This is a genomic window from Agrobacterium tumefaciens, assembly GCF_009649785.1.
Classification (GTDB): domain Bacteria; phylum Pseudomonadota; class Alphaproteobacteria; order Rhizobiales; family Rhizobiaceae; genus Agrobacterium; species Agrobacterium tumefaciens.
In genome coordinates this window covers 1-57,671 of sequence record NZ_WJOK01000028.1, presented here as the reverse complement: position 1 = coordinate 57,671, position 57,671 = coordinate 1, and the positions used below count along the sequence as shown (strand labels likewise).

44 protein-coding genes and 1 riboswitch (1 of these 45 running past the window's edge) are annotated in these 57,671 nt (G+C 59.3%); of the genes, 21 read left to right on the top strand and 23 right to left on the bottom strand.

The features are described 5' to 3' along the window. The 4 genes in view from galE to GH784_RS23280 are tightly spaced (at most 15 nt apart) and all read left to right on the top strand, a layout consistent with a single transcriptional unit that may run on beyond the window. A protein-coding gene (galE, locus tag GH784_RS23295) for a UDP-glucose 4-epimerase GalE (RefSeq protein ID WP_013761570.1) crosses the window boundary here: on the top strand, positions 1-189 show its final stretch. 795 nt of this gene lie to the left of the window's left edge; only the last 189 of its 984 coding nucleotides appear in the window; the start codon falls outside the window, past its left edge; the stop codon is at positions 187-189. Continuing rightward, positions 186-2,114 carry a glycosyltransferase family 2 protein gene (locus GH784_RS23290; RefSeq protein WP_025595678.1) on the top strand — a complete coding sequence of 643 codons (1,929 nt, stop codon included), beginning with the start codon at positions 186-188 and terminating at the stop codon, positions 2,112-2,114. The genes galE and GH784_RS23290 overlap by 4 nt, the downstream gene beginning before the upstream one ends. A gap of 15 nt (positions 2,115-2,129) precedes the next feature. After that, positions 2,130-2,633 carry a DUF995 domain-containing protein gene (locus GH784_RS23285; RefSeq protein ID WP_003510879.1) on the top strand — a complete coding sequence of 168 codons (504 nt, stop codon included), beginning with the start codon at positions 2,130-2,132 and terminating at the stop codon, positions 2,631-2,633. 12 nt (positions 2,634-2,645) lie between these two features. Next, on the top strand, positions 2,646-3,611 hold the full coding sequence (locus GH784_RS23280) for a glycoside hydrolase family 26 protein (RefSeq protein WP_003510877.1): 966 nt from the start codon (positions 2,646-2,648) through the stop codon (positions 3,609-3,611). Between the two features lie 48 nt (positions 3,612-3,659). Here GH784_RS23280 and GH784_RS23275 read toward each other — a convergent pair whose 3' ends face one another. After that, positions 3,660-4,844 carry an AGE family epimerase/isomerase gene (locus GH784_RS23275; RefSeq protein ID WP_035199453.1) on the bottom strand — a complete coding sequence of 395 codons (1,185 nt, stop codon included), beginning with the start codon at positions 4,842-4,844 and terminating at the stop codon, positions 3,660-3,662. A gap of 433 nt (positions 4,845-5,277) precedes the next feature. Between GH784_RS23275 and bcsN the strand changes: the two genes are divergently transcribed. The 5 genes from bcsN (at position 5,278) to GH784_RS23250 (ending at position 14,323) form a co-directional block, all read left to right on the top strand. After that, positions 5,278-6,177 (top strand): cellulose biosynthesis protein BcsN, encoded by a 900-nt coding sequence (gene bcsN / locus GH784_RS23270; RefSeq protein WP_035199452.1) that lies wholly within the window; start codon positions 5,278-5,280, stop codon positions 6,175-6,177. 82 nt (positions 6,178-6,259) lie between these two features. Then, positions 6,260-8,449, top strand: a complete 2,190-nt coding sequence (bcsA, locus tag GH784_RS23265; RefSeq protein WP_065703076.1) for a UDP-forming cellulose synthase catalytic subunit — start codon at positions 6,260-6,262, stop codon at positions 8,447-8,449. Next, positions 8,446-10,932, top strand: coding sequence for a cellulose biosynthesis cyclic di-GMP-binding regulatory protein BcsB (locus GH784_RS23260; RefSeq protein WP_065703074.1), 2,487 nt, complete (start codon positions 8,446-8,448; stop codon positions 10,930-10,932). Before bcsA ends, GH784_RS23260 begins: the two co-directional genes overlap by 4 nt. Beyond that, complete coding sequence (locus GH784_RS23255) at positions 10,929-11,984, top strand: glycosyl hydrolase family 8 (protein WP_013761566.1); 1,056 nt, start codon at positions 10,929-10,931, stop codon at positions 11,982-11,984. The genes GH784_RS23260 and GH784_RS23255 overlap by 4 nt, the downstream gene beginning before the upstream one ends. Continuing rightward, on the top strand, positions 11,981-14,323 hold the full coding sequence (locus GH784_RS23250; RefSeq protein ID WP_162701210.1) for a cellulose synthase: 2,343 nt from the start codon (positions 11,981-11,983) through the stop codon (positions 14,321-14,323). Before GH784_RS23255 ends, GH784_RS23250 begins: the two co-directional genes overlap by 4 nt. Positions 14,324-14,353: 30 nt before the next feature. Here GH784_RS23250 and GH784_RS23245 read toward each other — a convergent pair whose 3' ends face one another. Both GH784_RS23245 and GH784_RS23240 read right to left on the bottom strand, forming a co-directional pair. Next, a complete protein-coding gene (locus tag GH784_RS23245; protein WP_153793859.1) occupies positions 14,354-15,508 on the bottom strand; it encodes an amidohydrolase in 1,155 nt (384 codons plus the stop codon). Between the two features lie 60 nt (positions 15,509-15,568). Next, positions 15,569-17,215, bottom strand: coding sequence for a GNAT family N-acetyltransferase (locus tag GH784_RS23240; RefSeq protein ID WP_065703070.1), 1,647 nt, complete (start codon positions 17,213-17,215; stop codon positions 15,569-15,571). 232 nt (positions 17,216-17,447) lie between these two features. Here GH784_RS23240 and GH784_RS23235 point away from each other — a divergent pair, with 232 nt between their 5' ends. Both GH784_RS23235 and GH784_RS23230 read left to right on the top strand, forming a co-directional pair. Then, complete coding sequence (locus GH784_RS23235; RefSeq protein WP_003510849.1) at positions 17,448-18,182, top strand: SDR family NAD(P)-dependent oxidoreductase; 735 nt, start codon at positions 17,448-17,450, stop codon at positions 18,180-18,182. A gap of 38 nt (positions 18,183-18,220) precedes the next feature. Beyond that, a complete protein-coding gene (locus GH784_RS23230) occupies positions 18,221-19,573 on the top strand; it encodes an aspartate aminotransferase family protein (protein WP_065703068.1) in 1,353 nt (450 codons plus the stop codon). Positions 19,574-19,629: 56 nt separating this feature from the next. Here GH784_RS23230 and GH784_RS23225 read toward each other — a convergent pair whose 3' ends face one another. Both GH784_RS23225 and GH784_RS23220 read right to left on the bottom strand, forming a co-directional pair. Then, positions 19,630-20,067 (bottom strand): EamA family transporter, encoded by a 438-nt coding sequence (locus tag GH784_RS23225; protein ID WP_019564660.1) that lies wholly within the window; start codon positions 20,065-20,067, stop codon positions 19,630-19,632. 192 nt (positions 20,068-20,259) lie between these two features. Continuing rightward, on the bottom strand, positions 20,260-21,606 hold the full coding sequence (locus GH784_RS23220; RefSeq protein WP_013761559.1) for a dicarboxylate/amino acid:cation symporter: 1,347 nt from the start codon (positions 21,604-21,606) through the stop codon (positions 20,260-20,262). A 236-nt stretch (positions 21,607-21,842) separates the two neighbouring features. On the opposite strand from GH784_RS23220, the gene GH784_RS23215 reads away from it, so the two are divergent. Both GH784_RS23215 and GH784_RS23210 read left to right on the top strand, forming a co-directional pair. Next, a complete protein-coding gene (locus tag GH784_RS23215) occupies positions 21,843-23,684 on the top strand; it encodes a sensor histidine kinase (RefSeq protein WP_065703066.1) in 1,842 nt (613 codons plus the stop codon). Position 23,685: 1 nt separating this feature from the next. Continuing rightward, a complete protein-coding gene (locus GH784_RS23210; RefSeq protein WP_019564658.1) occupies positions 23,686-25,050 on the top strand; it encodes a sigma-54-dependent transcriptional regulator in 1,365 nt (454 codons plus the stop codon). A 100-nt stretch (positions 25,051-25,150) separates the two neighbouring features. On the opposite strand, the gene GH784_RS23205 is transcribed toward GH784_RS23210, so the two are convergent. Then, complete coding sequence (locus GH784_RS23205; RefSeq protein ID WP_019564657.1) at positions 25,151-25,645, bottom strand: BA14K family protein; 495 nt, start codon at positions 25,643-25,645, stop codon at positions 25,151-25,153. Positions 25,646-25,821: 176 nt separating this feature from the next. On the opposite strand from GH784_RS23205, the gene GH784_RS23200 reads away from it, so the two are divergent. Then, positions 25,822-26,532, top strand: a complete 711-nt coding sequence (locus GH784_RS23200; protein ID WP_025595694.1) for a GntR family transcriptional regulator — start codon at positions 25,822-25,824, stop codon at positions 26,530-26,532. Positions 26,533-26,584: 52 nt separating this feature from the next. Here GH784_RS23200 and GH784_RS23195 read toward each other — a convergent pair whose 3' ends face one another. Then, positions 26,585-27,841, bottom strand: a complete 1,257-nt coding sequence (locus GH784_RS23195; RefSeq protein WP_065703064.1) for a D-amino acid dehydrogenase — start codon at positions 27,839-27,841, stop codon at positions 26,585-26,587. Positions 27,842-27,848: 7 nt separating this feature from the next. Next, positions 27,849-29,015 carry an alanine racemase gene (gene alr, locus GH784_RS23190; RefSeq protein ID WP_065703062.1) on the bottom strand — a complete coding sequence of 389 codons (1,167 nt, stop codon included), beginning with the start codon at positions 29,013-29,015 and terminating at the stop codon, positions 27,849-27,851. 127 nt (positions 29,016-29,142) lie between these two features. On the opposite strand from alr, the gene GH784_RS23185 reads away from it, so the two are divergent. After that, positions 29,143-29,601 (top strand): Lrp/AsnC family transcriptional regulator, encoded by a 459-nt coding sequence (locus GH784_RS23185; RefSeq protein WP_003500727.1) that lies wholly within the window; start codon positions 29,143-29,145, stop codon positions 29,599-29,601. Between the two features lie 98 nt (positions 29,602-29,699). Here GH784_RS23185 and thiD read toward each other — a convergent pair whose 3' ends face one another. Genes thiD through GH784_RS23160 form a run of 5 tightly spaced genes read right to left on the bottom strand, consistent with a single transcriptional unit; the run spans position 29,700 to position 33,612 of the window. Continuing rightward, positions 29,700-30,497, bottom strand: a complete 798-nt coding sequence (gene thiD / locus GH784_RS23180; protein ID WP_065703061.1) for a bifunctional hydroxymethylpyrimidine kinase/phosphomethylpyrimidine kinase — start codon at positions 30,495-30,497, stop codon at positions 29,700-29,702. Continuing rightward, positions 30,494-31,156, bottom strand: a complete 663-nt coding sequence (gene thiE / locus GH784_RS23175; RefSeq protein ID WP_065703059.1) for a thiamine phosphate synthase — start codon at positions 31,154-31,156, stop codon at positions 30,494-30,496. The genes thiD and thiE overlap by 4 nt, the downstream gene beginning before the upstream one ends. Then, positions 31,143-31,883 (bottom strand): hydroxyethylthiazole kinase, encoded by a 741-nt coding sequence (locus GH784_RS23170; protein ID WP_019564651.1) that lies wholly within the window; start codon positions 31,881-31,883, stop codon positions 31,143-31,145. Before GH784_RS23170 ends, thiE begins: the two co-directional genes overlap by 14 nt. A 2-nt stretch (positions 31,884-31,885) precedes the next feature. Then, positions 31,886-32,830: an ABC transporter substrate-binding protein gene (locus tag GH784_RS23165; RefSeq protein ID WP_065703057.1), complete on the bottom strand. Its 945-nt coding sequence runs from the start codon at positions 32,828-32,830 to the stop codon at positions 31,886-31,888. Next, positions 32,827-33,612, bottom strand: a complete 786-nt coding sequence (locus GH784_RS23160) for an ABC transporter permease (RefSeq protein ID WP_065703055.1) — start codon at positions 33,610-33,612, stop codon at positions 32,827-32,829. Before GH784_RS23160 ends, GH784_RS23165 begins: the two co-directional genes overlap by 4 nt. A 128-nt stretch (positions 33,613-33,740) precedes the next feature. Further along, positions 33,741-33,843, bottom strand: a riboswitch (TPP riboswitch). Positions 33,844-34,024: 181 nt separating this feature from the next. On the opposite strand from GH784_RS23160, the gene GH784_RS23155 reads away from it, so the two are divergent. Beyond that, the gene (locus GH784_RS23155) at positions 34,025-35,314 is read left to right on the top strand and encodes a pilus assembly protein (protein WP_065703053.1); all 1,290 of its coding nucleotides are present in this window, start codon (positions 34,025-34,027) and stop codon (positions 35,312-35,314) included. Between the two features lie 85 nt (positions 35,315-35,399). On the opposite strand, the gene GH784_RS23150 is transcribed toward GH784_RS23155, so the two are convergent. From GH784_RS23150 to GH784_RS23125, 6 genes are all read right to left on the bottom strand, one after another. Next, the gene (locus GH784_RS23150) at positions 35,400-37,394 is read right to left on the bottom strand and encodes an alpha-glucosidase (protein ID WP_065659518.1); all 1,995 of its coding nucleotides are present in this window, start codon (positions 37,392-37,394) and stop codon (positions 35,400-35,402) included. 12 nt (positions 37,395-37,406) lie between these two features. Further along, positions 37,407-38,264 carry a carbohydrate ABC transporter permease gene (locus GH784_RS23145; RefSeq protein WP_003500737.1) on the bottom strand — a complete coding sequence of 286 codons (858 nt, stop codon included), beginning with the start codon at positions 38,262-38,264 and terminating at the stop codon, positions 37,407-37,409. A 4-nt stretch (positions 38,265-38,268) separates the two neighbouring features. Further along, complete coding sequence (locus GH784_RS23140; protein ID WP_003510821.1) at positions 38,269-39,180, bottom strand: carbohydrate ABC transporter permease; 912 nt, start codon at positions 39,178-39,180, stop codon at positions 38,269-38,271. A gap of 174 nt (positions 39,181-39,354) precedes the next feature. After that, positions 39,355-40,590, bottom strand: coding sequence for an ABC transporter substrate-binding protein (locus GH784_RS23135; protein WP_065703048.1), 1,236 nt, complete (start codon positions 40,588-40,590; stop codon positions 39,355-39,357). Positions 40,591-40,644: 54 nt separating this feature from the next. Further along, positions 40,645-41,721, bottom strand: a complete 1,077-nt coding sequence (locus GH784_RS23130; RefSeq protein WP_003510819.1) for an ABC transporter ATP-binding protein — start codon at positions 41,719-41,721, stop codon at positions 40,645-40,647. Between the two features lie 332 nt (positions 41,722-42,053). Next, positions 42,054-42,758: a GntR family transcriptional regulator gene (locus GH784_RS23125; protein WP_065661628.1), complete on the bottom strand. Its 705-nt coding sequence runs from the start codon at positions 42,756-42,758 to the stop codon at positions 42,054-42,056. 100 nt (positions 42,759-42,858) lie between these two features. Between GH784_RS23125 and GH784_RS23120 the strand changes: the two genes are divergently transcribed. From GH784_RS23120 to GH784_RS23100, 5 genes are all read left to right on the top strand, one after another. Further along, complete coding sequence (locus GH784_RS23120; protein WP_065703046.1) at positions 42,859-44,016, top strand: LLM class flavin-dependent oxidoreductase; 1,158 nt, start codon at positions 42,859-42,861, stop codon at positions 44,014-44,016. Beyond that, positions 44,016-44,909: an aldo/keto reductase gene (locus tag GH784_RS23115; RefSeq protein ID WP_019564643.1), complete on the top strand. Its 894-nt coding sequence runs from the start codon at positions 44,016-44,018 to the stop codon at positions 44,907-44,909. The genes GH784_RS23120 and GH784_RS23115 overlap by 1 nt, the downstream gene beginning before the upstream one ends. After that, entirely contained in the window at positions 44,909-45,433 is a 525-nt protein-coding gene (locus GH784_RS23110) for a flavin reductase family protein (RefSeq protein WP_038494015.1), read from the top strand. The genes GH784_RS23115 and GH784_RS23110 overlap by 1 nt, the downstream gene beginning before the upstream one ends. A gap of 232 nt (positions 45,434-45,665) precedes the next feature. Further along, positions 45,666-49,634 carry an autotransporter domain-containing protein gene (locus GH784_RS23105; protein ID WP_065703044.1) on the top strand — a complete coding sequence of 1,323 codons (3,969 nt, stop codon included), beginning with the start codon at positions 45,666-45,668 and terminating at the stop codon, positions 49,632-49,634. After that, positions 49,634-50,218 (top strand): invasion associated locus B family protein, encoded by a 585-nt coding sequence (locus tag GH784_RS23100; RefSeq protein ID WP_065703042.1) that lies wholly within the window; start codon positions 49,634-49,636, stop codon positions 50,216-50,218. The genes GH784_RS23105 and GH784_RS23100 overlap by 1 nt, the downstream gene beginning before the upstream one ends. Before the next feature lie 56 nt (positions 50,219-50,274). On the opposite strand, the gene GH784_RS23095 is transcribed toward GH784_RS23100, so the two are convergent. The 4 genes from GH784_RS23095 to GH784_RS23080 form a co-directional block, all read right to left on the bottom strand. Then, on the bottom strand, positions 50,275-53,418 hold the full coding sequence (locus GH784_RS23095; RefSeq protein ID WP_065703040.1) for an efflux RND transporter permease subunit: 3,144 nt from the start codon (positions 53,416-53,418) through the stop codon (positions 50,275-50,277). After that, positions 53,415-54,716, bottom strand: coding sequence for an efflux RND transporter periplasmic adaptor subunit (locus GH784_RS23090; RefSeq protein WP_065703038.1), 1,302 nt, complete (start codon positions 54,714-54,716; stop codon positions 53,415-53,417). The genes GH784_RS23095 and GH784_RS23090 overlap by 4 nt, the downstream gene beginning before the upstream one ends. Positions 54,717-55,010: 294 nt before the next feature. Then, entirely contained in the window at positions 55,011-56,207 is a 1,197-nt protein-coding gene (locus GH784_RS23085; protein ID WP_013761539.1) for a polysaccharide biosynthesis/export family protein, read from the bottom strand. A gap of 412 nt (positions 56,208-56,619) precedes the next feature. Then, positions 56,620-57,671 (bottom strand): acyltransferase family protein (locus tag GH784_RS23080; protein ID WP_210251790.1); only part of this gene is annotated, 1,052 nt, incomplete at its 5' end.

The following is a 57,671-nucleotide window of genomic DNA, read 5'->3' as shown; positions in this document are numbered from 1 at the left end:
GCGATCCATCGCGTCACGGGACAGGAAGTGCCGGTACATTTCGGCGCAAGGCGCGCCGGTGATCCGCCCGCCCTGTTCGCTGATATAGAAAGAGCGAGGGCGACCCTCGGCTTTGCGCCGAAGCGCTCCGATATAGACACCATCATCCGCACGGCTGGTCCCGGCTTCGGGTTGGAGGTGCTGTCATGAAAGCTCGCTCTACCCCTTCCGTACCATCATCGCGTCCCGTCGCGGGCCAATTGCCAATGCTGCCCGTCTTCACCGGCTGGAACCGCATGGCCTATCGTCTCGGCATTGGCGGTTGGCTGGTGACGCTTGCCTATTTCTGGATCTGGTGGCTGGACCGGGATCGGGTCATCGACTGGCCGTATTTTACGATCGTTACGGTAACACTCGCGTGGATCACGCTTCTGCCGTCCTATTTCATCTTCATCTTCCTGAACGCAAGGGTCGTCGACCGGCGCTCTCCTCTGCCGCAGGGCAGGGTGGCGATGGTTGTAACCAAGGCGCCGTCGGAGCCATTTACCGTAGTACAAAAGACGCTGCAGGCCATGCTGGAGCAGAAGGGCCTGGAATTTGACGTGTGGCTTGCGGATGAGGACCCGGATGCGCAAACGTTGAAATGGTGCGGCGCGCACGGTGTTTTCGTTTCGACCCGGAGGGGTGTCGTCGATTATCACCGCAAGACATGGCCTCGCCGCACCCGTTGCAAGGAAGGCAATCTCGCTTATTTCTACGATCATTACGGGTATGAGCGTTATGATTTCGTCGCGCAATTCGACGCCGATCACGTTCCGGAACCGGACTATCTGAGTGAAATCATCCGTCCTTTCGCCGATCCGGCGGTTGGATATGTCTCCGCACCAAGCATCTGCGATGCCAATGCAAAGGAGAGCTGGGCTGCGCGTGGCAGGCTTTATGCCGAGGCAAGCCTGCACGGCGCCCTGCAGCTGGGTTACAACAACAGCTGGGCGCCGCTTTGTATCGGCTCGCATTACGCCGTGCGCACCAAAGCCCTGCGTGAGGTGGGCGGTCTGGGACCCGAGCTTGCCGAGGACCATTCCACCACGCTTTTGATGAATGCGGGCGGCTGGCGCGGCGTCCATGCCGTCAACGCAATCGCGCATGGCGACGGGCCGGTGACTTTTACCGATCTCGTGGTGCAGGAATTCCAGTGGTCACGCAGTCTGATGACCATCCTCTTGCAATATTCGCGGCATTACGTGCCGAAGCTTCCCTTGCGGTTGAAATTCCAGTTCCTGTTTTCACAGCTCTGGTATCCCCTGTTTTCCGGCTTCATGGCACTGATGTTCGTGCTTCCCGCTTTTGCACTGTTGAGCGGCCAGGTACTCGTCAATGCCTCCTATCCAGTGTTTCTGGCGCATTTCCTGCCGATTTCGCTCATCATGATCGTGTTCGCCTTTTTCTGGCGGGCCACGGGGGCCTTTCGCCCGCATGATGCGAAACTCTTCGGGTGGGAAGCCATCGTGTTTCTGTTCCTGCGCTGGCCCTGGTCGTTGATGGGTGTGCTTGCGGCGATACGCGATACGATCCGTGGTGATTTCGTCGACTTTCGCATTACACCCAAGGGCACGCAGGCAAAACCGCCGCTGCCGCTGCGTGTAATCGCGCCTTACATGGTTCTGGCGGCACTAAGCCTTCTCGCAATGGTGCTGGCGCCGCGTGAAAACGCTGCGGAAGGTTTCTTCGTCTTCGCCGCGATCAATGTGGCGATCTACGCGGGCCTTTCGGTTTTTCTTCTCGTCCGACACACCATGGAAAACGGCTTGCCACGGCTGCCGGCATTGCGCGGTGGGGCGACGGTTGCCGCCTGTTCGTTACTGCTTGTGGCAGGTAGTGCCGCGGAACTCAGCTCCCATGCGATTGGTGGGCTGGAGGCCCTGTCGCACGGGCAACCCTATGTCAGCTTCACCGAAACGCGGTTCACCGTGGCCGGTGCTGGCGTGGAGGGAGCGAGATCGGTGCGTCTGAAACTGCGCATCGTACTGCCGGGAATGCCCGGAATTCGAAACATGCAGGCGGAGCCCATGGTGCCGCCACCGGTCATGACAACCGGAGAAATCATGCTGGCCGACAATAGGGTCGGACAATAGAAGGAGGAGGCTGTGATGAGAACAACAATAAGCAAATGCGGGTTCTCCGCTTTCGTACTCTGCCTTGCGGTGATCGCGCCAAGTGCCGTCCACGCCGCTGGCGGCACGAAGACGCCGAAACCGCTCCGGACCAGCGAAGTCGTAGATATGTATTACGACAAGACCTGGAAATGGGAGACTGGTGGCGGACGCTTCATCGCCGATGGCCGCAAGTTCATCGCCCTGACTGAAGAGAAAGGCAAGAAGGCCGTCGGTGAAGGCCGCTGGACCGTCGATGCCAAAGGTACGCTGTGCATGCGCGCTACCTGGAAAACCGATGCCGGAAACGGCAAGGCCGACACGTGTTTCGACCACGGTCGCATCGGTCAGGTGCTTTACCAGCGCAAGCAGGGCGGGCCCTGGTACGTCTTCCGGCATAATCCGCCACGGCCCGGAGATGAATTCCTGAAACTTGTCCGCAAGGACGACGTCACCCCGCAAATCGCCGCCTATGGCAAGGCGATGACTGCGACGAGGTAGGAGGAAAGTGTCATGCAAATAACAAGAAGAAGACTGCTCTTTGCAAGCGGGGCTGCTGTTGCTGCTTCAGCCAGCATGTACCCCATATTCAAACTGGATGCCCAAGGGGTCGCGCCCATGGGCTCCACGGGCATGAAGACGCTTGCCGACAAACGTCCGACATTGCACGCGGATGGTATACGCTTCGGCGCCTACGATCCGCACGGCGATTTCACCGGCCAGACCGGGGTGGCGACGGAACATCTGTTCCTGCCCTGGGAGGACGTGGATCTCGACAGCCTCGCGCTCGCAGACGCTTACGCTCTGGAGCGCAAGCGTAACGTGCTGATCACGGTCGAACCCTGGTCATGGGACGTCAACTGGCGGCTCACCTCCGACGAGTTGCGCCGCAAGGTGATGGGAGGCGATTACGACAAGAACATGCAGGCGATCGCCGCACGCATGTCCGCAATGAAGAGCCCGCTGATCCTGCGTTGGGGACAGGAAATGGAAGACACATCCGGCCGCTTCTCGTGGTCGGGTTGGAACCCGCAGGACTATATCACGGCCTACAAACGCATGGTGGACATGACCCGCAAGGCGGTCCCCGGCGTCAAGGTGATGTGGTCGCCGAAAGGTCTTGACGGTCTGCGCGCTTACTATCCTGGTGACAATTACGCGGACCTGGTCGGTCTCTCGGTCTTCGGTCTCGAGGACTATGACAAGATCGAATATGGCGGGCCGCAGAAGTTCACCGATCTCCTGCGCAAGGGCTATGGGCTTGTCGAAACCTTCAATAAACCGGTCTGGGTTGCTGAACTGGGTTATGAAGGCGGCGATTCCTACGTCCGTCCATGGATGAACGACGTGACGCTGAAACAGGCGGATTTTCCCAAGCTGGAAGAGGTCGTCTATTTCAACGACAAGGACGTGCATCCATGGCCGCACAATCTCGGCAAGCCCGACTGGCGCGTTGTGCGCCCGGCGCGGCTTAACTGAGGCTGGAGCGGGTAGAGCGGACGCCCGGCCCGCTCGCCCGCCCGGACTCTAATGGCTGGAGGCGAGTACTGCCTCAGCCTCATAGATGGCGCAGACGATGTGGTAGAAAGTGCTGGCCGGTGCCGGTTCGTCCAGCATCGGCTTGTCGGCCGGCCATTTGTCGAACCAAAGCCCTTTGACCGGTGTGTCGAGGAAAGGCTGCAGCGCGCCGATGGCCCTCAGGCCCGAGGCAAGATAACGCTGTCTTTCTTCACCAATGGTCACGCTGGCAAGGCGCAAGGCTGCCTTCAGCCATTCCGTCTGCGGCCAGAGCCGTGCCAGACCGTCATGTACCGAAAAATCATCGTACAAGCTCATGATCGCGACCTTGCGGCGTGGGCAGATGCCATGCGCTTCGCCGATCTCGAACATGCGCTTGGCCTTGGCGATTGCCTCGCCATTGTTGCGCAGGCTGCCCCAGCGCACCAGAAGCCAGGCCCATTCGAACTGGTGACCGGGCTCCATGATGCGGCCCTTCTCACCTTCAAACGGCATCCAGTCATGGCCGAAGAATTCGCGTAGCCCGCCATTGGTGCCATCGATGAAGCGGGTGAGTGCAAGGCCGGCGATCTCGTCGGCCAGCGCGGTCCATGGACCTTCGGGGTCCTGCACTTCCCAGGCAAGCATCGCCTCGAAAAGATGCATATGCGGATTGGAGCACAGCGGCGTGCGCGGCGGGTTCGCTTCCTCAAAGCCGGCGACGGGGTGTTTGTAGTCGCGATTGAGGACGGCGAGGATCTCGAGCGCCCGGGCACGCATCTCGTCCTTGCGGTCGGGAAGGGCTGCGGCCGTCTGTGCTGCGGCGAAAAGCGCGAAAGCCTGATTGTAGAGATCGAAGGACGGATCGATCAGCTTGCCGGTCTGGTCGGCGAGGTTGCCGTAAAGGCCGTTATCGAGGCGATAGACCTTTTCGAACCAGCTCAGCCCATGCAGCAACGCATCCTTCCACGGACCCTGCCAGCCGTTCTGGCCGGCGGCAGCGAAACAATAGGCCTGACGAGGCTGCACGCGGGCGCGGCGGTCATCAGAAAAAACCGGTTTCGCATCCTGGCCCAGGCGCTCGTAAAAACCGCCGTCCGGACGGGCGGAGCCAACCTCCCACCACAGCGGTAGCGCGTCCTCTTCAAGCCATTTCCGTAAGGTTCCGATCTCTTCGGCAAGCGCCTGCGAGATACTCGGAAATTGCACAGTCATGCGTCAACTCTCTGTTTTTACAGTTGAATGAAAAAAGTGATCAATAAAAATACGTCATTATAGACGCAAGTAGACCATGGGACATATTGCGCTGCAACCGTAAAAATATCGACCTCACGCCGAGCGAACCCGTACCAGCGCGATTTGGTTCCGTCGTCTCGTCCGGCAAAGAAGGGATCCGAAACGATTCGGAGGCCACAAAGCATCAGAAATTACAATATAAATTTGATATTGCTTATTCGCCTGCCTCCAGTATTTCGTAACAATGGTCTGGTCATTAGTGATTCGGTCTCCTTTTAACCTGTTAGGGCTTGGGGAAATAAAGGGGCACGGGGCAGTGAAATTTTCTGCCTTTACTTCATTGCTATTCTCTATTGCAGTTCTTTCGGGCTGCAATACTCCCTCGGGCGTCAGGTCGTTCGGGGGCGCAAAGATGTTGTCTGCGTCCGAAGCACTGGTTTTCCCACCGCCCGGCGGTCCGGAAATCGTCACCGTAGTCAATCGCACCTACTCCAATGCCGTGGCACAGCAGGTCGTATTGCGCGCCGAAGCCGCTACGCCCGGACAGAACTACATTAAGGCCGAGTTCTTCGGTCCGCAGCAAGCCGGCGACACTGATCGCGATGCTTTGACTTTCTCCGGCTTTAAGGCATCCTCCGTCGCGCGGGAAATCCGCTCGGAGTTTCCGGGTGAGAACATCGTCATGTCGGCGAATTATCTGCAGAACGGTTACGGCGCCTTTTCTTATGCGGCCGGCAAGGGCCGAGGCAGCGATACCTGCCTTTATGGCTGGCAGGACATCCGCTCACCCGAAAGCATGCGGCAGGATTTCCGCAACCTGGGGCGTATCAAGGTGCGACTGCGCCTCTGCCAGTCGGCGGCAAGCGTCGAGCAGCTTCTGACGGTCATGTATAATTACACGATCACCGGCACCTATGCCTCGCAAAGCTGGAACCCCTATGGCACGCCGCAGGCGGTGGATCAGAACCTTGGGCGGCCGGGCCATCCGGTCTATCCCATGAAGACCAATGAGGTGCCGATGCGGCCCGGCAGTGAAGTGACTGCGAGCATACCATTGCAACCCGTGCGCCGTGCTGCCGTACCCGTCACGCCTGTTCAGCCAACGGCGCAGCCCCTACCGCCGGTTGCGGCAGTCAGTATTCCGTCACCCGCATCCGTTGGCGCGCCCGCCCAGCCCGCAAGGCCTGCTGTAGTCGGCAGGCGCGCGGCCAGCGTGCAGGTGGAGAGCCAGCAGCCGACGCAGGTTCCGCAGGTGGCCATTCCGTCGCCCACATGTTTGTCCGGTTCGGCAGCGCCTCCGGGATGCAGGTGATGGCTGGAGCAACAGCAGAAGAGGGCATTGCAAAAGATCCCGGTAAAAATTCCGGGCGGGGAAGAGAGCGGAAAGTTTCGGGATGAACAAGGCCATCACAATCATTGTCTGGTTTCTTGTGTCGCTTTGCGTTCTGGCCATCGTCACGATGCCGGTCAGCCTGCAGACGCACCTGGTCGCCACGGCGATCTCGCTTGTCCTTCTCGCAACAATAAAGAGTTTCAACGGGCAGGGAGCCTGGCGGCTCGTGGCGCTTGGTTTCGGCACGGCCATCGTGCTTCGTTATGTCTATTGGCGCACCACGAGCACGCTGCCGCCCGTCAACCAGCTCGAAAACTTCATTCCCGGCTTTCTGCTTTATCTCGCGGAAATGTATAGCGTCGTGATGCTGGGTCTCAGCCTCGTCATCGTGTCGATGCCGCTGCCTTCCCGCAAGACCCGGCCTGGCTCGCCCGATTACCGGCCGACGGTCGATGTTTTCGTGCCGAGTTACAACGAGGACGCGGAGCTTCTCGCCAATACGCTGGCGGCGGCCAAGAACATGGATTACCCGGCCGACAAGTTCACCGTCTGGCTGTTGGACGACGGCGGCTCGGTGCAGAAGCGCAATGCCAGCAATATCGTCGAGGCGCAGGCGGCACAGCGCCGCCATGAGGAGTTGAAGAAGCTTTGCGAGGACCTCGACGTGCGTTATCTGACGCGCGAGCGCAACGTCCACGCCAAGGCCGGAAATCTCAATAACGGCCTCGCCCACTCGACCGGCGAACTGGTGACGGTGTTTGACGCCGACCATGCGCCGGCGCGCGATTTCCTTCTGGAAACGGTGGGCTATTTCGAGGAAGACCCCCGGCTCTTCCTGGTGCAGACGCCGCACTTCTTCGTCAATCCCGATCCGATCGAGCGCAATCTGCGCACCTTCGAGACGATGCCGAGCGAAAACGAGATGTTTTACGGCATCATCCAGCGCGGTCTCGACAAGTGGAATGGCGCGTTTTTCTGTGGTTCCGCCGCCGTGCTGCGGCGCGAGGCACTGCTGGATACGGAAGGGTTCAGCGGCGTCAGCATCACCGAGGACTGCGAAACGGCGCTCGCGCTGCATTCGCGCGGCTGGAACAGCGTCTATGTCGACAAGCCCCTGATCGCCGGGCTGCAACCGGCCACCTTCGCAAGCTTCATCGGCCAGCGCAGCCGCTGGGCGCAGGGCATGATGCAGATTCTGATCTTTCGCCAGCCTCTGTTCCGCCGTGGTCTCTCCTTCACGCAGCGTCTTTGCTACATGTCGTCGACGCTGTTCTGGCTTTTCCCGTTCCCGCGCACGATCTTCCTGTTTGCGCCGTTGTTCTACCTGTTCTTCGATCTTCAGATTTTCGTGGCTTCCGGCGGCGAGTTTTTGGCTTATACGGCCGCGTATATGCTCGTGAACCTGATGATGCAGAACTATCTCTATGGCAGCTTCCGCTGGCCGTGGATTTCTGAACTCTACGAATATGTGCAGACGGTCCACCTTCTGCCAGCCGTCGTGTCTGTGATCTTCAATCCGGGCAAGCCGACCTTCAAGGTGACGGCGAAGGACGAATCCATCGCCGAGGCGCGGCTTTCGGAAATCAGCCGCCCGTTCTTCGTCATTTTCGCACTTTTGCTGGTTGCGATGGCCTTTGCCATCTGGCGCATCTATGCGGAGCCGTACAAGGCGGACGTAACACTCGTCGTCGGCGGCTGGAACCTGCTCAACCTTATCTTCGCGGGCTGTGCGCTTGGCGTCGTCTCCGAGCGCGGCGAAAAATCGGCGTCGCGGCGCATCACCGTCAAGCGGCGCTGCGAGGTCAAGCTTGAGGGTAGTGACGCATGGGTGCCGGCCTCCATTGACAACGTGTCGGTGCATGGCCTGCTGATCAATCTTTTCGACAGCATCACCGCTATCGAAAAGAACACGACAGCGATCATTAGGGTGAAGCCGCATAGCGAGGGCGTGCCGGAAACCATGACCATCAATGTGGTCCGCACGGTCCGGAGCGACGGTTTCATTTCCATAGGCTGCACATTCTCGCCGCAGCGCGCCATCGATCATCGCCTGATCGCCGACCTGATCTTCGCCAATTCCGAGCAATGGAGCGAGTTCCAGCGCGTGCGCCGCAAGAACCCCGGCCTCATCAGAGGCACGGCGATCTTTCTGGCGATATCGCTGTTCCAGACGCAGCGCGGCCTGTTTTATCTGGCCAAGGCGCTCCGGCCCGCCTCCAAAACCGTCAAACCTGCCGGAGTTGTAAAATGACCGGCGGTAAAACGATCAGGAGTTCACTGACAGCACTGATGTTGGGTGTCGTCGCAACCGGTGCGATGGCGCAGTCCTCACCCTTCGACATGTCGCCGGAGAAGCCTGCACAGACAGCCCCGGCACCCGTGCCGCCGCCGACACTTCCCCCCGCTGTACCGCGCCAGCCGCAGCCAGCCCAGCAATCGACCCAGCCTGCAGTGGGCCAGCCTCCTGTGGTAATGCAGCCCGCACCTGCGCCGCAACCGCCGCTGCGGCCGCTGACGCCACCCGTATCCATGCCGCCGCAGGGTCAGGCGAGACCCGCACCCGTTCAGGCATCGTCACCCGCGGCGGATAGCCGTCGCCGGTATATCTTGCCGTACGAAAAGCTCAGCCTTTCCGGCGAAATGGATCGGCGGAAGTGGAGCATTTATCTGACGCCCGAGCAGGTGAATGCCGCCGTTTCGCTGAATATCGGTTATCAGAACGCCATCGTGGTCGCGCCGGAAGACTCGAATTTCCAGGTCAGCCTCAACAATGTTCCGCTGGAGACGGCGCGCATTGAAGCGCCCGACGGTGAGGGCAATGTTTCCTTGAAAATTCCACCCGGTGTCCTGCAGGTGGGCGCGAATGTCGTGACGCTTGGCGTGCAGCAACGCCACAGAACCGATTGCACGATCCAGTCCACTTATGATCTGTGGACCGATGTTAATCCGGCAAATACCTATATCGGCTTTAACGCCGATGTCGCGGGCAACTTCACCAATATTGACGATATCCAGGCAACCGGTCCTGACGCCAAGGCTGCAACGTCGATCGAGATCGTTGCACCTGCGCTCGGCAATCCGGCATTTGCAGATTCGCTGCTGCGCCTTTCGCAGGCTCTGGCGCTCCGAACCCAGATGCCGAACCAGACGATCCGTTTCGTGGCAGCACCCTCCGCCGAACGCAAGGCGGGAACGCTTGTGGTTCTTGTCGGCACCGCACGCGAGATTGCCGGCTTCACCGGCGCGGTGCCGCCCGAGGCGTCGGCGGGTGCTTTTGCCGGCTTCGATACCACTGCACCGGGTGGCCTCTCGCCACTCTTCGTCAGCGGTCCCACCCCGCAGGCGGTACAGGCGGCGATTGAGACGCTGTTTTCCTCGATCTCGCGCACGCCCGGTGCCCAGAGAACGACCTTTTCCACCCGCAGCTGGCATGCGCCGGATGTGCCGCTCGTCATGTCGGACCGTCGCATCGCGCTTTCCGAGCTTGGGCTTGAGAGCAGCGAATTTGGTGGACGGCGTTTCCGCAACGAATTCTACGTCGGCATGCCCGCAGATTTTTATGCGTCGGCCTATGGCGAGGCGGCCATGCTGCTCGATGCCGCCTATTCCTCGCAGGTGCTGCCCGGTAGCCATATAGACATCTACGTCAATGACGAGATCGCCTCGACCGTGCCGATCTCCAACAATGGTGGCGGCATTTTCCGGCATCTGCCCATCAATGTGACGATGCGCCACTTCAAGCCTGGCCCGAACAAGATCACCATCGAGGCCGTGTTGATGACGGCGCAGGATCAGGTCTGCGCGCCGGGAGCGCCGGCCAGCACGACCCCGCGTTTTGCCCTGTTCGACACATCGGAAATCCATATTCCTGATTACGCGCAGATCGGTCGCAAACCGGATCTCGCCGCGATGTCCGGTGCCGGGCAGCCCTACAGGTTTGCCGCAAATCCCGTCGCGCTGTCGCTTGATCGTTTCGATACCGACACCATGTCGGCGGCGGCGACATTGGTCAGCCGGCTGGCAAGCGCTGCGGGATATCCGATCAATGTCGAGACCGTGGCCTCTCCGCTGGTGATCGGGGACCGTGACGCCCTGTTCGTCGGGACGATTTCGCAATTCCCGCAATCGCTGATCAGCCAGTTCAATCTTGTCCCTTCCAGCCAGATATCCTGGAAAATGGGAACGGGCGTTCAGCCGCCTGCGCAGAACAGCGAAACCCTCTTTAATGACTGGCGAGAGCGGGTGGACGGCGGCATCTGGCAAGGCCAGGTTTCCTCCTTTGAGGAGTGGATGAAGCGGAATTTCGATCTGAGTTCCGATACGCTGCGTTTCCTGCCGGCGGCCGAGCAGCCCTATGCGCCGCCCGGCAATGTCTCCTTCATGCTGGTGCAGGGTCTAAGCCCTTCCGGCGAAGGGGTCTGGACGCTGGCTACCGCCCCGACGTCGGCGGAGCTTCGTGACGGCATGTCTTCGATGGTGCGTGAAAACCATTGGCGCGACGTCACCGGGCGGGTCGCAGCTTACGATGCCGGTGCAGAAAAGATCGAAACGGTCGAGGTGGGGCAGCCGTATTTCTACGTCACGCGGGCGTTTTCCCTCTCGAACTGGAGGCTGATCGCTGCTAATTGGCTGTCTTCCAATGTTCTTTCCTATTCGCTGGCATTCATCGGGTTCGTGTCGCTCCTGGGCTTTGCCACCTTCGCGATGCTGCGTATGATGGGGCGACACCGATGAGGCGTGGGATTTTTAGACTTGCCGGCATTTTCTGCGTGTCGCTGATGGCGTTGATCTCAAGCATCTCGATTGCCCGCGCCGCATCTGTCTCGCCTGAGGCCTGGTCGGCTTATAAAAGTGCGTTTCTCGATCCCGGCGGGCGCATCATCGATACCGGTAACGGCAATATCAGCCATAGCGAAGGCCAGGGTTACGGCATGTGGCTTGCCGTTCTTTCAGAGAACATTGCCGACTTCGAGCTGATATGGAGTTTTACCCGCACGGAACTCCTGGTGCGCGACGACGGTCTCTCAGCGTGGAAATGGGATCCGCGCACCAGACCGCATGTGACTGACATCAACAATGCCACGGATGGCGATATTCTGATTGCCTACGCGCTGGCGCTGGCTGCCGCGCAGTGGAACCGGCAGGACTATGCCGAGGCATCGGCGGCCATCGCATCGGCCGTCCTCAAGAAAACTGTCGTTCAGCGCGGCGGGCGAACGCTGCTTTTGCCCGCCGCCAGCGGCTTTGGCGAGGTTGACCGGGGCGACGGCCCGGTGGTCAATCCTTCCTACCTGATTTTCGAAGCATTTCCGGTCCTCAATCTCGTCGCACCATCGCCACTCTGGAAGGCGCTCGCCGACGACGGCGTGGCGCAGATCGGTACGTTTGCTTTCAGCGACAGGAAACTGCCAGCCGACTGGGTGTCGATGAAGACGAAACCGCAACCGGCATCGGCGTTTCCGCCCGAGTTTGGTTACAATGCAGTGCGGATTCCGCTTTATCTTGCAAGGGCGAAAATGGGCTCGCCGGAGCTGCTTGACCGCCTGAAAAACGGCATGACGCTGGAAAGCGGTGCTGCGGGAACCTTCGATCTCAAGAGCGGCGCGGTCAAGGACGTTCTGTCGGATCCCGGTTATCGCATCATTCCGGCGCTCGCGGCCTGCGCCGGCGGCGGCCCGGCTGTGCCTGCCGAACTGAAAGGCTTTCAGCCAACGCTTTATTATCCTTCTACATTGCATCTTCTGGCATTGTCGTTTCTGGCAAGGAATAACGGGGAGTGCCGATGAACAAACCGCTGTCCACCTCGGCTCTCATCCTGCTTCTGATTGCGCTCGCCGCCTTCCACTGGCGCGACACCATTCTCGGACGTGTATCGGACATTCATACTTCGGCGGTTGGCGACAACCGTGCGGCGCAGCGCGTTTCTCCAGCGGCAGCCAATCCGGCCCAGATCAACGCGTTCCTTAAAAATCGCGAGATGGCGCAGCTAACCCAACCCGTGACGCCAGCGGTAACGGTGCCGGCGACTGATCCGCAACCGCCGGTTACGCAGACGCAGACGGGTGGACAGATATCGCAGCCCCAAATGGCGCAGGCGCCCGCACCCCGCCAGACCCAGCCGGCGTCATCAGACATGCCCGAGGTCGATCTCAGCGCGCTGCGCTATTTCGCGGCCAAGGGCGATACCCAGCGGCTTCAGGCTGAAATCGCGAGGCTGCGCACGCTCTATCCGAACTGGACACCGCCTGCCGATCCGCTCGCCATTCCCGTTAACGGCGATCCCCGGCTCGATGCCATGTGGCAGCTTTATAGCGACGGCCGTTACGCCGAGGTCAGAAAGGCGATCGCCGACCGCCAGCAGGCGGAACCCGGCTGGCAGCCTCCCGACAATCTGACCGGCATGCTTTCCCTCGCCGAGGCTCGCCAGCGGCTCGTCAACGCTTCCGATCTCAAGCAATATTCGACAGTGGTGGACGCGGCCGCCAGCAATCCCGGCCTGCTGACCTGTAGCGAGGTGGATGTCCTGTGGCGGGTTGCCGATGCGTTTGCCAATACCGACCGCATGGGACGGGCGCGCGACGCCTATCTCTACATTCTCAACAATTGCACGACGCCAAGCGACAGGCTCGCCACGGTGCAGAAGGCGTCCGCGCTTTTGCCGGCGGAGATGATCGGCGATTTGCTTGCCAAGGAAAAGCCCAACGCAGACGGTCAGCTGGAATTCGAACCGGTCAAGAACGATCTCGCCCGCCAGTTCGTGGCCAAGGCAGGGGAGAAGGAGGGAATTTCCGTTCCTTCCGCCTATCTGATGCGGCTTGAAAGGCTTGCCGAGACCGACAAGCTTGCAAGCGATGCCTTGTTGCTCGGCTGGTATAATATCCGCCAGAAGAACATGGCGGAGGCGGAAAAGTGGTTTCGCAAAGCGCGGGAAGAGGAAGACAGCGCGTCTGCATCGCAGGGGTTGGCGCTGGCGCTGATCGACCGCAACGAGCCACGTGAAGCTGAGGAGGTCATGTATAAGTGGCGCACCGCTTCGGACGACGGGCTTGCGACCTATCTTGCCGCGACAGCCAATCTTCTGGCGCTTGAGCCGCCTGTGGTCCTGCCGCCGGATGTGCTGCAGCGCATCGCCGCTGAAACAATAACTCGCAAGGATGCGGCGACCGCGCAGCAGTTCGGCTGGTATTCGCTTGCTTTCCGGCAGACGCCGCTCGCCTTGCAATGGTTCAGCACAGCACTTGGCTGGAAAGCCGATGACGAACCGTCGGCCTATGGCATGGCAGTCAGCTATCACGATCTGCGCAATCTTGCCGGTCTGCGCAGCATACAACAGCAATGGGCAAGCCGCTCGCAACGCATCGCTGATGTGGGAACGGCACGTATGGTGGACCAGTCCGCGCAGCAGATAGCGCCCGTCACCGCACCGCCTGTCGCCACAGCTTCCCAGACAACGGCACCCGCGCCCTATGCGCCGCAGCCTGAGACAGTGGTGGCTTATAGCCAGCCGTCTGTCCAGCAGCCGGCTCCGGAACCTTCGCGCAAGCAGGCGCGTCTGCCAGCGCAGACGCAGAGGACCGTAAGTGCCTCGTCACGTCCACGCTCCTGCGCGGTCTATCCCGATCCCCAGCGCCTGCCCGCACAGCAGGCGCTTGATCTCGGCTGGTGCCTGATGGAGACCAACCGGCCGGCGGAAGCCCTGAAGTTTTTCGAATCCGCCATTGCCGGCGGCCAGTCGACTGTTAAAAGCGATGCGGCCTATGGCCAGAGCCTTGCCTATCTGCGCATGGGGCTGACGGACCATGCCGCTGTCTCGGCGACGAAATCGCGCATGGACCGTCCGCGCGCGACTGAGTTGCAGGTTTCAATCCTGGCCGACAGGGCGGTTTCCGCCTTCCAGTCTAAACGTTATGCGGAAACGCTTCTCCTGCTTGATCAGCGGGCGCGGCTTGCCGATGAGCGTACCGATCTCATGGTATTGCGCGGTTATTCCTATCTTGCCATGAACCGCTACGCCGATGCTGCGCAGATTTTCGAAAGTCTGACGTCCATTGGCGACAAGGAGGGCATCAGGGGACTGGCAGCGGTCCGTGCCGCCCGGCCGAGCAGAGGGCCCCAGGGCGGATGATGGCTTTGGGCGGCAACGGGCTGCCGCTGCTCACCCCGCGTCGGTAAGGTTGCGGATGATGCGCATGAAGATGCGTGCGCCGATATCGATCAGCCCATCCGGAAAGTCGTAATCGGGATTGTGCAGGTTGGGATAGTCCTTGCCTGCGCCCAAAAAGAACATGGCCGATGACGAGACGGCGCGGAACCTTCCGAAATCCTCGGACGCCCGCATAGGCAAACCTTCCGACCCGTGGGAAATTTTCTCCGCAGTCAGCGCCCGCAGGATATGGTCGACGGCTTCCGGCGCATTTTCGCAATGCAGGAAAATATCGTCATAGGCGATATCGAGTGTCAGTTTCTGTTCTTCGGCCACCTTTTTTGCCAGCGCTTCCGCATCTGCGCAGAGTTTTTCCATTCGGTCGTCTGTCAGCGTCCGGAGCGTCGCCCAGATTTCCGCGTCTGCCGGAGAAATGCCGAAGGAGGCTTCACCCATCACGGCATGGGTGATTGTCACCATCGAAAAATCGGGTTGCGGTGGAAAGCCGGAGCCGAGATCGTTCAAAGCCGGCATCAACTCAGATATCGCCCGCATCGGCGAGACGCCATGCTCCGGTGAGGAAGCGTGCGCGGTCTTGCCGGAGAAGCGGATTTTGATGCCGCGTGATGCGCAGTTGACCGGCCCTTCCACCACGCTGACATGGCCGAATGGCAGGCCTGGAAGATTGTGAAGAGAAAAGGAATAATCCGGCTTCATCTCGCCAAAGCGCGGATCGGCGATGACGGCGGCCGCGCCCGCACCTGTCTCTTCTGCCGGTTGGTAGAGCAGTACGACGCTGCCGGTTTCCGGGCGATTTCTGGAAAGTCCGAGTGCAAGCGCCGTCAGAATGGTGGAATGACCGTCATGGCCGCAAAGATGGCCTTTACCGTCTGTGCCGGAGCTGTATGCGGCGTCGGTTTTTTCCTGAATGGGCAGAGCGTCGAGTTCCGAGCGGATGAGGACTACCGGACCGCTTTTGCCGCTGTCATAGACCGCTGCCACGCCATGACCACCCAGATCGGTGAACATCCGATCCGGTTTTGCCTGCTCAAGGAAATCGCGAATACGCCGCGCTGTTTCCTTCTCCTCGCCGGAAATTTCCGGATGGCGGTGCAGATCATGGCGCAGCTCGATGAGGTCGAGCATATCCTTGTTGGTCAGAAACATAAAAAACCCTTGCAAGTCGTCCGGCCGATTTTTTCTGCCGCAACTTACAGGTCATTACGTTCAATGCAAAACCTTTGGCGGACGCCAGCGCTTGCCCGTCGATTTTGGCCTGGCGCTCAGCGTGATGACATCGGCAGGCAGCGGAATCCTGGCCTTTCCCAGTTCCAGCCGGGCAAGGGCTGCGCGCGCCTTTTCGGCATATTCCAGATGCGTAGCGTCGTCAGAATGGTAATGCTGCAATCTGTCGAGGATTTCGGCGCCTTCCATCGTTCTTTCGGCCGCAATCAGCGCCACGGCGCATTTGTAGAGCGCCTCGCGGTGGAAGGGGGCGCGATTGGTCACCTGACGGAATGCTTCGGACGCCTCATGATATTGCCGTTGCGCCAACCGCGCTTCGCCTATGCGCATCCACAGCAGAACCGGGTCCTGACCGCTGCCGAGGAGACCGAGGAAAGCGATTTCCGCTTCGCGGAATTCACCGCGGTCGAAGGTCAGATTGGCCAGCCCGAATTGTGCGCCAAGGTGATCGGGCGCGGCTGCCAGTACCTGGGAAAAGGCGATGTTGGCGGCCGCCTTCTTGCCCGTCTTGTAAAGTTTGAGGCCCTCTTCGTAGACGAAGCGTATGCTGCGCGGGTGGAGCTTGCCGCCGAGATTGTCGCCTGAGCGGGTGCGGAACAGCGTGCAGCTGAGCTTGTGCTCCTCCGGGCCGAAGAAATATTTGTACGGCTCGTTGCCTCGCAGGAAATCATAAGTCTTGAAACCCTGTTCGATCGCCCTGCGGATGCAGTGTCCGTGCAGCACGAGGCCGGGTGAGGGGGTCTTCCAGTTCTCGTCACGACCGGTAATGTAGAACAATACCGATTTTTTCTGCCGGTCGATGATATTGGCAAGCGCGCCGAGCGGCTGGTCGCCGAACCACAGGACCGGTACTTCCAGATCGCCGCGTATATACACATCCATCAGCATTTGCCGTGTTGCGCCGATCAACAGTTCGGTGCGCTCCTTGCCCTTGTGCGGCGCCCAGCGGATGCGCCAGAAATCGAACAGGATGCCCATGTCCCGCTTGATTGTTTCTTTCGTTGCGAAGGTGATGCGGTATTCGTCACCGCCTTCCACCTTCCTCATGAAGCGCCGGAGCTTTTGCCGGGACTGGCTGCTCATATGGCTGTCGAGATAGGAGTCGAACGTGTCCGGCAGGGCCACGACCGGGCAGATGCAATTGTTGATGTTATAGGGGTTGGTCGGCATGTTGTCGCGAAACATGACGAGCGGCCCCTGAAGCGCGCGGATCATCGCGTCGCGCCGCTCCGGTGGGCCGGAAAGATAGTCAAGCTTGAGTTCGGTCCAGTTCTGCTGCCGAATATAGGAACAGAAACCGGCAACCGCGTTATTTTCATATTCCGGCAGAGTGATGAAGCCGGTGTAATCCGCCGCGGCATTGCCAGCCATGACTATGCTGTCGTGGAAGCGGCCGGTTTTCTTGTCTGGTTCGGTGACGATGCGCAGCGGAAAAAATGCCACATAGGGCGAGCCTTCGGGACGTTCCCTGAGCGCCAGGATGAACCAGCGCTTGCGGCGCGGCATGTAATCCCGCAGCCAGCCCCAGGACAGGAAGTGTCGGGAATGGGGATCGGCCATGAACACCGTTTCCCAGTTTTGCCGGATAGCCTCGAAGCCTGCGTCGGTGTCGATGATGTCGATACGCATTCGTCCCCCTCCCAATACGGATCACAGATTCGGGAGATTGCATTTTATGAGCAAATGGCCGGCTTCAAATATTCCCTTCGGGTGAAAGGCCTATATCAAATGGGATTAGCCCGTAACGCGGCAACCATTCGTGCACCGCGACAAAATAGCCCTTGTCAGCGGGTCGCAGCACTCTAACATGCGGGCTGAATGCGCGGCCGGCTCAACGTTCGCATGGCAAAGGAGTTCTTTCATGGCTGTTCCTTTTATGCTTTTGACTGGTGCGAGCCGCGGAATAGGGCATGCCACCGTCAAGCTTTTTCAGGAAAAAGGCTGGAGAATCCTGACCGTATCGCGACAACCCTTTTCGGAGGAATGCCGCTGGCCATCTGCGCGCGAAAGCCATATCCAGGCCGATCTGGAGGACCTGTCCCGCATCGACGATCTGGCCGACGAGGTGCGCTCGCGCCTGCCGGAAGGAAAGCTGGCCGCACTCGTCAACAATGCCGGAATCTCGCCGAAGGGCGAAGGCGGTAGCCGCCTTGGCGTTGCCGACACAACGGCGGAGATCTGGACGCGGGTGCTCAACGTCAATCTCGTCTCGACGGCGCTTCTTGCCCGTGCGCTTTTGCCGGAACTGGAGGCGGCAAAAGGCTGCATCGTCAACGTTACCTCCATTGTGGGCTCGCGGGTGCACCCTTTCGCGGGCGTCGCCTATGCCGCATCGAAGGCGGGACTTGCGGCTCTGACACGGGAGCTGGCGCATGAATTCGGCCCGCGCGGCGTGCGCGCCAATGCCATAGCGCCCGGCGAAATCAACACCGCCATACTTTCACCCGGAACCGCTGAACTCGTGGAGGCGCAGGTCCCGCTCGGGCGGCTCGGCACCACGGCGGAGGTGGCGCAGACCATCTATTTCCTCTGCTCGGAGCAGTCGAGCTACATCAACGGCGCAGAAATTCTCATCAATGGCGGCCAGCACGTCTGACGCTTCAGCCCATCCAACCGAAACGGAGCCTTTATCCCATGACCATTCTGCCGAATTCCGTCGAGGCACGCGATATCGCCTACCAGATGCATCCAAACGTCAATCTGCGTAAATTCGAAAAGACCGGTGGTCTGGTCATCGAAAGTGGTGAAGGCATCTATGTGACCGACAGCAGCGGCAAGCGTTATATCGAGGCGATGGCAGGGCTTTGGTCTGTGGCGCTTGGCTTCGGTGAACAGCGACTGGTGGACGCTGCGACGAAGCAGATGCAGAAGCTGCCCTATTACCACACCTTCTCCTACAAGACGCACGGCCCGTCGGTCGACCTTGCCGAGTTGCTGATCGAACTTGCACCAGTGCCGATGTCGAAGGTTCATTTCACGTCTTCGGGATCGGAGGCGAACGATCTCGTTGCCAAGATGGTGTGGTATCGCTCCAATGCGCTGGGCAAAAAGGACAAGAAGAAGATCATTGGCCGCATCAAGGGTTATCATGGCGTGACAATTGCCTCTGCCTCGATTACCGGCCTGCCGCGCAACCATGAAAGCTTCGACCTGCCGCTGGACCGCATGCTGCATACGGCCTGCCCCTCCTATGTGCACTTCGGCAAGCAAGGTGAAAGCGAGGCGGATTTTACCGCGCGTATTCTGAAGGAACTCGAAGATCTGATCCTCAGCGAAGGCCCGGAAACCGTCGCCGCCTTCTGGGGTGAGCCGGTGATGGGTGCCGGCGGGGTTCTTCTGCCGCCTGAAGGTTATTGGGAAGGTGTGCAGGCGATCCTGAAGAAATACGACATTCTGCTTGTCGTGGACGAGGTCATCTGCGGGTTCGGCCGCACCGGCAAGATGTTTGCCTGCGAGACCTACAGCATCAAGCCGGATGTGCTTGTTGTTTCCAAGCAGATATCCTCATCCTACATGCCGCTGTCGGCGATCATCATGAATGACGGTTTCTACCAGCCGATCGCAGACGAATCCGACCGGATCGGCTCCTTCGGTCATGGTTATACCGCCTCCGGCCACCCGGTCGCGACGGCCGTCGGTCTCGAAAACCTGAAGATCATTCAGGAGCGCGATCTGGTCGGCAATGTCGCGAGGCTGGAACGCAAGTTCCTCGATCATCTGAAAGCGCTTTCCGACCATCCGCTGGTGCATTCCTCGCGCGGCGTCGGTCTTCTTGGCGCGCTGGAGATAAAGCCGTGGGAAGGTACGAAGCCGGGCGATGCGACGCTCGCCATTGCCGCCGGCATTGAGGATGAGGGCGTTATCACTCGCCCGATCGGCGAATCGATCTGCTTCTGCCCACCGCTGATCATCACGGCCGAGCAGCTTGATGAGCTGTTCGCCGGCGTTAAGCGGGGACTGGACAAGGTTGCGGCCGCACGCGCCTGATGACTTTGCGAATGTCCCGGCCGGTTCGTCCGGCCGGGCACCGCTGTCAGCTTGCCTTATCCCCGGTATGCCACAAGCACCGCGCCGCAGGCGATTAGCACCACACCCAGCCAGTTGGGCAGCGACAGCCGTTCCCCCAGAAACAGAACCGCGAAGACGGCGACGAACACGACACTGAGCTTGTCGATGGGGGCGACGCGGGCGGCATCGCCGATTTTCAGCGCCCGGAAGTAACATATCCAAGATGCGCCGGTCGCCAGCCCCGAAAGCACGAGAAAGGTCCAGGTACGCGCCGAAATGGTGGAGGGCTGCTGCCAGTTGCCGGTAACATAAACCATCAGGCCAGCGGCGGCGAGAATGACGATGGTGCGTATGAAGGTGGCGAAATCGGAATTGACGTTTTCGATGCCGATTTTCGCAAAAATCGCAGTCAATGCCGCAAAGGCCGCCGATAGCAGCGCCCAGAATTGCCAGGCCAGAAACAGGTTCTTCATAAGGGCCTACTCCGTTTTTCGCATTCGTTCTCGCTCGATCTGGCCTATAACATCCGCACGGCGATAAAAACCGTTTTCGACGGTTGGAAGGGCTTCAAACGATGAAAGGCCGGAGCATCGATCTGATGCGCCGGCCTTCATGCGAGAGCCTGCCCGGACAAACCGGGACAGGCTGGACCTTGGGAGGTCGTGTTATTCGGCGGGCTGAACCGCACCCGGAAGCGAATCCACATCGGCGATGCCGGTGAATTCTTCCTTGCCGCTGAGAACGCGGGCGAGCTGCTCCTGATCCAGTTCACCTTCCCAGCGGGCAACAACGATGGTGGCGACCGCATTGCCGACGAAGTTGGTGAGTGCGCGGCATTCCGACATGAAGCGGTCGATGCCGAGGATGAGTGCCATGCCGGCAACCGGAACCGACGGCACGACGGAGAGCGTTGCGGCCAACGTGATGAAGCCAGCGCCTGTGATGCCGGCAGCACCCTTGGAGGAGAGCATGGCCACGAGCAGCAGCAGGATCTGTTCGCCGAAGGAGAGGTGGATGCCGGTCGCCTGTGCGATGAACAGGGCAGCCAGCGTCATGTAGATGTTTGTGCCGTCGAGGTTGAAGGAATAACCGGTGGGGATGACGAGACCGACGACGGAGCGCTTGCAGCCCGCCTTTTCCATCTTGCTCATCAGGCCCGGCAGGGCGGCTTCAGAAGACGAGGTGCCGAGAACCAGCAGCAGTTCTTCCTTGATGTAGCGGATAAGCGCGACGATCGAGAAGCCGTTGTAGCGGCAGACAGCGCCGAGGACCACGAACACGAACAGTGCTGATGTGACGTAGAAGGTGCCGATCAGCATCGCGAGGTTGGTGACGGACGAGATGCCGTATTTGCCGATGGTGAATGCCATGGCGCCGAAGGCACCGATGGGGGCGGCCTTCATCAGTATCGCGACCAGCTTGAAGATCGGATACATCATGGCATGCATGAAATCGGTGACGGGCTTGCCCTTTTCGCCGACGATACCGAGCGCGATGCCGAACAGCACGGAGAAGAACAGCACCTGCAGGATATCACCGCTGGCAAATGCGCCGACGATGGTGGTCGGGATGATGTTCATCAGGAAGCCGGTGATGGTCTGCTCATGGGCCTTGTCGGCGTAGGTCGCGACGGCCTTGGCATCCAGCGTGGCCGGATCGATATTCATGCCTGCGCCCGGCTGCACAGTGTTGGCGACGATGAGGCCGACAATGAGCGCGAGGGTGGAGAACACGAGGAAGTAGATCATGGCCTTGCCGGCCACGCGTCCAACCTTCTTCATGTCGTTCATGCCGGCGATGCCGGTTGCGACAGTGAGGAAGATGACGGGAGCGATGATCATCTTGACGAGACGGATAAAGCCGTCGCCGAGCGGCTTCAGCTGTTCGCCAAAGGCCGGATAGAAATGGCCAAGTGCGATACCGGCGATAATGGCGACCAGAACCTGGAAATACAGGTGCTTGTAGAATGGCTGCTTGGCGTGGCCTGCCGCCACGGTTGTTGTATCGATCATGTTTTTTCCTCCTCGGCCTCACCCTGCCTTAATTGGCCTCCCGGGATCGCCGTGTCGTTGACGGCTTCGCGCCGATTGAGGAGTCATGTGCAATACGCATGCCAGACTTGCTTATTTGGTGTAACTGGCTGATTTAAAAAGTACTTTTTATTGACGCCGTATCAGCTCGCCGGCGTATGTGCGGATATCCGGACAAAACCTCTTGCGGTCTGTGTGTAAATCCGCACAATTGTCACATGACCCAAGAAGATCAGGCCTCTCATTCCCAGGCACGACGGCGCGCTCAATGGCTGGCGTTGGCGGGCTTGTGGCTGCTCGTCAGCCTGGGAGTTCTGTTGGTTGCCGATGACTTTGCGCGAAACCAGGCAATACGCACCGCCGCGTCCGAGGCCTCCACCGATGCCGAACTCAAGATCGCGCTTCTGAATGTTGCGCTGGAGCGGCCGCGCGCCATTCCGCTGGTTCTGTCCGGCGACCCCGACCTTGCGATTGCGCTGGATGGCGGTGGCGCGCCTGCCATTGACCGGCTGAACCGCAAGCTGGAGGGGCTGATCGAAGGCACGCAGTCCTCTGTCATCTATGTGACCGGACCGACCGGCTTGACAATTGCCTCCAGTAACTGGCGACAGGCCGACAGCTTCGTCGGCTCCAATTATGCCTTCCGCGAGTATTTTCAGGCGGCGATGAATACCGGCATGTCCGAACATTATGCGCTTGGCAATGTCAGCCGCCGGCCGGGCCTTTATATCTCGCGCCGCATCGATGCCGCAGACGGTCGGCCGCTCGGCGTCGTCATCGCCAAGGTGGAGTTCAACCGTCTGGAGGCGGATTGGAACATCGGCGGCAAACCGGTCTATGTGGTTGACAGGAACGGCGTCGTGCTGATGACGAGCGTGCCGGATTGGCGCTTCAAGACCGTAGCGCCGATTGACGAGGCGCGACGCAAAGCCATTTCCGAAAGCCTGCAATTCGGTAACGAGGCGCTTACAACGCTGCCGTTCCGGATGGCGCGACTCTCGAGCGACGGCGTTCCGCTTATCCGTGTCGATGACCCGGCAAGTGAGCGCGGCGATTATCTGCGGTTGGAAACGCCGGTGCCGACGACCTCATGGACCCTGCATTATCTGCAACCGGTGGCACCGGCGCTGAACGCCGCCATTCGCGAGGGCAGGGTGGTGGCGCTGGCAACGCTGATGCCGCTGATGGCGCTTTCGGCTCTGTGGCTGTGGCGCAGGCACAAGGCGCTGAGGGAAAAGGAAGAGGAGCAGCGCGCCCGCACCGAGCTGGAAATGAAGGTGCAGGAGCGCACCCGTGATCTGACAAGGACCCGCGACCATCTTCAGGCGGAAATTGCCCTGCACGAAAAGACGACAGGTGAATTGCGCAACGTGCAGCACGAGCTGGTGCAGGCCAACCGTCTCTCCATTCTAGGGCAGGTGGCGGCGGGCGTTGCCCACGAAATCAACCAGCCGGTAGCGACGATCCGCGCCTTTGCCGACAATGCCCGCACCCTGCTGAAACGCGACCGCATGGCGGAGGCCAACGAAAATCTCGAAAACATCGCGGCATTGACCGATCGCATCGGCACGATTACCGGCGACCTGAAGATATTGGCGCGCAAGGGCCGCACCGCTGCCGAACCGGTCAGTCTCAAGCTGGTCATCGAAGGCGCGGTGATGCTGTTGCGCAGTCGTTTTTCCGGACAGATGGATGCACTTGATATCGTGTTGCCGGATCAGGACCTGAAGGTGCTTGGCAGCCGCATCCGGCTCGAGCAAATTCTCATCAACCTTCTGCAAAACGCACTGGAAGCCACTGAAGCGATTGATGCGGCGCGTGTCGAGGTGCGGGTGCGCGAGGAAGGGGACATGGTCTTGCTTTCGGTCAGCGACAATGGGACCGGCATTCCCGAAGCGATCCGCGCCCAGCTTTTTTCGCCCTTTAATACATCCAAGGAAAGCGGCCTAGGCCTTGGTCTCGTCATCTCCAACGATATCGCCTCCGACTATGGCGGGCGGATTGAGGTAACGAGCAGCGAGGCAGGCACGTCTTTTTCCGTATATCTGAAGCGAGCATAACATGATGGCAGGTGGAACCATATTTCTGGTGGATGACGACTCCCAGCTGCGCAAGGCGATGGTGCAGACGTTGGAACTCGACGGATTGCCCGTTACCTCCTTTTCCCGCGCCGAACAGGCACTTGCGGCGCTCAACGAGGATTTCGACGGCGTCGTCATCACCGATGTGCGCATGCCCGGCATGACCGGGCTTGAGTTCTTCGACCATGTCCGCAAGATCGATGCCGATCTGCCGGTTATCCTCATCACCGGCCACGGTGATGTGCCGATGGCGGTCGATGCCCTTCACAACGGCGCCTATGATTTCATCGCCAAACCATTCCCCGCCGAACGCATGGTTGAAAGCGCCCGCCGCGCGCTGGAAAAGCGCCGCCTCGTGCTGGAAAACCGCGCGCTTCGCCGGGCGAGTGCTCAAGCCGAGGACGATTTACCTCTGATTGGCCAGACGCCCGCCATGGAACGCCTGCGCACCACGCTCCGGCACATTGCTGATACGGATGTAGACGTGCTGGTGGCAGGTGAGACGGGCAGCGGCAAGGAAGTGGTGGCAACGGCGCTGCATCGCTGGAGCAAGAAGCGATCCAGGGGCAATTTTGTGGCACTGAATTGCGGGGCGCTGCCGGAAACGGTGATCGAAAGCGAGCTTTTCGGCCATGAGCCGGGTGCTTTCACCGGTGCGCAGAAAAAACGCGTTGGTCGCATCGAACATTCAAGCGGCGGCACGCTGTTTCTCGACGAGATCGAAAGTATGCCGCTTGCCGTACAGGTGAAGATGTTGCGCGTTCTGGAAATGCGCGAGGTCTCGCCACTCGGTTCAAATGAGGAGCGACCGGTCGATATTCGCGTGGTGGCGGCGGCGAAGGTGGATCTCGGCGACCCGGCCGAGCGTGGCACGTTTCGCGAGGACCTATATTACCGGCTGAATGTGGTGACGCTGTCGATACCGCCGCTGCGCGAGCGCAAGGCGGATATTCCGCTGCTGTTTTCGCACTTCGTCACCAAGGCCGCCAACCGGTTCAACATGCCGGTACCGCAGATCAGCGCCGGCGTTTCCCGCCGCCTTAACGACTACGACTGGCCGGGCAATGTGCGCGAACTCGGGCATTTCGCTGAAAGGGTAGTATTGGGGCTGGAGATGGATGCGGCCACCACGACTGTTTCGCAATCGAGCATTCCGGCTTCCGGCACCCTGCCGGAGCGAATGGATGAAATAGAAGCGCAGATCATTCGCGAAACGCTTGTGCAATCTAATGGCGACGTGGCCGAAACCATTGCGATACTCGGCATTGCCCGCAAGACCTTTTACGACAAGCTGCAACGTCACGGCATCAACCGGGCGGATTATGTGAAAAACGGCGCTGCTTGAGGTGCCGCAGGATCTGGGGTGACACTTAATGAAAAGCCGCGGACGTTTCCGTCCGCGGCCTGATTATTAACAGCGATAACTGCGCAGACGTTATCCCAGATCAACCCGCTACGCAGAAATGACGCTGGCCGTCATTGCCGACATAGGTGCCGGAGCGGCCGTTGAAGCTGCGATAACGTTGCGAGCAATAATCGTACCAGGCATTCGTCCACGGCTCGATGGTGCGGTAGGTACGGCGTTGCTGGTAGTAGCCGGAATTATTGTCATAGACCGGTTGGGCACGGTAAACCGGTGCCGGACGATAGACAGGCTGCGGCTGTGGCTGATAATAGCGGTAGTCCGGCTCTTCGTACACATAGCTCGGTTCATAGCGACGCGGCGGGTCGATATAGACTCGCTCGTCGTCTACCGGTGCCGGGCGGGAAAGGGCTGAGCCAACGGCGACACCGGCGGCAAGGCCAAGCACGCCACCCAGAATGGCGGCATCGCGACGGTCGCGGCGGCCCCAGTCATCGGCGGATGCGCTGTTGAAGGGCACGATGGTGGCGGCGGCGACGGCGATAGCCAGAACGGTTTTAGCTGCAAAGGACGACATAATCTTCTTCCATCCGGATGGCAGGGCGCTGCCAGTTGCAAATTCGATGGTTAAAGAAATATAGCGCGCCTGCTGAACGGGCGCTGAATGAATTGTGGCGGCTGGCGACAGCTCGCAATTCCTGTTTGCGCAAGCCGCGCTTCGCGCTAGAACTCAAGTTCAAACAGGACAATTCCATGAGCCTTGCCCATATAACCGTCAATTCCGATTCATCCCACGAAGACCGTGCCCAGGCTATTCGAGATACGCTGCGCGACGCCATTGTCGACCGACGGCTTGCCCCGGGAACGAAGCTGTCGGAATCGGAAGTGGGAACGCTGTTCGATGTCAGCCGCACGGTGGTGCGGGCGGCTCTTCAGATGCTGGCTTACGAAGGACTGGTCAAGGCCGAGCGCAACCGCGGCGCTTTTGTCTCCAATCCCACACCGGACGAAGCGCGGCAGGTTTTTGCTTCGCGCCGGCTGATCGAGCCCGGCGTTCTGGACGCCGCAATCGAAAAGATCACGCCTGCGGCGGTGAAGCAGCTGAGAGAGCATCTGGTTCAGGAAAGCCGCCACCAGCATGAGCGCGGCCCGCACGCCAGGCGCGCGGAAATCAAGGCATCAGGCGATTTCCACCTGATGCTGGCCTCGCTTGCCGGCAATGCCATCCTCGAAAAATTCATGGACGAACTGGTCGCCCGCTCGTCGCTGGTTATCGCGCTCTACGGGCGCTCGGGCGTTTCAAGCTGCGGCCACAACGATCATGCCGACCTGCTCGATGCACTGGAGGCGAAGGATGCGGCAAAGGCCCGTGCCTTGATGCTGCAGCACCTCGATCACATCGAGGCCGATCTCGACCTTCGCATGAAGGAAGGATTGGCGCTGAAGGATGCACTGGCACTTTGAGCGGCCACCATCCCCGCCCTTCAGGCGGGGATAAGCGCCGCCCTGTCGCACTTCAGGCTGCGTAACGGCTGAGTGCCAGATCGTGCGTGTCTATCTCGGGCTTGTTCCCGCTGATGAGATCGGCAAGCACACGGGCCGAGCCGCAGGACATGGTCCAGCCAAGCGTACCGTGGCCGGTGTTGAGATAAAGATTGCTGTAGCGGGTGGTGCCGATAACAGGCGTGCCATCCGGCGTCATCGGGCGCAGGCCGCACCAGAATTTCGCCTGGCTCTGGTCACCTGCGCCGCCGAACAGGTCTTCCACCGAATGGGCCAGAGTTTCCTGTCTTGCTGCGGGCAGATCCTTGCTGAAACCGGCGATTTCCGCCATGCCACCGGCGCGGATGCGCGAGCCGAGCCGGGTGATCGCCACCTTGAACGTTTCGTCCATCACGGTCGAAACGGGCGCGCGTTCCTCCTTCACGATCGGAACCGTGATGGAGTAGCCCTTGACCGGGTAAACCGGCAGGGTAAGGCCGAGCTGGCGGACGAATTGCGGGGAATAGCTGCCCAGTGCGGCGACGAAGATATCGGCTTCCACCAGCCCCTTGGTGGTCTCCACGGCCTTGATACGGCCTGCCTCGACGATGGGGCGCATGATGCCGGTATCGTAGATGAAGGTGACACCCGCCTCTTCAGCCATGCGCGCAAGTTCGGTGGTGAACATGAAGCAGTCGCCGGTTTCATCACCGGGCAGGCGCAGGCCGCCGACGATCTTTTCCCTGGAAGGAGAAAGGCCAGGCTCGATGGCGGCGCAGCCTTCGCGGTCGAGAATTTCGAAAGGCACGCCACCTGCCGTCAGCACGTCCACATCCTTGCCGATGGCGTCGAACTGCTTCTGGGTGCGGAAAACCTCCAGTGTGCCCTGCATGCGCTGGTCGTATTCTATCCCGGTTTCGTCGCGCAGCGCCATCAGGCAATCGCGGCTATATTCGGCAATGCGCACCATGCGGCTCTTGTTGATGGCATAACGCGCCGATGTGCAATTGCGCAGCATCTGGCTCATCCAGCGCCACGCCGCCGGATCGGTAGTCGGCCGGATGATGAGCGGGGCATGCTTCATGAACAGCCATTTCATGGCCTTCATCGGAATGCCGGGCGCGGCCCATGGCGAGGAATAGCCGGGGGAAACCTCGCCGGCATTGGCAAAGCTGGTTTCAAGTGCTGCCGCCGGCTGGCGGTCGATCACCGTCACCTTGTGTCCGGCTTTGGCCAGATACCAGGCGGAGGTCACGCCGACGACGCCGGCTCCGAGGATAGTGACGTTCATGATCGTCTCACTTATGGCTGACAGATGTTGAAGCGACGGCCGGGGTTTCGCCCGGCTGAATATAATTGCGGCGGTAACGGCGTCCGAGGCCGGTCAGGATTTCATAGGCGATCGTGCCCGCATCCTCGGCAATGTCTTCCAGCGTCTGGTCAGGCCCGATCATCTGCACGAAGCTGCCTTGCGTCAATGTTCCCAAGGGCAGGGCGGATATATCGAGAATGATGCTGTCCATTGAAACGCGACCAGCGATGGGTAGGCGAACGCCATTGTACCATGCCGCACCGCGATTGCTGAGCGATCGCGGCAGGCCATCGGCATAACCAGCCGCGATCGTCGCAAGCCGCGTCGGCCCGGCCGCTTCGAAAGAGCCGCCATAACCGACCAGCGATCCGGCGGGAACGTCGCGGGTCTGAATGACGGCGACATCAAGCCGGACAACCGGTTTCATCGGGTTGGGACGGGTAACGGAGGGCGCGCCGCCATAGAGCGCGATGCCGGGGCGTAGCAGGGAGTTGTGATAGTCGTTGCCCAGAAAGATGCCGCCGGAATTGGAAAAACAGACGGATACATTAGGAAAAGCGACAGCGGCTTTTCGCATCACAGAGAGTTGGGCGGCATTGGAGAGGTGATCCGGCTCGTCGGCGCAGGCGAGGTGGCTCATCACGAAGGCGATGTCGATGTCATCAAGCAGTTGCGGCCGGGAGGCGAGGACTTCAAGCTCTTCGGGAGAGAGGCCGAGACGGCACATGCCGGTATCGATCTGCACTGCGGCGGGTAATGTCTTGCCAAGATTTTTGGCGTGGGCCGCCCATTGGGCGATCTGCTCGAGCGAATTCAGAACCGGTGTGACGGCCATGGCTGCGCAGGAGGTTTCGTTACCGGGCTGAAGCCCGTTGAGGACGAAAATCCGCGCTTCCGCTGAAAGACGCAGCCGGAGCGCCAGCGCTTCATCGATATGGGCGACGAAGAAATTCCGGCAGCCCGCTTCAAACAGCACCTGCGAGACGATATCCGCGCCGAGGCCGTATGCGTCAGCCTTGACGACCGCTGCCGTCTGCGATGTGGGTGCCATTGCCGCAAGCGCGAGATAATTATCGCGCAATGCGCCAAGATCGATGGTCAGATGGCCGCTTGCACCACCCGCTGCCTGCTGGCGGCTGATCTGCATGTCCATGGTCGTTCACCCTCATTTTTATCACATGAGAGTATTGCAACGATTGTCGAATTTCTTGGCTATTGTTCGAATAAGATGCGATAAAAATGCAATCTACGCAACTTTCATTGTCATATTGGAATTTTCTATGTCGTCACTCGACGCGACAGACCGCCACATCATCCGCCTGCTCCGGCTCAATGCCCGCATCAGCAATGCGAAACTTGCTGCGGAAGTCGGCCTTTCGGCTTCTGCCTGCCTTCGCCGGGTCGATATTCTGGAACGGGAAGGTATCATCCGGGGCTATACGGCGCTGACCAGCGGCCTTGCCGGCGGCGAGGTGATCTCGGTCATCGTGCAGATCACGCTCGACCGCCAGACGGAGGATTTTCTCAACAGGTTTGAGAACGCGGTGCGGCGTTATCCAGAAATCCGCGAATGTTACCTGATGACGGGCGGGTCGGATTATTTCCTGCGATGTGAGGCGGAAAGTGCGGGCGATTTCGAGCGCATCCATAAGGAGATTCTGTCGAAGCTGCCGGGTGTTTCGCGGATTCATTCGAGTTTTGCGATCAGGAATGTGCTGGCGACGCCGAAGGCGCGGTGAGTAGTTTTTTCGAAAGGACAATTACGCAGCGGAATATGCGGTTACCCCCTCTGTCCGGCAGGACAGAGGGGGTAAGCCCCTCACTCTGCATGTCGATGTCACCCCCACCACCGATAAAAATGATGCACCGGTCCCCGACCGTTCCCGACGGCAAGCCCCCGACCAGCGTCAAGCGCCCCATTCAGATAGTCCTTCGCAAGACCAACCGCCTCACGCAATTCACAACTCTTGGCCAAATGAGCCGTAATCGCCGCCGCCAGCGTGCAGCCGGTCCCATGGTCGTTTTTCGTGTCCACTCGCTTAGCGGAAAGCGCCTGCATGGTGCCGTCTGCAAACAGATAATCCGTACTCTGCGGCCCGTCGCCATGGCCGCCCTTGATGAGCACGGCTTTCGCGCCCACCTTCAGGATCATCTCGGCCTGACGGGTGATCTCCGCCTCGGTGTCTGCAATCGGCAACCCGGTGAGAAGCGCTGCTTCAGGCAGGTTCGGCGTGACGATGGTGGCGAGCGGCAGCAGGTCGCGCCGCAATGTCTCGATCGCATCCGCATGCAACAGACGGTCGCCGGAGGTCGCAACCATCACGGGGTCGAGCACCACCGGCTGGGGCTGCTGCCGAAGCCTTGCAGCTATGGCCGCGATGGTTTCGATCCGCGATACCATGCCGATCTTCACCGCATTGACGGCAAGATCGGAAAAAACAGCGTCCATCTGCGCGACGATGGTGGTGACGGAAATATCCTCCACAGCCGTCACACCTTTGGTGTTCTGGGCGGTGATGGCGGTGATGACGCTAGCGGCATAGGCGCCGAGTGCCGAGAAAGTCTTGATGTCGGCCTGAATGCCAGCGCCGCCGCCGCTGTCTGAGCCGGCGATGGTCAATGCGATTGCTGTCATGACTGTCTCGCTTTCAACGCTGCATCGACTGCCGCGCGGAAGTCCCTGGTTGCGCTGGCAATATCGCCTGCGCGGAAGATTGCAGAAATAACGGCGACACCATCCGCACCGGCAGCGATGACGTTCGGCACGCGGGCAAGATCGATACCGGCGATGGCGCCCACCGGCATGCCCGGCCGCAATTCGCGGAGCAGAGTGCGGAGCGTCGTAAAGCCGTCAAGGCCGACAGGCTTGTCTGGATTGACCTTGGAAACGGTTTCGAACACGCCACCAATGCAGGCGTAATCGGCGGGCATGGAGGCCGCCCGCTCGCCATCGGCGCGGTTCTTGACGGTGAGGCCGATGATCGCCTTATCTCCAAGGATGCGTCTGGCGGTTTTGGCATCCATATCATCGGCGCCGAGATGCACCCCGTCCGCGCCAGAGGCGAGCGCCACATCCACCCGGTCGTTGATGACCAGCGGCACGCCCGTGCCGGCAATGGCTTCGCGAATGGCGCTGGCGTTTTCGATCATCTCCCGCGTGGAGGCGTGTTTGTCGCGATATTGCAGAATGGTCGCGCCGTTGAGTGCGGCCGCCAGAGCAAGCTCGCCCAAGGGCGCAACATCGCCGAGGCTCGCATCGACCAGCGCGTTGAGACGGTAATCAACCTTGTTCATGCTCAATCCTCGCATGGTTTATTATGTCTTCGCCGGAAATTTCTGAAAGCACATCCAGAAATGCCGGCTCGAATGTGCCGGGGCCTTTGGCGTTTTTCGCTGCCAGTTCGGCTGCGACACCCGTGATGGCGAGGGCGGCGGCGGCGGCCGTCAGTGCGTCTTTTTCCACCGCCATGAAGGCGGCGATGACGCCACCCGATAGGCAACCCGTGCCTGTCACCTTCGCCATCCACGGGTGACCGTTGACGATTCTGACACTCCTTGTGGCGTCGCGCAGGTTATCGACAGGTCCGGTCTCTATCCTGATGGCGTTCGGAACAGCACCGATCAGGCTCATCTCAGCGCTGTTGCCGCGCACGATGGTGGGTCCAAGCGAGATCAGGTCACGCGCGAACGCCAGTCGCGATGGCGAATAGTCGCAATGCACGGGGTCCAGAATCCACGGCTTGCCAGCCGCGCGGGCGATCTCGACGGCAAATCGAATGACTTTTCGCCGGTCGGCGTCGAGCGTGCCGAGATTGATCGTTACCGCATCGGCTTTCGTGACGAAAGCACCGATTTCTTCGAGTGAGGTTGTCATCGAGGGTATGCCGCCGACAACGGTAATGCCGTCCGCGGTGAATTTCTGTACCACGGTGTTCATCAGGCAATGCACGCGCGGGCGCGTCTGCCTTACCCTTTCGAGGATCTCTGCGGCCTTCGCCGCAGTCGGAAAACTGTTTGCCATGGTTATTGCAACTCCACGGCAATGTCTTCCGCCGCCGGCGCCTGCTTGATCAGTTGCATGTCCTGCATGAAGGTGCCGAAGCGTGTGTAGCGGGTGCGATCGAGTGCGGCTGGACGTTTGGCGAAACGCGGCAGCGTATCGAAAAACGCCTGTTTGTTCAGCGCGTCGTCAAGGTTCGGATAGGCCTTGATGAAAAGCTGCCAGGATTCTTGTGGGTGGTTGGTGATGAAAATCGCCGCCTGCTCAACGGCCGAGAGAAAACGCGGCAGGCGGCTATCTTTCACGAGATCTCGATGGGTGACGAAGATGAGCTCGTCATAGGCGGGCACGCCATGCTCCTCGGGGAAGAACGAGCGGCCTTCGTGGCCCTCAAGCTTCATCTGCGTCAGTTCGAAATTACGGAAGCCGCCAAGCGTGGCATCGACCTTGCCGGCGATCAGGGATGGCGAGAGTGAGAAATTGACGTTGACCAGTTCCACATCGTCTTTCGTCAGTCCCTCCTTCTCCAGCATCCGCTTCAGCATCGCATCCTCGAAGCCGGAAACCGAGAAGCCGACCTTCCTGCCCTTCAGGTCCTTCAGGCTCTTGATTGGACCATCGGCCAGAACGGTGACGGTGTTCAGCGGGGTTTCCACCAGCGTGCCGAAACGGACAAGCGGCAGCCCGGCATCGTGGTCGAGATAGAGGTTCGGCTGGTAGTGAACGCCGATATCGGCCTGTTTTGCCGAGACGAGACGCGGCACGGCGGATGGGTCCGCAGGCGGGATCAACTCGACCTCCAGCCCGGCATCTGCGAACAGGCCGCGTTCCTTGGCGATCACCATCGGTGCATGGTCCGGGTTCACGAACCATTCCAGCAATACGGTAAGCTTGTCTGCCGCCTGCGATTGCGCGGGCGAAAGCACGCTTGCTGCCGCAACGATGAGGGAAAGAAGAGTTCGTTTCATGATGCCGAAAGTCTCCGCAAATGTTTGAAAGGAATGACGTGGTCTGTTTCTTTGGCCCAAGGGGCGAGATTGGCCGTTGCCCGGTCGACGACAAGCCGCAGCAGCACCGCCATGAGGGCGAGAATGGTCATGGCGGCGAACATTGTGTCGGTCTGCATGCGGGCATTGGACTGGATCATGACAAAACCGAGCCCGGCGGAGGCGCCCACCCATTCGCCAATGACCGCGCCGAGCGGGGCGAGCGGAGCTGCGACCCTCAGCCCGGAAATGAGTGAGGGAAGCGCCAGCGGCACACGCAGCCGGGTGAGGATTTGCCAGTGGCTCGCCTCCGTCAGCGACGCGGCATCGAGGATTGTCCGATCCGTGCGATTGAGGCCGTCGGTAAAGGCTGAAGCGACGGGGAAAAAGATGATGATCGCCGTCATGACAACTTTCGAGGCCATGCCGAAACCGAACCAGAGTACGAGAATGGGGGCCAGCACGAAGACCGGAAATGCCTGCAACACGAGAACCATGGGCCAGACGAGGCGGCCAAAACGCGGGACGGCGGCAATCGTAAAGGCAACGAGAATGCCGGCGGCAATGCCAGCCGCAAGCCCGACAGCCATTTCACCTGATGTCACCATGGCCTGTCCGAACAGGAAAGCTGGCTGGCGCAGGAGTGCTGCGGCAACATCGGCCGGCGAGGGCAGGATGTAGCGGGGAGGTGCGAACAGCCAGATGCCCAGCTGCCAGACAAACAGAATAAGAACGACGCCCTTCAGCGCATGGGAGGCACGCATCGGCCGGGGCTCAGACGCAGCCGTACCGTATACGAAGGGAAGGATGTTTCATCATCATCGTTCGGTCTCCAGCTGTGGCGATCACGGAGATCCGGGCAAAGCGGAGAAGAGAAAGGGCAGTACCGCAAACGCGCTACAGTTTCCGTTCCTACGCCGGCATGACCCGGATCAGGTTCAAGGGTCCGGCTCATCGCCATCTCAGCACCGTCTGGTGCTCCCCTCGGAAGAGACTGTTTTGCTAGGAGGGTTTTGAAGTAATGTCAACGTTGAAAGTTAACGAGAATATTGGCGAATTTGCCGCGAACATATTAGTTGTTGATTATATTAAGTTTATCAAAAATTAGTTATTTATTGAAACCGCTTTTCAATTCCGCTGTATTAGCTTCAGCTCCCAGATTGTTTGGGGGCGAACTTGAAAAACTTCTGGCAAGAGAAATCTGGAAATTTTGGCATTCTGACCGCGCTGCTCATGGTGCCTCTGTGCGGGGCTGCCGGTGTGGCGCTCGATATTACGCGCGGCATGTCGGTCAAAGCCGATCTGCAGCAGGCGGCGGATTCCGCGGCTCTGGCGGCAGTCGCCGATATGTCCGCAAGTGTTCAGGCGGCAAAGAAGATGTCGGGGGACGGTGTCATTCCCGTCGGCAATGAAGAAGCCCGGGCATTCTTCGATGGCAATCAGCGCGGCGACGCGGACTACACCATAACCTCTGTCGATGTTTCGGTGATCAAGCACGGCAATGTGGTCGAGTCGTCCGTCAGCTTCAAGGCGTCGGTCAGCACGACGCTCTCAGGGCTTCTGGGGAAGGATTTCGTTTCGGTTGCCGGCACGGCCACGGCCAAATACGAAACGGAAACCTTCAGCGATTTCTATCTTCTGCTTGATAATACGCCCTCCATGGGAGTGGGCGCGACACCCACGGATGTTGCCACCCTGGTTGCGAATACTGGCGATAAATGCGCTTTTGCCTGTCACATCGTGAAGGAAGGCGTGGCAGACCCGAACAGCTATTACTTCAAGGCCAAGAAACTCGGGGTTACGACGCGTATCGACGTGGTTGCCAAGGCAACCGCCAGCCTGATGGACACGGCAAAGTCCACGCGCAAAAGCAGCAATCAATATCGCATGGCCGTCTATACCTTCGGGGAACGGGCGGAAGATACCAAGCTGCTTGAGGTCGTTTCGCTAACCTCGGATCTGGACGCAGCAAAGAAAAAAGCTGGTGAAATCAACCTGATGTCAATCCCCTATCAGGGATACAACAACGACCAGCAAACAGATTTCGACCGGGCACTGATCCAGATTGGAGATAAGGTCGGCAGTTCGGGCACGGGCTCAAGCTCGGCGAACCCGGATAAGGTTATTTTCTTTGTTTCAGACGGGGTGGGCGACAGTTACAAGCCCTCCTCCTGTACGAAAAAACTGACGGGAGGCCGCTGTCAGGAGCCGATCGACATCAAAGACTGTACGAAACTGAAGGAAAAGGGTTTTCGTATCGCGGTGCTTTATACCACCTATCTGCCGCTGCCGACGAATGACTGGTATAATAGCTGGATCAAGCCCTTTCAGGCGGAAATTGGCTCACGCATGCAGAGCTGCGCTTCCCCGGGTCTGTACTTCGAAGTCAGCCCGTCCCAGGGCATCAGCGACGCGATGACGGTACTGTTCAAGAAAGCCATTACATCACCACGCCTGACGGGCTGATGGCCGTCTAGCGAGGCCTGTTAAAGCATCGGTTGAACGCCGCAATATCTGCGGCGTTTTTTGGAAATGGTCGGAAGGTGATGCTTCAAGCGATATTACGAAGCCGTTCAAATAACGCAGTAAAGGGCGTTTCAGCGCGGTAGAACACAGCCGGCTGGCCTATCGGAGCCTCCACGGTGATCTCGTGCCCGCCAAAATACCGCGCGCCACTCCAAAGATGCATCCATTCCCCATCGCCCGGAAGGTAAAGCGTGCGCTGCGTCTCCCCCGCCTTCCAAACTGGTGCGACCAGCATGTCGGCCCCATAGAGATAGCTGTCCTGAATGGCATAGGTCTGCCGGTCGTTCTCGTGATGCAGGAAAAGCGGGCGCTGTACCGGCAGGCCGTTTTCGGCCGCTTCGGTGGAAAGCGATTTCAGATAGGGGGCGAGTGCGACATAGATTGCCGTCATGCGGGCAAAATGGCCAAGAACGGTCTCGTCCTGATCGATCTGGAGATTGTCGCGCGGGCGATTGCCCTCATGGGTTCGCATGACAGGGGTAAAGGCTGCCATCTCCGTCCAGCGCATGATGAGTTCCGGGGTTCTGACATTGCCGAACAGGCTGGTGTAACCTCCAATATCGGAATGGTGATAGGCATTGCCGAGAAGACCGGAGGACAGCGCACCGCATATGACGGTGACGAGACCGTCATGGCGGGAGAAATCGACGGACTGGTCGCCGCCCCACAGCAGCGGGCAGTGGGCTTGCACACCGGTAAAGCCCGCGCGCATGAAGAACAGCGCTTCGCCGGTTTTGCCGCGGCTTTCAACGGCCTTGGCGTTGACCTCTGCCCAGAGCGTCGGCCAGGCATTGTGCATCAGCTTGGCGTCGATGCCGTTCGATAGCGTGATGTCGATCGGCAGATATTCGCCGAAATCGGCCATCCAGCCGGAAAGGCCGAAATCAAGCATGTTCTTGCCGATGATCTCTTCGGAAAACCACTCGGCTGCGGCCGGATTGGTGAAATCGACCACGCCACAATCGAACTCGCCGAAATCCACGAGCGCCGTCTTGCCGTCCGCGCCGGTGGCGAAATAACCGGCCGCCTCCGCCTCCGGAAAAAGCGGGCCGTCGACGCAGAGATAGGGGTTCACGTATCCCAGAAAACGAATGCCCTGATCGGCAAGCTCGGCGATCTTCTGACGCAGATGCGGATAACGCGCCTCATTGGCCTGCCAGTCCCAGAAGAGCCGGGCGCCGAAGGATGTCTGGCGAAGCCCCACCCAGTCCTCGCACCACAGGCCGGAGACCTTGGTTCCGGCAGCGCGGATTTTTTCCAGCCGGGCAAAGGAGTTGGCGCCATCCTTTAACCCGATGATCGCGCCGCCATAGACCCACTCCGGCAGTTCCGGCTGGCGTCCGAACCGCAGCGAGAGGGCGGAAACGATATCGGTGAAACGATCGCCGGTGAAAAACTCGATCCTTTCGGGGATCGCCCAGATCTCGACTTCGTGGAAATCTTCGTTGCGGAAATCGAAGACCGAATAGGCGCTGGTTTCCACATGCAGCGCATATTTGCGCGATGACAGATAGGTCGGCTGCGGGTAATTGGTGTTGTAATAATCGCCACCCGCCTTGCCGCTGACGTCAGCCTGGAAGGTGATTTCAGCGGTCTTGTCGCGGCCGACACCGGGTTCGGAGGTCCAGAGCGGAAAGCGGCGGCCGCGCATGTCGAAATAGGACATCTGTTCGCCACCGCCCCAGACATGTTCGTCCTCATCTGCGATGATCCGCAGCCACAGCCGATTGATGGTTTCATCCAGCGCCGTGACCCTGATGGCATTTCCATCCAGCGCCAGATGAAGGCGCGCGGCCTGCCCGGGTGCGGAAGACAGCGTAACGCTGTCGCCACTGACTTCGGCGTGGCGGAGCGCAGTTCGTTCGATGACATAGTCCTCGATATCGAAATTGCCGCGATACATATCCATCCGCTCCTTGCCGAAACCAGCAAAGAAAGCCGGGTTCTCAGGCGAATGAGAAAGAATGGTGTGGCTGCCAATCGCAAGCGTGAAGCCGTCTTTGGTCTTTTCGAATTGCATGACTATACCTGTTTAACCCTTGAGACCGCCGGCGGTGAGACCGGAGACGACGCGTTCCTGAAAGATGACGATCAGGATCGCAACCGGGACGATGCCGACCACCAGCGCCGCCGAGATGACGGGCCAGGGGAAAGCGAACTCACCCTGGTAAAGCTGGATGCCGACCGGCAGCGTGCGCAGTGCCGGATTGGAATTGAAGGAAAGCGCCAGCAGGAATTCGTCCCAGGCGTTCACGAAAGCGAGAATACCGGCGGTGAAGACGCCTGGCGCGCATAGCGGCACGACAACCTTGAACAGCGCGCCGATGCGGGTGCAGCCATCAATCATGGCGGCGTTTTCCAGATCGCGCGGGATGCTTTCGAAGAAGGATACCAGCATCAGCGTGCAGACCGGCAGGGAAAGCACGGTGTAAGGCAGTATAAGAGCGGTCCAGCTATTGAGCAGGTTGAGCGCACGCATGATCTCGAACAGAGGCACCAGCAGCGTTACCAGCGGGAATGTGGAAACGGCGATGATGAGCGAGAGGATCAGCGCCCGGTACTTGAGATCGAGCCGCGCCAGCGCATAGGCTGCCAGCACCGAAATCAGAATTGTGAGGGCCGTGGAAAGAAGCGCGACCATGAAGCTGTTGAACAGGAAGAGGTGCAGCGGCTGGTCGGAAAAGGCCTGCATGTAATTGGCGAGCGTCGGCGCATGCGGAAACCATGTGATCGGTTTCACCGTCAGTTCCGCTTCGGTTTTCAGCGAGGTGAACAGGATCCATATTGCCGGAAACAGGCCGTTGACCAGCAATATGGAGGCCGCAATGAAGCGCAGCGGCTTGCCGGAGAAGAAGGAGGACAGACCGGAGGAGGTCGCAACGGTGCTCATGGGATCAGTCCTTCGTCCTGATAATGCGGAGATAAACGGCGGTGACGCACATGGAGAGCGCAAACATCATGACCGCCAGTGCCGAACCGTAACCGAGATCGAGGAAGGAAACGGTGTTCTGGTGAATGTACATGGCGAGCGTCGTGGTTGATGTGCCGGGGCCGCCGCCGGTCATCATGTATGGAATATCAAAAGTCTGCAGCGCCGTAATCGTACGGAAGATGAGAGCAACGACGATCGAGGGTTTTAGGAGCGGCAGCGTGATCTCGAAGAACTGCCTGAGCTTGCCGGCGCCATCCACATCGGCGGCTTCATAAAGCGAGCGCGGAATGGTTTGCAGCCCTGCAAGGATCATCAGTGCCATGAAGGAAGACGTCTTCCAGATGATGGTCAGGCAGATGGCCGCAAAGGCCCAGTTCGGGGAGTTGAACCAGATGATGCCTTCAAAGCCCAGCCGGTTCAGCACATCGTTGACCACGCCGTATTCGTAGTGGAAAAACCACGCGAAGATGAGGCCGGCGAACGACAGAGGCAGCGCCCAGGGGATGAGCAGTGACAGGCGCATCGGCCATTGCATCGAAAACGGCAGGTTGGCGAGGAGCGCAAGGCCCAGGCCCATGAACAGCGCTCCAGGCACCGTTATCAGCGTTATCAGCACCGTATTCCAGGTCGTTTCCCAGAAAATCGGGTCATCAAGCATCGCCGTGTAGTTTTCAAAGCCGATGAATTCCGCCGGCAGGCCTGATGTCAGCGAAAGGCTGAAAAACGAGGTGTAGACGAGACGCGCCACCGGATAGACGATGATAAGCGAAAGAAGAATGGCTGCAGGCGCCAGCAAAAGCACGGCAAGCGACCGGTCACCGAGATCGAGCCACCGCGTCCAGCGCGGCTGCGGTTTCTCGTCCACCCTGACCATTGTTCTCTCCGGCATCGTCACGTCTGCCACTCCCGCAACTGAATTCACGTCATCGTCTCCCGATCAGACCGGTTAAGTCCCGGCCCGTTTATCGCGCCGTTCAGGCGATTTTCACTGGCTCGGCCAAACAGGCCGGCAACGGCATGTCCTGCATGCCGCCCCCGGCCACAGGGCTTAGCGCAATACGCGGCGCAGACGGCTTTCCATCTGCTTTGCGCCGTCTTCCGGCGACATCACGCCCGCAAGCACGCCATTGACGGTGGTGCGGATCGTTTCGCTGACCTCGTTGTAACGCGGTGTGACCGGACGGGCCTTTGCCGTTTCAACAACCGGAAGAGCATCCGCAAACCAAGGGATGGACTTGGTCACCTCAGCATCCTTGTAGAGCGAGGCATAGGTGGGCAGCAGCGCGGCATTGATGGCCATGAACTTCGAAACATCCTGGCTGGACAGATATTCCACCAGTTTCTTGGCTTCGTCCTGCTGCTTGGAATAGGCGGAAACGCCGAATTCCCAGCCGCCGAGGCACGTCGTCTGCTCTCCGCCCTTGACGGCCGGCAACCGGGCGACGCCAACCTTGTCGTTCACTTGGGATTCCTTGCCCTGAAAATGGGTCCAGGCGTAGGACCAGTTGACGGCGAAGAGAACCTTGCCCGCCTGGAATTCCTTGCGCGTGTCGTCGGTCGCCACTTCGGAAATGTTCTTCTTGGAAATGCCTTCGTCGACGAAGCTCTTCCAGAGCTTCAGCGAATCCACGGCCGCCTGATTGTCGAAATTCAGCTTGCCGTTTTGAACCAGCGACTTGCCTTCGCTCCAGTAGGGCAGCAGGAACGTGCATACCGCACCTTCGATGGCCTTACCCTGGAAGGAGAGGCCCTGAAGTTCGGGGTTCTTTTCGCCCTCCATCACCTTTTTTGAGGCTTCCTTCAGCTCATCCCAGGTGGTCGGCGGCTGGATGCCGTACTTGTCCAGCAAGTCCTTGCGATAGTAGAGGAACATGGAATCGGCGAACGCTGGCAGCGCCACGATCTTGCCGTTCACGGTGTTTGCTTCTGCATAGGTCGGCAGGTAGGCGGACAAGTCTTTGCCGGAGAAATCGCTGGTCCAGCCAGCGGTTGCGAACTGTGCGGGACGGATGACATCGAGCATCAGCACGTCGAGGCTTGAATCCTTGGCAGACATGACGGTGTTGAGATATTGCGCCTGCATTTCGGAGGTGTTACCGCCGGTCTCGATCACGACTTTCACGCCCGGCGTCTTCGCCTCATATTGATCGAGCGCCTTGCGCCACACGTCGGGTTGATGCTGGCTGGAAACGAAGATTTTGAGTTCGGCGTCGGCAAAGGCCTGTCCCGAAAAGCTGAGCATCGTTGCGCAGAGCGCCGCTCCCGTAAGGGCTTTGAATTTCATGTTTTCCTCCCGTTATTGAAATCTTGAAGCCGGGCCGGTGGCGGCCCGATCCTGTCACTGAATGGAGCGTTCCGTCGTCACGTCGAACAGGTGCACCTTCGATGGGTCGAGGCCGATCTTCAGTTCCTCATTCGGAGCCGGTTTCATCTCTGGCGGCATTCTCGCCGTCAGCGCCGCATCACCGAGGGTGAAATGCACCAGCGTATCCGACCCCAAAGGCTCCACCACCTGCACCTTGACGGAGAGCTGTGTGTCAAATCCCCCGGCAGGACCGAAATGTTCAGGGCGAATGCCGACGATGACCTCCCGTCCATCGAGCGCCGTTTCACGGGACGGTCTGATTGCTGCCAGTGGAAGAGAGTTGCCGTCCGTAAATGTCAGCCTGTCGCCGGTCACTCTGGCGCGAGCGAAATTCATGGCAGGCGCACCGACGAAACCGCCGACGAACACGCTTTCCGGACGGTTATAGACCTCGTCCGGCGTGCCCACCTGCTCGATATCGCCGCCGCGCAGAATGACGATGCGGTCAGCCAGCGTCATCGCCTCCACCTGATCATGCGTAACGTAGATGATGGTAGTGCCGAGCTGCTGGTGCAGGCGCTTGATTTCCGTGCGAACCTGTCCGCGCAGTTTTGCGTCGAGGTTGGAAAGCGGCTCGTCGAACAGGAACACCTGCGGGCGGCGCACGATGGCGCGGCCCATGGCCACGCGCTGGCGCTGGCCGCCGGAAAGCTGGCCCGGACGACGGTCCAGCAGATGGCTGATGCCCAGCATATTCGCTGCCTCATCAATGCTGGCATTGGCCTGCGAGGCGCTGACACCACGTACCTTCAGGCTGAAACCCATGTTTTCACGCACAGTCTTGTGCGGGTAAAGCGCGTAGTCCTGAAACACCATGGCGATGTCACGCTCGCGCGGCGGCAGTTTGTTGACAACGCGGTCGCCGATCATCACCTCACCGCCGCTGATGCTTTCCAGCCCGGCGACCATGCGCAACGTCGTGGATTTTCCGCAGCCGGAGGGGCCGACGAAAACCACGAATTCACCATCGTTGATTTCAAGGTCAATACCCTTGACGATGCGCAGGGCACCGTAACTCTTGTCCAGCTTGCGCAGGCTGACTGAAGCCATCTTTTCCTCCTCACGTCCGGGGCGTCCAAAATCGGATGAACGCAAACCCGGCATCAACCTTCAAATCCACGCATCGCTTTTCGAAAAAATCATCCCGATCGTCCGGCGATATCGTGGGACGGCCAAACGCCTGTCTCCCTAGGTCCGTGATATTACCTTTCGTCAAAAGGAAATCAATAGTGTATCAATTTTATTTCTGACAGAAATCAAAAACCGGCAAAGCTTTGATTTGTAGAAATATTTCAACGAAAACCCCTGCGTGGCAGGTCGCGGCTTCCTTGCCTGTGGTCAATTTTCTCTGTCCATGTGGATCACGCGAATTTCGTGCGTTTTCAACGTATGCGTGAAACGTACCGTGCGACGGTGTGGTCGAACCATGTCCATGAGACTTCAGCCACGGCTCCGTCCTGACCCTGGCTCAGGCGAAGGACGCGCGGCACCGACGCGCCGGATTTCTGGCCGAATTGTGCAGGCGCCCATTCTGGCACTTCCCCGAGGTCGATGCGGTCTTCTGCCTTCGATATCCAGAGATTGAGGCGGGTGCGATAGTAGAGATAGAGCGATTCCGACAGGTTCTCGATGGTAATCGTGTCGACATAGGAACCGTCGAGCCAGATCTCCTCGATTGCCGCCGGTTTCCCCGCGATACGCCTCAGGCGGCGGATGCGGTGGCCTTCCGGCGATGTGCCAAAGGCGGGCAGGGTGGATGGCTTGGCAAGGCGCGCAACATCCAGCACCTCCGCCGTTGGCAGGCCACCCCCCTCGATCATCTCAAGCCGGAAGAAGGCATAAACGCTCTGGGGATCACTGACCGCGCGGATATAATTGCCGGAACCCTGCACACGCTCCAGCAGTCCACGCTCCTGCAACTCCGCAAGCGCCTTGCGAAGCGTGCCGACAGCAATGCCGAGATCGGCTGCCATATCCCTTTCGGGAGCAAGCTTTTCACCATCTGTCAGACGGCCCGCAGCGACTTCGCGCACCAGCATTTCGGCGATCTGCAAATACATAGGCAGGCTGCCGCCCGTGTGTTTCATGATGCCATCCCCTCCGCAAAACAAAAATTGATACATCATTGATTTACATATTTCTTGATGTTATGCAAGAAAAACGAGAGCGGCCTTGAGGAGGAATTGCATGACCGTCGTACCCGTTACATCCGCTGATCTCGATGCTGCCGAGGTCTCCTGGTTTTCTGCCCTTTGTTCCGATGATTACGCCTATCTGGGCGTGCCGGATGGCAGCCTGCGCTCCAGCTTCGAACATTGCTCGGATATCGTCAAAAAGGCCGAGGAACTCGGTTTTCGCAACATTCTCTGCCCCTCTTCCTATCAGGTCGGCCAGGACACGTTGAGCTTCGTGGCAGGTTGCGCTCCGATCAGCGACCGCATCAATTTCCTTGCTGCAATCCGTTGCGGCGAAATGCAGCCGATCATGCTGGCGCGTACGGTGGCGACGCTCGATCACATGCTGAAGGGCCGCCTGACGCTCAACGTCATCAGCTCCGATTTTCCCGGCGAGGTGGCTGACAGCGCGTTTCGCTACAAACGCAGCCATGAAGTCGTGCAGATTTTGCGCCAGGCCTGGACCCGTGACACGATTGACCATGACGGCGAGATCTACCAGTTCAAGGGTGTCTCCACCGAGCCTGCACGTCCGTACCAGCAGAATGGTGGTCCGCTGCTCTATTTCGGCGGTTATTCGCCGGATGCGCTGGAGCTGTGCGGCGCGCAATGCGACGTGTATCTGATGTGGCCCGAAACGAAAGACCAGCTCGCAGACCGCATGCGCGCTGCCCATGAGCGTGCCGCAGCCCATGGCCGCACGCTGGATTACGGCCTGCGAGTCCACATGGTCGTGCGCGATACCGAAAATGAAGCGCGCGAATATGCGGAGCATCTGGTTTCGAAGCTCGATGACGAGTATGGCCAGCTGATCCGCAACCGCGCCCACGACAGCGGCTCACTCGGTGTATCGCATCAGGCGCGGGCCCGAGAACTGGCCGACAAGTTCGGTTATGTCGAACCAAACCTGTGGACCGGCATCGGCCGGGCGCGCTCCGGCTGTGGTGCAGCGCTCGTTGGCTCCACCGATAAGGTCCTTTCGGCGCTGGAGGAATACCAGAAAATGGGTATTCGCGCCTTCATCCTCTCGGGTTATCCGCATCTCGACGAGGCTGAACACTTCGGAACCAAGGTCCTGCCGCAAATGAAAACCTGCTCCCTGCCGCATGCATACGGCCGGGTGCCTTCTGAAACACCTGCCACGCCGCTGGGCAACGGGGAACGCCACTGATGGAACGTATCGCTCTTTCTGAAAACCTGGAACTTAGCCGCATCGTTTACGGCATGTGGCGCATCGGCGACGATGCTGATACTTCGCCTTCCCATGTACAGGCAAAGATCGAAGCCTGCCTGGCGCAGGGCATCACCACCATGGATCAGGCTGATATATACGGTGGATACACGGCGGAAGCCATTCTGGGTGCCGGCCTCAAGGCAGCTCCATCCCTTCGCGACAAGATCGAGATCGTGACGAAATGCGGCATCGTGGCGCCAGCCGGGCGTCACTCAGCCGCCCGCGTCAAGCATTACGATACCACGGCTGGCCATATCAACGCTTCAGTCGAGGCCTCCTTGCGTGACATGGGCACAGATCATGTCGATCTGTTGCTGATCCATCGGCCCGATCCGCTGATCGATCCCGAAGAAACCGGCAAGGCGCTCGATGCACTGGTAGCTTCCGGCAAGGTCAAGGCCGTGGGCGTTTCCAATTTTCGCCCTTGGGATTTCTCCCTGCTGCAATCGGCTATGAGCAATAGGCTGGTTACGAACCAGATCGAAATGAGCTTGCTTGCTACCGATAGCTTCACCAATGGCGATCTGGCCTTCCTGCAGGAAAAGCGCGTTTCACCAATGGCATGGTCGCCGCTTGGCGGCGGTTCGCTGTTTTCCGGTGCGCATGGTGGAACCATGGCTGCCCTGCAGCGCATCGGCAACGAGCAGGGTGTCGATGCCACTGCCGTTGCCATCGCCTGGCTGCTGCGGCATCCGGCAAAGATCGTGCCCGTGCTCGGCACCAACAATATTCAGCGCATAAAAACGGCGGCCGATGCCCTGCGCGTCACCATCGACCGCCAGACATGGTTTGAGCTTTACACACTTGCAATTGGAAGCGAGGTGCCGTGATGACAGTCGCAGAAGCGATCAAAATGCCCAATGAGCACGTATTTGTTCCCGGCGGCGAAAACAGCCGCAGCTTTCGCAATGCGCTCGGCGCTTTCACCACCGGCGTAACAGTGGTGACGGCAACGACGCCCGAAGGGCCGATCGGTATGACGGTCAACAGCTTCGCGTCGGTATCGCTCGATCCGCCGCTGGTGCTGTGGTCGCCTGCCAAAAATTCATCGCGCTATCCGGCCTTCAGCGGCGCAACGCATTTCGCCATCCATGTGCTGAGCGCAGATCAGGACGTGCTGAGCGCCCGCTTCACCCGCAGCGGCCGCGCATTTGACGATCTTGACTGGGAAATCAACGACGAGGGCGTTCCGGTCATTCCGGGCACGCTCGCCCGTTTCGAATGCCGGCAGGCGGCAGCCCACGATGCGGGCGATCACACCATTATCGTCGGCGAAGTGCTGCGTGCCGCCCACCGCGATGGCGATCCCCTGTGCTTTTCAGGCGGAGCCTTCGGGCGGTTTTCAAAGCAGTAGGCAGAACGGGATTTTCCCGTTCGATCTCGGCAGAGATTTACTCCAGCCATCTGTTGCTTATTTAACGGAGCACGCCTGTCGTGCTCCGTTTTTGTTTCGTCTGTCAGTAAAAACCACGCTTTGCGCTGTTCATACTGGAAATCATCTTTCAAACTGGCGTAGTTGATCTGATTCAAAAAATGATTCGCTCGATCAAAGGAAGACCGCAAGTCGCGCGGGTTAGGGAGACTGAATGTCCGCTTGTTTCTGCCATGTTTCGGAAGGGGAAACCTGTCCGACAGCGGAAATGCGTGCCTTGACGCCAAGCAGGCTTTTCGTCTGCGGGACGGCGGGTCTTTTTTTCTTTATATTTTCGCTTGCCGCTACATCGGGGGCTATCGCCGAAACGTTGCTCTGGACGGGGTCCGATGGGGGTGACTGGTTTACCGACGCGGATTGGGGTCCGTCGCGCCGCGTGCCTGGTGCCAGCGATGATGTGATGATCGATACCTACGGCCCGGTCATTACGATAGGGACGAGCGCCAAAGCCCGTGAATTGTTGATAGGCACCGCGCCAGGGGCCGGCACGCTGGTGGTGCAGGGCGGCTTGCAGACAGATTCAGTTTTTCTCGGCGCTGTCAGTGGCGCGTCCGGCACCGCAAGTTTCATCGGTGCGAAATGGCAGAATGACGGTGATGTCTCCATCGGTGGCAGCGGCGTGGGTAACCTTTCCCTTTTGCACGGCACGACGGCATCGTCGAAGAACGTCCTTGTTGGCGGAAGCGGGACTGGAAATGGCTCCCTCAAGCTCGATAACTCTTCCACTCTCACGAATTCCGACACCGTTTTTGTGAGCGGGTCGTCTTCCGGAGCTGGCGGCGGTGGAAATCTGGAGGTGCTCGGCGCCAGCGAGCTTTACAGCGCGAGAGGCGTTCTGGCCGAAGACCTCGGCACGACGGGAACCGCGCTGGTTTCCGGTGAAGACAGCCACTGGACCATGTCCGGGGATATGGTCGTTGGCGAAGCAGGCGTTGGTAAGCTCACCGTAACCGGTGGCGGCACGGTCATCAGTCAGACAACGACGGTGATTGCCAATCTGGCTTCTGCGGACGGAAGTTCTGTGACGGTAAGCCGTCTGGGCTCCTCGCTGCAAAGCGGCGGATCGCTCGTCGTTGGCAATTCGGGAGCTGCAACGCTTCTCGTAGAGGCCGCAGGGACCGTAACCAGTGGCGAGGCCATTGTCGGCCGCCATTCGGCAAGTGAGGCGACTGTCACCGGCGACGGCTCGAACTGGAGGACCGGCGACCTGCAGGTTGGCGGCGATGTCGCCGATCCGGGCGGCGCCGCCGGCAACGGCAAGCTCAACGTCCTGGCAGGTGGCTCCGTTGATAGTACGACGGCGCGGCTTGGCGTTGTGGCGGGTGCGACGGGCGCTGCCGCCGTGGATGGGCAGGGCTCGGTCTGGACAGTCAACCGTGGTGATCTCGAGGTGGGGGTGAATGGCACGGGTTCGCTGGCGGTCACGGGCGGCGGCCTTGTCGATGCAGCGAATATCATCATCGGAACAAATGCCGGTGGTACTGGTTCCGCCCGGGTATCCGGCGTCGGCAGCAAATTGCAAAGCCGCGCCGATCTCAATGTCGGCCTTGACGGCAATGGTTCCATGACCGTCGAGGCCGGTGGCACGGTGGAAAGCCGCGACGGCTATGTTGCGGCCCATGGCGGCTCCACTTCCACCGTAACGGTGGCGGGCGACGGATCGAGCTGGGCGATGACCGGAACGTTTTTTGTCGGATACGGAGGCGGGGCTACAGGAAATGTGTCGGTCAGCGCTGGCGGCGGTATCAAAGCTGCCAAGGTGATGCTCGGTAATCTTGCCGGTTCCTCCGGCACGATGACGATCACAGGAGCGGGTTCGAACGTCACCGCTTATATCGACAACGGCGTTGTGAACTCCGGCTCCGTCGATGTGGGTTTTGAAGGTTCCGGAAGCTTGACCGTTACGAATGGCGGATCGCTTGATGCCTATGATCTCTATGCGGGCAGTGCGGCGGGATCGAATGGAAACGTTCTGGTCAGCGGTGTGGGATCGCGCGTTGCGGTTGGCAATCTCATGGTCGTTGGCGATGCCGGAAACGGTTCCGTTGAGATAACCGGCGGAGCCTCGCTGGCTGCACCCACTATTCTCATTGCCGCATCGGCGGGTTCCACAGGCGTGCTCAACATCGGAGCTGCCGCGGGCCAAACCGCCCGCTCAGCCGGTGCGTTGGAAGCGCGCACGATTGCTTTCGGTGCAGGCAACGGCAGCATCGTCTTCAACCATTCCGAGACCGGCTATATACTCTCAGCCGATATTTCAGGTGCGGGCAAAGTCGTTGCCGAAGCTGGCGTCACAACGCTTGGCGGCAATAACAGCTATTCCGGCGGCACCACGATTTCCTCCGGCACGCTGAAAGGCACCTCAAAAAGTTTCGGCTCGGGCGGCATCGCCAATGATGCGCAACTCGTTGTCGATGGTGCCGGCACGCTTTCCAATGGCATCAGCGGTACTGGCACCTTTGAAAAGACCGGCGATGGCAATCTGGTCTTGACCGGAAATAGTACCTATACGGGCACCACTGCGGTTTCCTCTGGAAAGCTCAGCGTCAATGGCTCGCTTGCAAGCCCTGTTTCGGTCGGTACCGGCGCGACACTTGGCGGCTCCGGCACCATCGGAGGCCTGATCGTCGGCTCGGGTGGCACGCTCGCGCCCGGCAATTCGATCGGCACGCTGGCTTCCACGGGCAGCGCAACATTTGCTAGTGGCTCTCGCTATGAGGTTGAAATCGACGCCGCCGGCAATTCCGACAGGCTTGCCGTGACCGGAACCATCACCATCGACAATGATGTCAGTCTTGTCGTTACGTCGCTGGCGAACCAAACTGCCTATAGCCTCAGCACCCGCTACACGATCCTGACGGCAACGGGTGGAATTACCGGTACGTTTTCAAGTGTCGGCGAAAATTTCGCCTATCTGACCGCAAGGGTAGCCCGGAGTGCCGACGACGGCACCACCTATCTTTCCTTCGCCCGTGCATCACCGGATGCCGGCTTTCTGGCCGCTGAAACATCGACGGCCAATGCGCGCGGGGCCGCCAACGCCATAGAGGCGCTTGGGGAAAGCTCGCCGCTCTACGAGGCGGCCGTGTTTCTGCAGCAGGGCGAAACCCAATCCGCCTTCGCGCAGCTTGCCGGGGAAATTCATCCCTCGCTTGCCATGGCTTTGATCAACCGCAGCCAACTCACCCGCGATGTCATTCTCAACCGGCTGCGCAGTGCTTTCGAAGGTGTCGATGCGCGCCCGATCCTGCCGGTCGCCTATGCTGAAGGCGGATCAAACCCGTTTGACATTGACGAGGGTTCACTCACGTTCTGGTCCAGTGGTTTCGGCTCTCGCGGCCGCATCGATGGCGATGGAAACGGCGCATCGGCCGACATGAAGGGCGGCGGCGTCCTCTTTGGTGTTGACGGAGATCTGGCTGATGGCTGGCGTGCCGGGGTGGCGGCCGGTTACGGCCGCGATGTGATCAGCCAGGGTTCTCCTGCTGCATCTGCTGACGTGGACAGCTACTATGTGGCGGGTTATGCGGGCAAAACAATTGGCCCTGCATCCCTGCGTCTTGGTGCAACCCACGCCTTTCAGGATGTCGAAACGCGCCGGGCAGTTTCCTTTTCAACATTGAAGGAGGACCTCACTGCCGGTTACGACGCTTCCACCACGCAGGTCTTTGCCGAAGCCGCCTGGCGGTTCGATTTCGATCTCACCCATATCGAGCCTTACGCCAATATCGCTTACGTGAATACGCGGACGGATGCTTTCCGGGAGATGGGCGGTACCGCCGCCGTGTCTTCGGGTGCCGTCAGCCACGACGAGTTTTATTCGACGCTCGGGGCGCGCATCAGCCGTGACATTGCGTTGGAGGGGATGCTTGGACGCGCGATGCTCGATATCGGGTGGCGTCATGCCTATGGCGATCCGATGATGGAGAGCGCACTGTTCTACGATGGTGGCAGTGCGTTTTCTGTGACAAGTGCTGCCATGGCGCGCGACGTGGCATTGATCAATCTGGGGCTTAGCTACAATCTCAACCCATCCGCCACCTTGACATTCCGTTACGGCGCGGTTTTTGGCGCGGGTCTGCTGGATCAATCTGCTTCAGCCCAACTTGGAGTTCGTTTCTGATGAAGCGCAGTCAAAACACGCTTTGGAAAACGGCTCTCACGGTGTTCCTGTCCGCCGGTTTGATGGCAGGCGGTGCTCCCGCGCAAGATGCAGAAAAAAAGGCGGACGCGCCGTTGCGTGAGGTTCACGGGAGTTGGCAGCTTGCTTGCGTCGCGCCTGCGAAAAAAGATGATAATGAAGCCAGTAAGCCGGTTGCGGAGACGGCAAAACCTCTCTGCGCCATCGCTCAGGTCCAGCTTGAAGAGAAGACACGCAAACTGGTCGTCTCCGTCGAGTTCCGCCTGGATGATGTCGGGACGCCGGGTAAGCTTTCCGGCACCATGGTCATGCCTTTCGGCCTTGCCGTCACAAAGCTGTTTTCGGTAAAATCCGGAAATGTGCGGTTGCAGGAAGTTCAGGTCAGCACGTGTCTGCCCGTGGGCTGCATCGTTTCCTTCACGCCGTTCGTCGAACTTGTAACCGCGCTGAAGGCCGGAGAAACCCTGACGATAGAGGCCCCCGATCTGCAGGGCCGAACGGTTTCGTTCCAGTTGCAGGGACAGGGATTTTCCGAGGCACTGGAGCGCCTCGGAAGCCTTCATTAGAGCATTTTCGGTAGAAACCGCATCTCGGTTTGTGTCCGGAAGTGCGTATCTTCGATCTATGCCGCGACGGAATCGGGTTCGCTGGCACTTTCCGGATTTTGCGGTTCCGCGTGTTTTTCGGCCGATTTCTTGCGCGAAAACAGCCCGGTGAGGTAGGTACCCAACCTGTCCATTTCCACGAAGATGACCGGGGTGATGAACAGCGTCAGCAATTGCGAGACGATGAGACCACCGACCACGGCAACGCCAAGTGGCTGGCGCAGTTCCGAGCTGGCGCCTGAGCCGAGGGCGATGGGCAGGGCGCCCAGCAGCGCGCAGAAGGTCGTCATCATGATCGGCCGGAAACGGCGCACGCAGGCTTCGTGGATGGCGCGGGTGGGTGGTTCGGCCTTTTCGCGGATCAGTTCCACCGCAACGTCGATCATCATGATCGCGTTTTTCTTGACGATGCCGATCAGCATCAACAGCCCGATCAGCGCAATGATCGAGAAATCCATGCCCATCACCTTCAGCGCCACCAGCGCGCCAAAAGCCGCCGCCGGCAGACCGGAAAGGATGGTCAGCGGGTGGATGAAGCTTTCGTAAAGCACACCCAGCACCACATAGATGGTCAACACCGCCGCAAGAATGAGGATGCCGGTATTGCCCTGGCTCTGCTGGAATATCGCCGCCGTGCCGCCATAGCTGGTGAACACGTCCTGCGGCAGGCCGATGGTGGTTTTGATCTGGTCAATACGGCTCGTCGCATCCGAAAGCGCCACGCCATCCGGCAGGTTGAAGGAGACGGTCGTAGAAACGAGCTGGCCCGTCTGGTTGATGGTCACTGGCGCCTGCGTGCGGGTGAGGGTGGCGAAGTTGGAAAGCGGAACCAGAACACCCGATTTTGCCGAGAGAATGTTGATGTCGCTCAGGAAATCGTCATTCCACTGTTTCGAGCTGTCGAATTCGACGATCACATCATAGCTATCACCGGTCGACTGGATTTGCGCCGCCGTATAACCGCCGAACGACATTTCCAGCGTCTTGCGCAATTGGTCGTTGGTAATGCCGAAGGCGGCTGCCTTTTCCGGGTCGACCGAAATCGTCGCCGCAATTGCGCCGTTCTGAGCGTCGGAATTGACGGCGGCGAATGTGCGGTCGCGGCGCATCGCCTCCATCAGCTTGTTCGACCATTCATTCGTCGCGTCGGCATTCAGGCCTTGAATGACGAGCTGGTATTGGCTGGCGGAGCTGCGCCCGCCCAAACGCAAGCTTTGCTGGGGATTGATATAGGTGCGGATGCCCGCCACCTTCGATGTCGCCTGGCCAAGTTCGGCCAATACCTGGCTTAGCGGTGCACGCTCTTCCTTCGGTTTCAGCTCCACGAACATCGAGCCGTTATTCAGCGGGTTGCGGGAGTTGCCGCCGACTGTAGAGGTCACATGCACCACGGCCGGGTTCTTGCGGATCTGATCGGCCACCTGCGCCTGAAGATCGCGCATCGCGGTATAGGAAATGTCCTCACGCGCCTGCGTCGACACGGAAAGGCGACCGATATCCTCCTGCGGGAAGAAGCTGGAAGGCAAAGTCTCGAACAGAAAAAGCGATGCTGCAACCGATGCCAGGAATGCGCCCAGAACCACGCGGCGATGGGAAAGGCACCAGCCGACGGCCTTGCCATAGAGGCGAAGCGTGCGCTCGAAGCCGGCGTCGAACCAACGGATGATGGCCGGCGGTCTGGAGGAATGACCCGAAAGCCGCGAGGCGAGCATGGGCGTGACAGTCAGCGAAACCAGCGCCGACGCCATGATCGCGAGTGTGACCACCATGCCGAATTCGTTAAACAGCCTGCCGATCACTCCGCCCATCAGCAGAATGGGAATGAACACTGCGACCAGTGAGATGGACATGGACAGAATGGTGCCGCTGACTTCCGCGGCGCCCTGAAGGGCCGCCTCGCGCATCGTCAGGCCTTTTTCTTCGTGCAGTCGCAGGATGTTTTCCAGCATGACGATCGCATCGTCCACCACAAGTCCGACCGACAATGTCAGTCCGAGTAGCGAGATATTGTCGATACTGTACCCCAGAACATACATGGCGCCGAAGGCGGTAATCAGTGATAGCGGCACGGCAAGGCCCGGAATAATGGTCGCCGTCAGATGCCCGGTGAAGAGATAGATAACCGCGACCACCAGCCCGATTGTGAGGAGCAGCGTGAACTGTACGTCGGCAATCGCGTCCTTGATTGCAGTCGAGGCGTCATTCATGACGTTGATATTGACCGATGGCGGCAATTGCTGGCGCAGCGCCGGTAACTTGGCCCGGATGGCATCCACCACATCAACGGTGTTGGCGTCCGGCTGGCGCTGCACGGCAAGAACGATCGCCTGTTCGCCATCGAACCAACTGCCGGCATTGGGGTTGTCGATACTGTCCGTGACATTGGCGATATCGCCGAGATGGATGGAAGCACCGTTGCTTGTCGCCACCACCAGCGAGCGGAAGGCCGCCGCATCGGTGCGCTGGGTGTCTGCCTCTATCGTCAGGCGCTGGTTGTCATTCTGCAACGCGCCCACGGGCACCTGATTGTTCGCCTGCGCGATGGCGGTTGTGACGGTATCGACGCCAAGCCCTCTTGCCTGAAGCTGCGAGGGATCGAGGCCAATGCGCACGGCATAGGTCTGCGCGCCGTAGATACTCACCTGCGCGACACCGGAAATGGTTGAAAGCAGCGGCGAGATGATATTCTCGGCGATTTCGTCCACCTTGCTGGTCGGCATCTCCTTGCTGTTGATGGCAAGCAGCAGTACCGGCGCATCGGCCGGGTTGGTCTTGCGGTAACTCGGCGTTGTCGTCATGTTGCTTGGCAACTGCCGCTGTGCGCGCGAAATCGCCGCCTGAACGTCTGCTGCCGCTGCGTCGATGTCACGGTTGAGATCGAATTGCAGCACGATGGAACTGTTGCCCAGCGTGTTGGTGGCGCTGATTTCGCTGACACCCGGAATGGTCTCGAACTGCTTCACCAGCGGCGTGGTGACCGAGGTGGCCATGGTTTGCGGCGAGGCGCCCGACAGCGACGACGAAACGCTGATCGTCGGAAAATCGACTTTCGGCAGCGCAGCGACGGGCAACAGGCGGAAACCGGCAAGCCCGGCGAGCACGAGGCCGATGGCGAGAAGGGTGGTTGCAACGGGTCGGTTGATGCAGAAATTCGGGATCATGGGTTACCCACCTGTTCCTGCTGCGGAATATTGGCGGCCAGATTGGCGGCCGCGCCGCCCTTGTCCGAGAATTGCTCGACCACCTGTTGACCGTCGGCAAGTCCCGACTGGCCTTCAATGATCACATGCTCGCCGCCGGTGAGGCCGTTGGCAATGGCTGTCATATCGCCGTTGGAGCGGGCAACTTCCACGGTCGTCATATGAACACGGTGGTTGTCATCGACGGTGTAGACGAAATTGCCCTTCGGCCCCGGCCGCACGGCAACCGTCGGCACGACGATCATCTCCGCGTCGGAGACGAAATGAGTCGTGACGTTGACGGACTGGCCGGGCCACAACAGCCCGCGATCGTTCTTGAATTCCGCTTTGGCAAGTACGGTACCGGACGTTTGGTCTACGACGTTGTCGTAAAAACGCAGCATGCCGCTCATGGGCTCGCCGCCGGTTGCCGCCGGGTCTACATCGACCGCCGTGTCCTTCTGAACGCCTTCGCGCAATTGCGGCAGGTAGCGCTGCGACAGGCGAAAACTGACAGAGATGGGATCGTATTTCGTGATCGTCACAATATTGATGCCAGCGCTGAGATAGGCACCGGGGCTGACGGTAACATCGCCAAGTCGCCCATCGAAGGGCGCACGGATCTCCATATGTTCGAGCGTTACCTGGTCGGAAGCAAGCGTCGCCTTGTCGGCATCGATCTTTGCGGCGGCGCTGTCCCTGGCTGCCCTTGCCTGATCCAGCACCTGCTGGGATTCTGCGCTCTGCTTGACCAGATTGGCGGCGCGCTGGAAGGCGGCTTCCGTCTGTTCCAGCGTTGCCTGATCGGCAGCGATATTGGCCTTGTCCTTGTCGACGGCTGCGCGGGCGATACGGTCGTCCATCTTGAGGATCAGATCGCCCGCCTTGATATGCTGGCCGTCCTTCGCGGAGATTTCCGTGACGAGACCGGCCTGAAGCGGCGCTATATTGGTGATGTCGGCGGCAACCGCCCATCCCGTCGCCGTAGCATCCATTGGCAACGTCGCCTTGTTGACGGCGATGGTGCTGACGGTAGGCGGCCCGCCATTGCGCCGCCCGCCACCTTGCCTCTGGCCTGTCTGCTGGCCGGCTTGACCGTTCTGCGACGTCTGGCCCTTCTTGCCGGCAGATCCATCGGCCGTTGCCGTTTCTGCATGTGGCGAAACGCTGGCGAATTGTTTGAGATAGGGAATTTGATCAAGGGGCAGGCGATCTTTAAAATACCACGCGCCGGCGGCTGCGATGGCGAGAACGCTGAGGGCGGTCCAGAAACGTTTCATCTGACGGTTCCGCAAAATGAGAGCAATACATGTTTCCCGAACATGTTCGGCAAGCCCTGGGAGCAGCTTTAGCTCCCACAAGACACCCAATGCGCTGCAAAATCACCTTAAACTTTTGTAATGGCGGCGACGATGTATGCCGTCATGTTGCCTTGCGAAACAAGGGTTGTGGCGGTTTTGGGCATGTGCCCGTCGCCGGGCTCGATGCACGGAACTTGACCCCAATCGTGACCAAAATAAAAAGCCGCCTCGTTTCCGGGGCGGCTTTGAACAGGAGCGGCGAGTTGCCGAGGGTCAGAACGCCCGGATGGCGTTGCGCGTCGCAAGCACATCCTCGGAGACGTTGCCGGCCGTTGCGGGAACGGAGCCGACGAGGTCCAGGAACTTGTAAAGTTCGGTTGCCTGAGAGTTGGTCACGTAGATGATATCGCGATCCTGCATCGGGAATTTCGTGGTGGCAAAGAAGGTTGAAGGATCGCGCAGGTTGGCGCGGAAGATGACCGGAACTTCCTGTCCCGGGAACTTGGACATGTCGATGCCAAGCTTCACGAGAAGATCGCGTTTGACGGTACGATAGACATAGACCTGCGCAGGGTCGGCACGGGAATCGAGCAATCCGCCCGCCTTGCCCAGCGCATCCGAGAGCTTCAGCGCGGCGTCCTCAAATTCGAAACGACCATTGAGGCCGGAAGCGCCGAAAGCGAGATAGGTGCGGCGTTCACGCTCCACCATGACCGTGTCGCCCGGAACCACATAGATGTTCTCGGAAGGCGTGCTGACAAGGTGATTGTAGTTGACGCGCGCGGTCTTGCCGCGACGGATCAACGTGACATAGGATTCGATATTCGGGGCGCTGAGGCCTTTTGCATAGGAGATGACGTCGAGAACGCGGTCACCTGCTTCTGAAAGCTGGACCTTCGTCGGCTCCTTGACGTCGCCAAGCACGGATGCCTGTGCGGAGCGGCTGGAAATCTTGGTGATGAGGACCTGCGGTTCGATGGCCCGGTTGGCCAGACGCTCCTCGATCTCGCTCTGAACATCCTCGACATTGCGGCCTGTTGCGCGGATCTTGCCGGCATAGGGAACGCTGATATTGCCTTCCCGGTCTACCGTCTGGTTCGGCAGGCTGATGAAGTTGCCGGGACGGCTGCCCGCATCGTTTGGAATGAAAAGTCCGCCCGCCTGGCTTTCGAAGATTGCGACCTGCACCACGTCACCAACGCCCATCGGCAACGCCGGAACACCACCCTTGCCGCCGCCGAAACTGCCGAGCAGGGTAGCGGTGGTGGTATCGCCGACATAGTTCAAGACGGAACTGTTGATATCGATAAGAGCGTAGTCAACGCCAGCAGTTTTCTTTTTGTCCTTGGAACTGAATTTCACTGAAGCGTTGGATTCGATTGTTGCCGCATCGGGGCCTGATGCCGCTGTGACGGTGCACCCCGCAAGTGCTGCGGAGGCAAGCAGAATCGAAACATTCAATAAACGCATTTGGTCCTCAAAATAAATTTCGTCCGAAAAAAGAAACAAACCGGACATCGTATAGTTTTATAAAAATTGGCACTTCATATTTGACACCGGTAAATCAAATCTCAACCGGGCATTACATCCGTTCAGCAGAATCGTGTCACGAAATGTCTACGCTTGCATCAGGCTTATTGCCTAACTTAAGGCGATGCTTCAAGTTAAGTCGTCGCTCGATTGCGCCGGAAAATCCGTAACATGCACAATATTCACGACCCCGAATGGCGTCAGTATCATCGTTCTTCTATATTCAATCGGACGGCATAATCACTGCGATTACCGCATAGCGCTAGTGCAGTTTTGTCACGCTTGTCCAGTTTCTTTCATGTTTGACTTAAAAACATGATAATTGGTTGTTTTAAAGTATCTTTTCCCCGCATCAGCGGCCGATCCTCAGTCTCCCCGGCTGGCCTGCGGCGCTGGTTTCACGCTTGCGGTGGGCGGAGGCCGGCAGCGCCAGCCACTCTTGGATCCCTAAGCGGATAGCGGCCATCTGTACGATGGCCGGTATGGCAACGCCGATAACGGTCGTGATCGCTAGCAAGCTCGCCATATCCGTGACGTGGAAAAGCTTCACCGCGACAGCTCGGCCAAAGCCTATAGCGATGATGTGCATGACATACACGCCGACAGATAACTGGCCGAGTGTCTTGAGCATCGACGAAATCGCGCTTCCGCGAATAACAAGCGCCTGCGAAATTGCGATAATCAGGAATATGCCGAGAATTGCGGATGGGAAAGGAAGCCGTTCGGGAATTTCGGTTTGCCACGATAAATAGGTGGAAATCGCAAAGGCGACGAGAAGCGCGAGAAATGAGTGTACCGTGTATCGCCTCTGCCGAAAACCATATTGCTTGGCAACAGTGCCAAGTGTGAAATAGACGAGCCCATATGCGATATCCAAGGGAACAGACTGGCTGTGCAGATAAAAAAGTGTGAAGAGGGCAAGCGCAAATGCCATGCGGACAATCGGAGGCACCTGAACGAAAATATATGATGCAAGTTGGCAGAAAAACAATGCGTAGAGAAACCAGAAGGGGCTGATCGGGTTCCACAGGATTTCGAGGACACGGGTGAAATCTATGGTCGTGTTAGTGAGACCAAAACGCCCCATAGCCACCATCAGACTGCCATGCAGAATTGACCAGAACAGATAAGGGTAAGCGATATTCTTTCCGAGTTTGGTAAGAAAATCTGTCGGGTCGACATTTTTTTCGGAGAAAAAAAGTCCAGACACGAAGAAAAAAAACGGCATATGGAAGGTGTAAATCGTATAGTCAATAAAGCCCATAAGGCTGAAGTGCGTCGGCATACCAGAAATACTCAAACCTCTTTCCGCGTGACCAAAGACAACCATAATTATGCCGAGACCCTTGGCTATATCATAGCTGTGATCACGCAACGCCTTATCTTCCATGAAAACACCTAATG

Coding starts and splice junctions, on each gene's coding strand:
- GH784_RS23140 (WP_003510821.1), bottom strand. CDS start 39,180: ATGGTCAGGGTGGACGAGAAACCGCAGCCGCGCTGGACGCGGTGGCTC.
- GH784_RS23230 (WP_065703068.1), top strand. CDS start 18,221: ATGACCATTCTGCCGAATTCCGTCGAGGCACGCGATATCGCCTACCAG.
- GH784_RS23240 (WP_065703070.1), bottom strand. CDS start 17,215: ATGCGTATCGACATCATCGACACCGACGCAGGCTTCGAGGCTATCCGG.
- GH784_RS23185 (WP_003500727.1), top strand. CDS start 29,143: ATGTCGTCACTCGACGCGACAGACCGCCACATCATCCGCCTGCTCCGG.
- alr (WP_065703062.1), bottom strand. CDS start 29,015: ATGGACATGCAGATCAGCCGCCAGCAGGCAGCGGGTGGTGCAAGCGGC.
- GH784_RS23170 (WP_019564651.1), bottom strand. CDS start 31,883: ATGGCAAACAGTTTTCCGACTGCGGCGAAGGCCGCAGAGATCCTCGAA.
- GH784_RS23245 (WP_153793859.1), bottom strand. CDS start 15,508: ATGTTTCTGACCAACAAGGATATGCTCGACCTCATCGAGCTGCGCCAT.
- GH784_RS23220 (WP_013761559.1), bottom strand. CDS start 21,606: ATGATCGATACAACAACCGTGGCGGCAGGCCACGCCAAGCAGCCATTC.
- GH784_RS23105 (WP_065703044.1), top strand. CDS start 45,666: ATGTCCGCTTGTTTCTGCCATGTTTCGGAAGGGGAAACCTGTCCGACA.
- GH784_RS23250 (WP_162701210.1), top strand. CDS start 11,981: ATGAACAAACCGCTGTCCACCTCGGCTCTCATCCTGCTTCTGATTGCG.
- GH784_RS23110 (WP_038494015.1), top strand. CDS start 44,909: ATGACAGTCGCAGAAGCGATCAAAATGCCCAATGAGCACGTATTTGTT.
- GH784_RS23225 (WP_019564660.1), bottom strand. CDS start 20,067: ATGAAGAACCTGTTTCTGGCCTGGCAATTCTGGGCGCTGCTATCGGCG.
- GH784_RS23215 (WP_065703066.1), top strand. CDS start 21,843: ATGACCCAAGAAGATCAGGCCTCTCATTCCCAGGCACGACGGCGCGCT.
- GH784_RS23290 (WP_025595678.1), top strand. CDS start 186: ATGAAAGCTCGCTCTACCCCTTCCGTACCATCATCGCGTCCCGTCGCG.
- GH784_RS23120 (WP_065703046.1), top strand. CDS start 42,859: ATGACCGTCGTACCCGTTACATCCGCTGATCTCGATGCTGCCGAGGTC.
- GH784_RS23210 (WP_019564658.1), top strand. CDS start 23,686: ATGATGGCAGGTGGAACCATATTTCTGGTGGATGACGACTCCCAGCTG.
- GH784_RS23125 (WP_065661628.1), bottom strand. CDS start 42,758: ATGAAACACACGGGCGGCAGCCTGCCTATGTATTTGCAGATCGCCGAA.
- GH784_RS23090 (WP_065703038.1), bottom strand. CDS start 54,716: ATGAAACGTTTCTGGACCGCCCTCAGCGTTCTCGCCATCGCAGCCGCC.
- thiD (WP_065703061.1), bottom strand. CDS start 30,497: ATGACAGCAATCGCATTGACCATCGCCGGCTCAGACAGCGGCGGCGGC.
- GH784_RS23085 (WP_013761539.1), bottom strand. CDS start 56,207: ATGCGTTTATTGAATGTTTCGATTCTGCTTGCCTCCGCAGCACTTGCG.
- GH784_RS23165 (WP_065703057.1), bottom strand. CDS start 32,830: ATGAAACGAACTCTTCTTTCCCTCATCGTTGCGGCAGCAAGCGTGCTT.
- GH784_RS23195 (WP_065703064.1), bottom strand. CDS start 27,841: ATGAACGTCACTATCCTCGGAGCCGGCGTCGTCGGCGTGACCTCCGCC.
- GH784_RS23150 (WP_065659518.1), bottom strand. CDS start 37,394: ATGCAATTCGAAAAGACCAAAGACGGCTTCACGCTTGCGATTGGCAGC.
- GH784_RS23280 (WP_003510877.1), top strand. CDS start 2,646: ATGCAAATAACAAGAAGAAGACTGCTCTTTGCAAGCGGGGCTGCTGTT.
- GH784_RS23130 (WP_003510819.1), bottom strand. CDS start 41,721: ATGGCTTCAGTCAGCCTGCGCAAGCTGGACAAGAGTTACGGTGCCCTG.
- GH784_RS23200 (WP_025595694.1), top strand. CDS start 25,822: ATGAGCCTTGCCCATATAACCGTCAATTCCGATTCATCCCACGAAGAC.
- GH784_RS23260 (WP_065703074.1), top strand. CDS start 8,446: ATGACCGGCGGTAAAACGATCAGGAGTTCACTGACAGCACTGATGTTG.
- GH784_RS23275 (WP_035199453.1), bottom strand. CDS start 4,844: ATGACTGTGCAATTTCCGAGTATCTCGCAGGCGCTTGCCGAAGAGATC.
- GH784_RS23160 (WP_065703055.1), bottom strand. CDS start 33,612: ATGCGTGCCTCCCATGCGCTGAAGGGCGTCGTTCTTATTCTGTTTGTC.
- GH784_RS23285 (WP_003510879.1), top strand. CDS start 2,130: ATGAGAACAACAATAAGCAAATGCGGGTTCTCCGCTTTCGTACTCTGC.
- bcsA (WP_065703076.1), top strand. CDS start 6,260: ATGAACAAGGCCATCACAATCATTGTCTGGTTTCTTGTGTCGCTTTGC.
- GH784_RS23115 (WP_019564643.1), top strand. CDS start 44,016: ATGGAACGTATCGCTCTTTCTGAAAACCTGGAACTTAGCCGCATCGTT.
- GH784_RS23095 (WP_065703040.1), bottom strand. CDS start 53,418: ATGATCCCGAATTTCTGCATCAACCGACCCGTTGCAACCACCCTTCTC.
- GH784_RS23235 (WP_003510849.1), top strand. CDS start 17,448: ATGGCTGTTCCTTTTATGCTTTTGACTGGTGCGAGCCGCGGAATAGGG.
- GH784_RS23145 (WP_003500737.1), bottom strand. CDS start 38,264: ATGAGCACCGTTGCGACCTCCTCCGGTCTGTCCTCCTTCTTCTCCGGC.
- GH784_RS23135 (WP_065703048.1), bottom strand. CDS start 40,590: ATGAAATTCAAAGCCCTTACGGGAGCGGCGCTCTGCGCAACGATGCTC.
- GH784_RS23205 (WP_019564657.1), bottom strand. CDS start 25,645: ATGTCGTCCTTTGCAGCTAAAACCGTTCTGGCTATCGCCGTCGCCGCC.
- thiE (WP_065703059.1), bottom strand. CDS start 31,156: ATGAACAAGGTTGATTACCGTCTCAACGCGCTGGTCGATGCGAGCCTC.
- bcsN (WP_035199452.1), top strand. CDS start 5,278: ATGTTGTCTGCGTCCGAAGCACTGGTTTTCCCACCGCCCGGCGGTCCG.
- GH784_RS23100 (WP_065703042.1), top strand. CDS start 49,634: ATGAAGCGCAGTCAAAACACGCTTTGGAAAACGGCTCTCACGGTGTTC.
- GH784_RS23255 (WP_013761566.1), top strand. CDS start 10,929: ATGAGGCGTGGGATTTTTAGACTTGCCGGCATTTTCTGCGTGTCGCTG.